Origin of the sequence: Acinetobacter sp. ANC 5045, assembly GCF_004331005.1 — a bacterium.
In the GTDB taxonomy this organism is placed as follows: Bacteria; Pseudomonadota; Gammaproteobacteria; order Pseudomonadales; family Moraxellaceae; genus Acinetobacter; species Acinetobacter towneri.
In genome coordinates this window covers 57,672-104,097 of record NZ_SJNS01000011.1, presented here as the reverse complement: position 1 = coordinate 104,097, position 46,426 = coordinate 57,672, and the positions used below count along the sequence as shown (strand labels likewise).

At 42.5% G+C, this 46,426-nt stretch carries 44 protein-coding genes and 1 pseudogene (1 of these 45 running past the window's edge); 31 read left to right on the top strand and 14 right to left on the bottom strand.

Features of this window, described 5'->3' with window-relative positions; translation table 11 throughout:
* A pseudogene (locus E0H79_RS10150) lies at window positions 1-142 on the top strand (transposase); the annotation flags it as partial.
* Window positions 143-376: 234 nt separating this feature from the next.
* Here the strand turns inward: E0H79_RS10150 and gatB are convergent.
* The 3 genes from gatB to gatC are packed head-to-tail and all read right to left on the bottom strand — an operon-like array spanning window position 377 to window position 3,697.
* Complete coding sequence (gatB, locus tag E0H79_RS10145; RefSeq protein ID WP_131261541.1) at window positions 377-1,852, bottom strand: Asp-tRNA(Asn)/Glu-tRNA(Gln) amidotransferase subunit GatB; 1,476 nt, start codon at window positions 1,850-1,852, stop codon at window positions 377-379.
* Entirely contained in the window at window positions 1,852-3,330 is a 1,479-nt protein-coding gene (gene gatA, locus E0H79_RS10140) for an Asp-tRNA(Asn)/Glu-tRNA(Gln) amidotransferase subunit GatA (RefSeq protein ID WP_004975402.1), read from the bottom strand. Before gatA ends, gatB begins: the two co-directional genes overlap by 1 nt.
* A gap of 52 nt (window positions 3,331-3,382) precedes the next feature.
* Window positions 3,383-3,697, bottom strand: coding sequence for an Asp-tRNA(Asn)/Glu-tRNA(Gln) amidotransferase subunit GatC (gene gatC, locus E0H79_RS10135; RefSeq protein WP_004975405.1), 315 nt, complete (start codon window positions 3,695-3,697; stop codon window positions 3,383-3,385).
* A 137-nt stretch (window positions 3,698-3,834) separates the two neighbouring features.
* Between gatC and E0H79_RS10130 the strand changes: the two genes are divergently transcribed.
* The 6 genes from E0H79_RS10130 (at window position 3,835) to E0H79_RS15310 (ending at window position 8,596) form a co-directional block, all read left to right on the top strand.
* Window positions 3,835-4,881 carry a rod shape-determining protein gene (locus E0H79_RS10130; protein ID WP_004975408.1) on the top strand — a complete coding sequence of 349 codons (1,047 nt, stop codon included), beginning with the start codon at window positions 3,835-3,837 and terminating at the stop codon, window positions 4,879-4,881.
* Window positions 4,882-4,897: 16 nt separating this feature from the next.
* Entirely contained in the window at window positions 4,898-5,755 is an 858-nt protein-coding gene (gene mreC / locus E0H79_RS10125) for a rod shape-determining protein MreC (RefSeq protein ID WP_131261540.1), read from the top strand.
* Window positions 5,742-6,248 carry a rod shape-determining protein MreD gene (gene mreD / locus E0H79_RS10120; RefSeq protein ID WP_131261539.1) on the top strand — a complete coding sequence of 169 codons (507 nt, stop codon included), beginning with the start codon at window positions 5,742-5,744 and terminating at the stop codon, window positions 6,246-6,248. The genes mreC and mreD overlap by 14 nt, the downstream gene beginning before the upstream one ends.
* Complete coding sequence (locus E0H79_RS10115) at window positions 6,236-6,802, top strand: Maf-like protein (RefSeq protein ID WP_004975413.1); 567 nt, start codon at window positions 6,236-6,238, stop codon at window positions 6,800-6,802. The genes mreD and E0H79_RS10115 overlap by 13 nt, the downstream gene beginning before the upstream one ends.
* Before the next feature lie 39 nt (window positions 6,803-6,841).
* Window positions 6,842-8,296 (top strand): ribonuclease G, encoded by a 1,455-nt coding sequence (rng, locus tag E0H79_RS10110; RefSeq protein WP_104852376.1) that lies wholly within the window; start codon window positions 6,842-6,844, stop codon window positions 8,294-8,296.
* A gap of 129 nt (window positions 8,297-8,425) precedes the next feature.
* On the top strand, window positions 8,426-8,596 hold the full coding sequence (locus E0H79_RS15310) for a PA1571 family protein (RefSeq protein ID WP_004975418.1): 171 nt from the start codon (window positions 8,426-8,428) through the stop codon (window positions 8,594-8,596).
* 59 nt (window positions 8,597-8,655) lie between these two features.
* Here E0H79_RS15310 and E0H79_RS10105 read toward each other — a convergent pair whose 3' ends face one another.
* Together E0H79_RS10105 and E0H79_RS10100 are read right to left on the bottom strand one after the other, a co-directional pair.
* Window positions 8,656-10,035, bottom strand: coding sequence for a WS/DGAT/MGAT family O-acyltransferase (locus E0H79_RS10105; protein ID WP_096901778.1), 1,380 nt, complete (start codon window positions 10,033-10,035; stop codon window positions 8,656-8,658).
* Window positions 10,036-10,213: 178 nt separating this feature from the next.
* On the bottom strand, window positions 10,214-10,945 hold the full coding sequence (locus E0H79_RS10100) for a phosphoadenylyl-sulfate reductase (protein ID WP_131261538.1): 732 nt from the start codon (window positions 10,943-10,945) through the stop codon (window positions 10,214-10,216).
* A 190-nt stretch (window positions 10,946-11,135) separates the two neighbouring features.
* Between E0H79_RS10100 and thrH the strand changes: the two genes are divergently transcribed.
* Entirely contained in the window at window positions 11,136-11,753 is a 618-nt protein-coding gene (gene thrH / locus E0H79_RS10095; RefSeq protein WP_131261537.1) for a bifunctional phosphoserine phosphatase/homoserine phosphotransferase ThrH, read from the top strand.
* A gap of 73 nt (window positions 11,754-11,826) precedes the next feature.
* Here thrH and E0H79_RS10090 read toward each other — a convergent pair whose 3' ends face one another.
* The 6 genes from E0H79_RS10090 to E0H79_RS10065 form a co-directional block, all read right to left on the bottom strand.
* Complete coding sequence (locus E0H79_RS10090; RefSeq protein WP_131261536.1) at window positions 11,827-12,999, bottom strand: OmpP1/FadL family transporter; 1,173 nt, start codon at window positions 12,997-12,999, stop codon at window positions 11,827-11,829.
* A gap of 309 nt (window positions 13,000-13,308) precedes the next feature.
* Window positions 13,309-14,571 carry an OmpP1/FadL family transporter gene (locus E0H79_RS10085; protein ID WP_131261535.1) on the bottom strand — a complete coding sequence of 421 codons (1,263 nt, stop codon included), beginning with the start codon at window positions 14,569-14,571 and terminating at the stop codon, window positions 13,309-13,311.
* 355 nt (window positions 14,572-14,926) lie between these two features.
* Window positions 14,927-16,549, bottom strand: coding sequence for an ABC transporter permease (locus E0H79_RS10080; RefSeq protein WP_131261534.1), 1,623 nt, complete (start codon window positions 16,547-16,549; stop codon window positions 14,927-14,929).
* An 86-nt stretch (window positions 16,550-16,635) separates the two neighbouring features.
* Window positions 16,636-17,652, bottom strand: a complete 1,017-nt coding sequence (locus tag E0H79_RS10075) for an extracellular solute-binding protein (RefSeq protein ID WP_131261533.1) — start codon at window positions 17,650-17,652, stop codon at window positions 16,636-16,638.
* A 21-nt stretch (window positions 17,653-17,673) separates the two neighbouring features.
* A complete protein-coding gene (locus tag E0H79_RS10070; RefSeq protein ID WP_131261532.1) occupies window positions 17,674-18,792 on the bottom strand; it encodes an ABC transporter ATP-binding protein in 1,119 nt (372 codons plus the stop codon).
* A 267-nt stretch (window positions 18,793-19,059) separates the two neighbouring features.
* Window positions 19,060-20,415: an amino acid permease gene (locus E0H79_RS10065; protein ID WP_171287414.1), complete on the bottom strand. Its 1,356-nt coding sequence runs from the start codon at window positions 20,413-20,415 to the stop codon at window positions 19,060-19,062.
* Between the two features lie 321 nt (window positions 20,416-20,736).
* Between E0H79_RS10065 and prpF the strand changes: the two genes are divergently transcribed.
* A complete protein-coding gene (gene prpF, locus E0H79_RS10060) occupies window positions 20,737-21,927 on the top strand; it encodes a 2-methylaconitate cis-trans isomerase PrpF (protein ID WP_131261531.1) in 1,191 nt (396 codons plus the stop codon).
* Window positions 21,928-22,122: 195 nt separating this feature from the next.
* Window positions 22,123-23,058, top strand: a complete 936-nt coding sequence (locus E0H79_RS10055; RefSeq protein ID WP_180072413.1) for a polyprenyl synthetase family protein — start codon at window positions 22,123-22,125, stop codon at window positions 23,056-23,058.
* A 124-nt stretch (window positions 23,059-23,182) separates the two neighbouring features.
* Here E0H79_RS10055 and E0H79_RS10050 read toward each other — a convergent pair whose 3' ends face one another.
* Window positions 23,183-23,539 (bottom strand): hypothetical protein, encoded by a 357-nt coding sequence (locus E0H79_RS10050; protein ID WP_004975444.1) that lies wholly within the window; start codon window positions 23,537-23,539, stop codon window positions 23,183-23,185.
* Window positions 23,540-23,979: 440 nt separating this feature from the next.
* Between E0H79_RS10050 and ndhC the strand changes: the two genes are divergently transcribed.
* The 16 genes from ndhC (at window position 23,980) to E0H79_RS09970 (ending at window position 40,854) form a co-directional block, all read left to right on the top strand.
* Window positions 23,980-24,525: an NADH-quinone oxidoreductase subunit A gene (gene ndhC / locus E0H79_RS10045; RefSeq protein ID WP_004975445.1), complete on the top strand. Its 546-nt coding sequence runs from the start codon at window positions 23,980-23,982 to the stop codon at window positions 24,523-24,525.
* A 6-nt stretch (window positions 24,526-24,531) separates the two neighbouring features.
* Window positions 24,532-25,209, top strand: coding sequence for a NuoB/complex I 20 kDa subunit family protein (locus E0H79_RS10040; RefSeq protein ID WP_004975447.1), 678 nt, complete (start codon window positions 24,532-24,534; stop codon window positions 25,207-25,209).
* 85 nt (window positions 25,210-25,294) lie between these two features.
* On the top strand, window positions 25,295-27,082 hold the full coding sequence (nuoC, locus tag E0H79_RS10035) for an NADH-quinone oxidoreductase subunit C/D (protein WP_004975450.1): 1,788 nt from the start codon (window positions 25,295-25,297) through the stop codon (window positions 27,080-27,082).
* A gap of 14 nt (window positions 27,083-27,096) precedes the next feature.
* Window positions 27,097-27,606 (top strand): NADH-quinone oxidoreductase subunit NuoE, encoded by a 510-nt coding sequence (gene nuoE, locus E0H79_RS10030; RefSeq protein WP_004975451.1) that lies wholly within the window; start codon window positions 27,097-27,099, stop codon window positions 27,604-27,606.
* Complete coding sequence (gene nuoF, locus E0H79_RS10025; RefSeq protein ID WP_004975453.1) at window positions 27,603-28,940, top strand: NADH-quinone oxidoreductase subunit NuoF; 1,338 nt, start codon at window positions 27,603-27,605, stop codon at window positions 28,938-28,940. The genes nuoE and nuoF overlap by 4 nt, the downstream gene beginning before the upstream one ends.
* An 11-nt stretch (window positions 28,941-28,951) precedes the next feature.
* Window positions 28,952-31,636, top strand: a complete 2,685-nt coding sequence (nuoG, locus tag E0H79_RS10020; protein ID WP_131261530.1) for an NADH-quinone oxidoreductase subunit NuoG — start codon at window positions 28,952-28,954, stop codon at window positions 31,634-31,636.
* A 3-nt stretch (window positions 31,637-31,639) separates the two neighbouring features.
* Complete coding sequence (gene nuoH / locus E0H79_RS10015) at window positions 31,640-32,659, top strand: NADH-quinone oxidoreductase subunit NuoH (protein WP_004975457.1); 1,020 nt, start codon at window positions 31,640-31,642, stop codon at window positions 32,657-32,659.
* Between the two features lie 18 nt (window positions 32,660-32,677).
* Window positions 32,678-33,220, top strand: coding sequence for an NADH-quinone oxidoreductase subunit NuoI (gene nuoI / locus E0H79_RS10010; protein ID WP_004975460.1), 543 nt, complete (start codon window positions 32,678-32,680; stop codon window positions 33,218-33,220).
* A complete protein-coding gene (nuoJ, locus tag E0H79_RS10005; protein ID WP_171062597.1) occupies window positions 33,220-33,738 on the top strand; it encodes an NADH-quinone oxidoreductase subunit J in 519 nt (172 codons plus the stop codon). Before nuoI ends, nuoJ begins: the two co-directional genes overlap by 1 nt.
* Complete coding sequence (gene nuoK / locus E0H79_RS10000; RefSeq protein WP_004975463.1) at window positions 33,738-34,046, top strand: NADH-quinone oxidoreductase subunit NuoK; 309 nt, start codon at window positions 33,738-33,740, stop codon at window positions 34,044-34,046. The genes nuoJ and nuoK overlap by 1 nt, the downstream gene beginning before the upstream one ends.
* Window positions 34,043-35,938 (top strand): NADH-quinone oxidoreductase subunit L, encoded by a 1,896-nt coding sequence (nuoL, locus tag E0H79_RS09995; RefSeq protein WP_131261529.1) that lies wholly within the window; start codon window positions 34,043-34,045, stop codon window positions 35,936-35,938. The genes nuoK and nuoL overlap by 4 nt, the downstream gene beginning before the upstream one ends.
* Window position 35,939: 1 nt before the next feature.
* The gene (nuoM, locus tag E0H79_RS09990; RefSeq protein ID WP_004975471.1) at window positions 35,940-37,553 is read left to right on the top strand and encodes an NADH-quinone oxidoreductase subunit M; all 1,614 of its coding nucleotides are present in this window, start codon (window positions 35,940-35,942) and stop codon (window positions 37,551-37,553) included.
* 3 nt (window positions 37,554-37,556) lie between these two features.
* Window positions 37,557-39,050 carry an NADH-quinone oxidoreductase subunit NuoN gene (nuoN, locus tag E0H79_RS09985; protein WP_096901804.1) on the top strand — a complete coding sequence of 498 codons (1,494 nt, stop codon included), beginning with the start codon at window positions 37,557-37,559 and terminating at the stop codon, window positions 39,048-39,050.
* A gap of 126 nt (window positions 39,051-39,176) precedes the next feature.
* Entirely contained in the window at window positions 39,177-39,812 is a 636-nt protein-coding gene (gene upp, locus E0H79_RS09980; RefSeq protein WP_019836328.1) for a uracil phosphoribosyltransferase, read from the top strand.
* 81 nt (window positions 39,813-39,893) lie between these two features.
* Window positions 39,894-40,187, top strand: coding sequence for a cold-shock protein (locus E0H79_RS09975; RefSeq protein WP_131261528.1), 294 nt, complete (start codon window positions 39,894-39,896; stop codon window positions 40,185-40,187).
* An 85-nt stretch (window positions 40,188-40,272) separates the two neighbouring features.
* Window positions 40,273-40,854, top strand: a complete 582-nt coding sequence (locus E0H79_RS09970) for a cold shock domain-containing protein (RefSeq protein WP_131261527.1) — start codon at window positions 40,273-40,275, stop codon at window positions 40,852-40,854.
* A 34-nt stretch (window positions 40,855-40,888) separates the two neighbouring features.
* Here the strand turns inward: E0H79_RS09970 and gigC are convergent, their stop codons facing one another.
* Window positions 40,889-41,770, bottom strand: a complete 882-nt coding sequence (gene gigC, locus E0H79_RS09965; protein ID WP_004975482.1) for a LysR family transcriptional regulator GigC — start codon at window positions 41,768-41,770, stop codon at window positions 40,889-40,891.
* Window positions 41,771-41,855: 85 nt separating this feature from the next.
* On the opposite strand from gigC, the gene E0H79_RS09960 reads away from it, so the two are divergent.
* The gene (locus E0H79_RS09960; protein ID WP_131261526.1) at window positions 41,856-42,617 is read left to right on the top strand and encodes a ferredoxin--NADP reductase; all 762 of its coding nucleotides are present in this window, start codon (window positions 41,856-41,858) and stop codon (window positions 42,615-42,617) included.
* Window positions 42,595-43,182, top strand: a complete 588-nt coding sequence (locus tag E0H79_RS09955; protein WP_131261525.1) for a hypothetical protein — start codon at window positions 42,595-42,597, stop codon at window positions 43,180-43,182. Before E0H79_RS09960 ends, E0H79_RS09955 begins: the two co-directional genes overlap by 23 nt.
* A 238-nt stretch (window positions 43,183-43,420) precedes the next feature.
* On the opposite strand, the gene E0H79_RS09950 is transcribed toward E0H79_RS09955, so the two are convergent.
* Window positions 43,421-43,843 carry a hypothetical protein gene (locus tag E0H79_RS09950; protein ID WP_004975486.1) on the bottom strand — a complete coding sequence of 141 codons (423 nt, stop codon included), beginning with the start codon at window positions 43,841-43,843 and terminating at the stop codon, window positions 43,421-43,423.
* 201 nt (window positions 43,844-44,044) lie between these two features.
* Between E0H79_RS09950 and E0H79_RS09945 the strand changes: the two genes are divergently transcribed.
* The 3 genes from E0H79_RS09945 to E0H79_RS15305 all read left to right on the top strand — a co-directional run.
* Window positions 44,045-44,323: a hypothetical protein gene (locus E0H79_RS09945; protein ID WP_004975487.1), complete on the top strand. Its 279-nt coding sequence runs from the start codon at window positions 44,045-44,047 to the stop codon at window positions 44,321-44,323.
* A 254-nt stretch (window positions 44,324-44,577) separates the two neighbouring features.
* The gene (locus tag E0H79_RS09940) at window positions 44,578-46,299 is read left to right on the top strand and encodes a mechanosensitive ion channel (RefSeq protein ID WP_131261524.1); all 1,722 of its coding nucleotides are present in this window, start codon (window positions 44,578-44,580) and stop codon (window positions 46,297-46,299) included.
* Window positions 46,300-46,413: 114 nt separating this feature from the next.
* Window positions 46,414-46,426 carry the 5' end (the start) of a hypothetical protein gene (locus E0H79_RS15305; RefSeq protein WP_165492534.1) on the top strand. The gene runs 158 nt beyond the window's last position, so only the first 13 of its 171 coding nucleotides appear in the window; its start codon is at window positions 46,414-46,416; its stop codon lies off the right edge, out of view.

Genomic DNA, 46,426 nt, shown 5'->3' with positions numbered 1-46,426 from the left:
TGAGTTAAATCGAATCGAGATGGTATGGAAGCAGATGAAATATTATTGGCGAGATTTTCAAGTCATGACAGCTGATAAAATAGAGCAATGGGTGGAGAGAGTATCAAACCAATTCGGAAAAGAATACATGTTTACTTTTTAATGACAGCTTAATCATTAGCTATATTAAAAAGGAAATTCCTTTAATTATTAGTGTGGATTATTCTTTAGAAAAGGAAATATTTTCTATTAAATTTAAGGAAAAAATCTCTATAAATTATGTAAAGAAGTTCCATAGCATAATATTGGAGATAATTAAAAATAATGATGATGAACTGCCATTTTAGCTAAAAAAGAAAACCCGCTTTCGCGGGTTTTCTTTTAAAGAAATATCAGATCAACCAATCAATTTCTTCATTAATTCATTCACTTGCGCAGGGTTAGCTTTACCTTTAGCTGCTTTCATCACTTGACCAACAAGACCGTTAAAGGCTTTCTCTTTACCAGATTTATACTCTTCAACCATCTTCTCATTGGCAGCGAGAACTTCTTTAATGATTGCTTCAATCGCGCCTGTATCAGTTTCCTGTTTCAAGCCTTTCTCAGCAATAATCTCGTCCGCAGATTTGCCTTCGTCCCACATAAAGCCGAATACTTGCTTCGCGATCTTACCGTTAATCGTGTTGTCCACAATACGCGCGATCATACCGCCAAGTTTTTCCGCAGATACAGGAGAATCAGCCAAATCTAAGCCTGCTTTATTTAAAGCACCTGAGAATTCACCCATTACCCAGTTTGCAGAAACTTTACCTTGAGCCGCACCACCAGCCGCAGCAACTACAGCTTCGTAAAACTCTGACATTTCACGAGTCAGTGTCAGTACGTGAGCATCGTACTCAGTCACACCAAAGTCCGCCACGAAACGTGCACGACGTGCAGCAGGAAGCTCAGGCATAGTCGCCTTAATGGCTTCAATTTGCGCGTCAGGAATAATCACAGGCAACAAGTCTGGATCAGGGAAGTAACGGTAATCGTTGGCTTCTTCCTTCGAACGCATTGAACGCGTTTCCATCTTCACAGGGTCAAACAAACGTGTTTCTTGGTCAATCGTACCATCCCATTCCAAGATTTCCATTTGACGTTCAATTTCAACATTGATCGCTTGTTCAATAAAGCGGAATGAGTTCAGGTTTTTAAGTTCACAACGTGTACCGAAGGGTTGACCCGGACGACGTAACGACACGTTACAGTCCGCACGGAACGAACCTTCAGCCATGTTGCCGTCAGAAATACCTAACCAACGAACCAGTGTGTGAATCGCTTTAATGTAAGCAACCGCTTCTTCAACCGAACGCATATCTGGCTCAGATACTATTTCCAATAAAGGTGTGCCTGCACGGTTTAAGTCAATACCTGACATGCCTTCAAATTGGTCGTGAATCGATTTACCTGCATCTTCCTCAAGGTGTGCACGGGTTACGCCAATGCGTTTGGTTGTGCCATCTTCAAGTTGGATGTCGATATGACCCAAGCCTACAATCGGGTTATCCATCTGGCTGATCTGGTAGCCTTTAGGCGAGTCAGGGTAGAAGTAGTTTTTACGTGCAAATACAGAGGCTTGGTCGATGTAGGCATCAATACCCAAGCCAAAACGGATTGCCAAATCCACCACTTCTTTATTCAACACAGGCAAGACGCCCGGCATAGCTAAATCAACAAGGCTGGCTTGCGTATTTGGGTCTTGACCAAATTCGGTTGATGAACCTGAGAAAATTTTAGAATTGGTTGCAAGCTGAGTATGAATCTCAATACCAATCACGACTTCCCAACCATCAATCAGGTTTGATTTTGGTTTAGCAGTATTCTTCGCCATTATGCGTTCTCCTCAGCAATTGCAGCGCGTTGAGTATGCCAATCGGTCGCTTGTTGATACTGATGTACCACAGATAGCAGTTGTGATTCAGACCAGTAATTGCCAATCAATTGTAAACCTACAGGCAAGTGATCTTGGTCAAAACCAACAGGCGCACTAATTGCAGGTAAGCCCGCTAAGTTCACCGCGATGGTGTAAATATCACCCAAATACATTTCAACTGGGTCTAAAGACGCGCCAATTTTGTAGGCAGTTGTTGGTGCAGTTGGTGCTGCAATCACATCGACCTGTTCAAAGGCTTTTAAGAAGTCTTGCTGAATTAAACGACGGACTTTTTGCGCTTTCACGTAATAAGCATCGTAATAACCCGCAGAAAGGGCATAAGTACCAATCAAGATACGACGTTGCACTTCTGCACCAAAACCTTCAGAACGTGAGCGTTTGTAAAGGTCTAAAATATCTTGAGGATTTTCTGCACGGTAGCCATAACGCACACCATCGTAACGAGAAAGGTTAGATGATGCTTCTGCAGGGGCAATCAGATAGTAAGTTGGCACGTAGCTTTCAGTCATGTTGAGATCAATCTCAACCAATACTGCGCCCAATTCTTCTAATTTTTTTAGTGATTCTTCAACACGTGCTTTCACCGCAGCATCTAAACCAGCCACATTGAAGTATTGTTTCGGAATACCAATGCGTAAGCCTTTGAGCGTTGTTGCATTCAGGTTCGCCACATAATCTTCAACCGCTTTATCCATAGAGGTTGAGTCTTTGGCGTCATGACCTGCCATTACATTCATTAAATATGCGCAGTCTTCTGCAGAGCGTGCCATTGGGCCTGCCTGATCTAAAGATGATGCATAAGCGATGATGCCGTAACGTGAAACACGTCCGTAAGTTGGTTTGAGACCAGTCAAACCACAGAAAGACGCAGGCTGACGGATTGAACCACCTGTATCTGTACCTGTAGCAAATGGTGCAAGGTCAGCCGCCACGACAGCAGCAGAACCACCTGACGAACCACCCGGTACATGGTCAAGTGCCCATGGGTTTTTGGTCGCGCCATAGAACGAACTTTCAGAGGTTGAACCCATTGCGAATTCGTCCATGTTCACTTTACCCAAAGTGACCAAACCTGCATTTTTACCTTGTGCCACCACAGTTGCGTCATAAGGCGAGATAAAATTGTCCAGCATTTTTGAACCCGCAGAGGTTTTAATGCCTTGGGTACAAAAAATATCTTTATGTGCAACAGGAATACCTGTCAGTGCTGTCGCTTGACCCGCCTGACGTAATGCATCGGCTGCATCCGCCTGTGCCAGTGCTACTTCATTGGTCACGGTGACATAAGAGCGCACTTGCGGATCAATTTTGGCAATACGTTTTAAATAATGTTCTGTTAGTTCGCGAGAGGAGAATTTGGCTGCCGCTAAACCCTCAGAGATTTCACGAATCGATAAGCGATGTAAATCTGTCATGAGAAAAATTCTTTTACCTTTTTATGAAGTCAAAATGTAACAGCCGAATAAATTATTCAATCACACGTGGAACAAGGTACAAGCCATCCTGAACTGCAGGGGCAACAGCTTGATATTGCTCACGATGATTCTGTTCGGTTACGACGTCTTCACGTAATGGTTGAGGGTGGTCAAATGGGCTTTTTAAAGGCTCAACGTCATCGGTATTTATGCCTTTTAAGCTTTCCATCATGCCTAAAATTTTATTTAGACTTTGAGCATACTCAGCAGATTGCGTATCATTGAGTTTAAGACGAGCAAGATGGGCAATTGCTGAAACTGTTTGTGCATTTAAATCTGCAGAATGCTGAGCATCCGAGGTAGACATAACATCACCTAAAATCAGTATTAATAAAAAATTTCAAAATATCGTGCGTTATAATAAGCGATTGACTTGTTCAACGCACCACATTTAGTTAAAGTTGCCAACTTGCGTCCACATAAAGTTTAATCGAGAACGACTCCGTGATTCTAAAACGACTAATTGGCTTGTTTTCGCCAGACCTAGCCATTGATTTAGGTACAGCAAATACACTTATTTATGCGCCAGGACGAGGCATTATATTAAATGAACCGACAGTTGTGGCAATTCGTCACAGCGGTTCACAGAAAATTGTTGCCGCAGTCGGTCTTGATGCCAAACAAATGTTGGGTCGTACCCCTGCAAACATTTCTGCAATTCGCCCAATGAAAGATGGTGTCATCGCTGATTTTGAAGTGACTGAAACCATGCTGAACCAATTTATTGGCAAAGTGCATGAAAAACGTTTATTCCCACCTGCACCGCGTGTAGTGGTGTGTGTACCATGCAAATCTACTTTGGTAGAGCGCCGTGCGATTCGTGAAGCCGTGTTTAACGCAGGCGCACGTGATGTACGTTTAATTGAAGAGCCAATGGCAGCAGCAATTGGCGCAGGTATGCCAGTCGAGCAAGCCTGTGGTTCAATGGTGGTAGATGTTGGCGGTGGCACGACAGAAATCGCGATCATTTCATTACAAGGTTGTGTTTATTCAGATTCATTGCGTATTGGTGGTGATGTATTTGATGAGCAAATCATTAACTACGTGCGTAAGGCACATGGTTGTGTGATTGGTGAAACCACAGCAGAAACTATTAAGAAAGAAGTTGGCATGGCATTGCCAGATGAAGGTGCTAAACCACTGGAAATTGAAGTACGTGGTCGTAACTTGGCAGAAGGTGTGCCACGTGCCATTACTGTAACTTCTGATGAAATTACCCAAGCTATTTCTGATCCGTTACAAAGCATTGTATCGGCAGTAAAATCTGCACTGGAACAAACTCCACCAGAACTTTCTTCCGATATTGCAGAGCGTGGAATTGTGCTCACCGGTGGAGGTGCGTTATTGCGTAACCTAGACAAGCTTTTGGCACAAGAAACAGGCTTGCCTGTGGTAGTTGCAGAAGAACCATTAACTTGCGTTACCCGCGGTGGCGGCAAGGTCTTGGAATTCTTTGATAATCCAAACCACGATATGTTATTTGTTGGCTAATACATAGGATTCGGCGGTGCAAACAAATCTGTTTTCCAGACAACCGCCATCTTTTCGCTCTTTTATAATTGCGGTCATTACTTGCTTGGTCATCCTGTTCTTTAACTGGCGTGTCCCGCATGTAATTCAACCTGCACGTGATGTTTTGTATGCGGCATATAATCCAATTTATGCCTTTGCAAGCTATCCTGTATTGTCGCGAGAATGGCTAAGTCAACAAAGTAAGTCTGAAGCTCAATTGCGTCGTGAAAATACCGCGATGCAGGCAGAGCTATTACAGGCTCAAGTCCGTTTGCAAAAATTGTCTGAACTCTCTGCAGAAAATACTCGCCTGCGCGGTCTACTCGATACGCCTTTAATTATTGATGGACGCATGGAAATTGCCGAAGTGATTGGTACCGATGCCGATCCTTTGCGTCATATTATTGTGATTAACCGTGGTTCACAAAATCAGCTCAAAGTTGGGCAAACCGTTTTGGATGATAAAGGCATTATGGGGCAGATCATTGCGGTGTATCCACACAGTAGCCGTGTCATGTTGCTTTCTGACAAAGAACACTCGCTTTCAGTGCGTTTGGAACATACAGGCATGCGAGCCATTGTGTCGGGTACGGGCGATTTAGGGCGTTTGAAAATGGAATATGTACCGACCAGTGCCAATATTCAGGTTGGAGAGAAAGTCTATAGCTCAGGCTTGGGCGAGCATTTCCCTGCAGGATATTTGGTTGGAAGCATTGCCAAAATCAGCCGACATAATTCTGGTGAGTTTGCACAAATTGATGTGATGCCTGCAGCACAATTGGCGGGTGGTCATCATGTGGTGGTGCTGTTCTCAGAATCTTTAGCGAAGGAGCAGCCAAATGCCAATCGCTAAAATTGGACAAACCCGACTCGGACAAAACAAGAATAAAGATCCACTATTTCCGATTATTTTTTCTGTAATTGCTGCATCTGTACTCATGGTGTATCCGCTGTCTTATACAGGCTCGGGTTGGCGACCATTGTTTATGTTGATGGTGACCTTGTTTTGGGTGTTTGGGCAACCAACTTGGTGTGGTATTTGGTTTGCCTTTGGTACAGGCTTGTTTGCAGACTTGCTCCTCGATGCACCTTTGGGCATGAATGCCTTGAGTTTTGTGGTGATTACTTTTGTGGCGCGTTTCCTGACTCGTGAGCGCCGTATTATGACGTTTGCGAATTTATGGGTCATTAGTGTAATCGCAATTTTGGCTCACCTCGCCCTGATTTGGGTGATGCAAGTCATGGGTGGGATTCAGTTCCCATTTGCCCGTCATTGGCAACCTTTGCTGAGTAGTATTTTGCTCTGGCCTGTGCTGTATTATTTCTTGCGAAAATGGCGCATTTAATTCTTGCCTCAAGTTCACCGCGCCGTCGGGAACTCCTGCAACAGCTTGGGCTGGAATTTGAAATTTACAGTCCAGACATCGATGAATCTATTTTAGCGGGCGAAGATGTTGCCGCGTATGTTGAGCGGTTGGCATGTGCCAAAGCCGATGCGGTTTTACGGCTATTTCCTGATGCTATTGTGATTGCTGCCGATACCAGTCTAGGCGTAGATGGGCAGATTTTGGGCAAGCCAGAATCCAAAGCACATGCCTTTGCCATTTGGTCACAACTTTCTGGTCGAAAACATGATGTTTTTTCAGGGGTTTGTGTGCGTACAAAACAGAAAAAATCCAGTATAGTGGTACGTACACAGGTTGAATTTCAATCGCTTAGCCTAGATGATATGGAAAGCTACTGGGCAACAGGTGAGCCGATTGGAAAAGCGGGTGCTTATGCGATTCAGGGCATCGCAGCACGTTATATTCCGCGTATTGAGGGCAGTTATAGCAATGTTGTCGGCCTGCCACTCTATGAAACCGTACAGTTATTACAGACAGTTAAGGCACTAAATTAACTGCTGCACAAAAATTTTTATAATGTTTTGAGTTTTATTATGTCTGACGAGTTGTTGATTAACGTCACACCGATGGAGTGTCGGGTGGCGTTAATTCAAAACGGCACGGTCAATGAACTATTCGTTGAGCGTACAGCCAAGCGTGGTTTGGTGGGCAATATTTATAAAGGCAAAGTGGTGCGCGTGCTGCCAGGCATGCAAGCCGCTTTTGTCGATATTGGTTTATCGCGTACTGCTTTTTTGCATATCAATGACATGATTTGGCCGCGCAGCCAACCTACACCGAATGTCTTTGAATTATTGCAGCCTGGGCAAATTCTAACCGTGCAAGTGATGAAAGATATGCTCGGTACTAAAGGCGCACGACTGAGCACTGATCTTTCCATTCCTTCGCGTTATTTGGTTCTAATGCCGTATGGCAGTCATATTGGCGTATCACAACGCATTGAATCGAGTGAAGAACGTGAGCGTCTACGCGGGATCATTGAAACCATTCAGGCTGAGCATAAATTACCAGGCTCAGTGATTGTACGCACAGCAGCCGAAGGCGTCGATGAAGCGGCCTTAGTGCAAGATATGTGTTACTTGGCAAAATTGTGGGAATACATTCAGCGTAAACAAAAAAGCATTGCTGTGCCTTCTTTGATTTTTGAAGAGTTGCCGTTACCGCAACGCGTAATTCGTGATTTGGCGAATGATAACACCGCCAAAATTTATGTCGATTCTCGTGAAATTCACGCCAAATTAAAAGAATTTGTGGATGAGTTTGTGCCCAATATGCACAATCGCCTGATTCATTACCCAGGCGAGCGCCCACTGTTCGATTTATACAATGTCGAAGAAGATATTCAAAAAGCGTTGCAAACCCGTGTGGCATTAAAGTCAGGCGGTTATCTGATGATTGATCAGACCGAAGCCATGACCACCATTGATGTGAATACGGGTTCTTATGTCGGTGGTCGGACTTTAGAAGACACTGTTTTTAAAACCAATATGGAAGCGACACAGGTCATTGCCCGCCAGTTACGTTTGCGTAATTTGGGTGGCATCATCATTATCGACTTCATTGATATGCAAGAAGTACAGCATCGTGATGAAGTCTTGAGTCAGTTTGAGCGTATGCTTGAACGAGATCATGCCAAGACCAAAATTACCCAAGTGTCTGAACTGGGCTTGGTCGAGATGACCCGTAAACGCACCCGTGAATCATTAGAACATTTACTTTGTGAAGCCTGTCCAACTTGTCAGGGACGGGGATATGTCAAAACAGCAGAGTCAGTATGTTACGAAATTTTTCGAGAAATTTTAAGATACGCACGCGCATTTGAATCACAACGTGGCTTTACTGTCGTTGCGCACCCATCGGTGATTGACCGATTGTTAACTGCCGAAGCGCCAGCAGTGGCGGATTTAGAGCACTTTGTCAGCCGTGTGATTAAATTTCAGGTGGAAAATTTATATACGCAAGAGCAATACGATATCATTTTGAGCTGAAATTGTAACAGGATATCGCTAAACAGTTGTTACATCTGAAATTTTACTTTTTTGAGTGAATTCTCAATACTAAGCATACAGAGTAGCCAAAGCCGAACATCTCCCTCGGTTTAGCAAATGAGGTATGTCATGGGTATGAGTAAAGTTGTGATTCAAAAGAGTTTAAAAGTATTAGATCGTAAAGTGACACATAACGGTTATATTGTGGATGAGCAAGGTAAAGAAACTCAAATTACCACCGCAATGGTTAGCGCGGTTTGTCAGCAATTATTAAAACAGTGTCGTACTATTCAAAAATAAGGGGCAGCAATTGCCCCTTAATTGATTCTATTGAATTATTTTTCTGATGGATTGACGTATCAATCCACGATTTTATTGACCCCTTCAGGCGCATCAATAATCTGTTCAAAACGCTGAATTTCATCTTCCAAGTGTTGCAATAAGTTTTGCATTTTCGGTAAGGCATGACGACAAGCAGTTAAACCAACTTCTAATTTGTCTAAATAGCTGGTCATGGTAATGTTTAAAGCTTGTCCATCTAACACGATTGAAGCAGGGTATAGTGCATCTAGCTTTGCACCATTCCAATACAAAGGTTCACGTGGGCCAGGTACATTGGAAATAACCAAGTTAAAGGCCTGACGTTTTGGCATAATGCCTGACAAAATATTTAAACCAGCAGCGCCGTAAACAAAAGCACTATAGTTCATAATTTGATTGGCATTCATGCGCTTAAAACGCTGCTTGGCATTTTGTACACTGCGGCGCACAATTTTTAAACGCTCAAGCGGATCTTCTTTGTGCGTACCTAAGTTGGCTAAAATCATGGTGATTCGATTGGATACTTCAGAATCGTCATCACGAATAGAGGCAGGCACCATTGCAATAAGAGGTTTTTTAGGTAATGCATATTGGCTGAGTAAGTACTCACGCAATGCGCCTGAGCAAATTGCCAGCACCACATCATTAATAGTTACACCCAAAGCTTTAGCAATACGGTGCAAACGTGCAAACTCAAAAGATTGAGCGGCAAAACGACGTGAGGCGCTCACACGTTGGTTTAAGATGGTGCTTGGTGCTTGGAAGCTAGAAACATAATCGGGGTTACGTCCCATATCTTTGGCAACAGTTTGTGATACTTCATAAACTGCGCGAGGGGTTGCTTCAAACTGACCTTTAACTCCACCAAAAATTTTCTTTAAACGGCTGACTTTCGGTTCTTTCAGGCGTTTAGCACGTGGGCCTTCTACACACCAAGGTGGTACAATTCTTTTTGCATTTTCGTCGTGCGAAAGGGATTTTTCCACCAAACGCATGCCAGCAATACCATCTACCATGGCATGATGAATTTTAAAGAACATCGCAAAACGATTATCTTCAATACCTTCAATAATATGGCAAGTCCAGAGTGGTTTGGCGCGATCAATCAACGAGCTGTGTTCTTGTGAAATATAAGTTAATAATTCACGAATACGGCCTGGCTTTGGCAAGGCAATATGACGGAAGTGATGATCGAGATCGAACTCTTCATCTTCATCCCAAAACAGACCATTGAGCTTATTGTTAAATGGTGCAATAGGCATCGACTTTGAATTGCGAATATCGGCAACCAAGTCTTGAATAAAAGTGGCTGGTGCATGTTCTGGAATTTGGAATAAGAATAATCCACCCACATGCATGGGCTGTTGACGTTTTTCGAGTGATAGGAAAATAAAATCAATAGGGTGTAATGGACGCATATTGTGGATTGCCTCACTGCAATTTCTACGCTTGTTCTTATCTGAACAAGGTTTTTAGAGTTATATAAGATTTAATTCAGTATATCTTTTTTATCAAACAAATATAGTGATTTTTGCGCCATCGCAAGTCAATAAAAATCACAGTAAAACTGTGATTTTTATTGTAGTAATAGATGTGTTATTTTAAATTTCCAGCATGTAGACCGCATTCTTTGTGTGTTGCTTCTTCCCACCACCAACGCCCTTCGCGTTCATGTTGGTTCGGAAGAACAGGGCGGGTGCAAGGTTCACAGCCAATTGAAATAAAACCTTTTTCATGCAAACGATTGTATGGAATTTCCATCATGCGAATGTAATTCCACACGTCACTACTTGACCAGTTTGCCAGTGGATTGTATTTGATTAATTGCTTGTTAGGGCCTGAAAATCCTGCATCTGCTTGTACGACAGGAATATCTTGGCGTGTACCTGGACTTTGGTCTTTACGTTGACCTGTAATCCAGCCATCTAGTGTTGCCAGTTTTTTACGTAAAGGTTGAACTTTACGAATCCCACAACATTCTTGATGCCCATCTTCAAAAAAGCTAAATAAGCCTTTTTCTTGAACCAATTGTTGCACTGCTTCAGTTTCAGGAAAGCAAATTTCGATCTCAATATTATAATATTTGCGTACAGTTTCTAAAAATTGATAGGTTTCAGGATGCAAACGTCCTGTATCTAAACTAAATACACGAAATGGCACACCTAAATTGGATGCCATATCAATCAGCACTACATCCTCCGCACCTGAAAATGAAATCGCGACTTCGCCTTGCTGACTTAAGGCAAGTTTTAAAATGTCACTCGGTGATTTATCGGCATATTCAGTCGCGAGTGCATCAACAATGTCTATGGTGGGAATGGTGCGCATAAATCTTCCTGCAGTCGGCTTGAGGGCTAATCTTTGTTCTTGAGCGAATTATTTTAATGGAATTCCTAAAAAGGTCTTATCACTAAAAAATAAATGCTTATGAATGAAATAGATTTAAAAAAGAACAAGGCAAATACCAAATCTTCGGCTATGATAGGGAAAAATTTTTACAGGTATTTTGGGAGAACCCATGGAAATCGTATGTCTTGATCTTGAAGGTGTGTTAGTTCCAGAAATTTGGATTAACTTTGCTAAAAAAACTGGCATTAAAGAACTTGAAGCAACTACACGTGATATTCCAGACTACGATGTGTTGATGACTCAGCGTTTAAATATTCTAAAACAGCATGGCTTGGGTTTGAATGATATTCAAGCGGTGATTGCGGATATGGGGCCATTCCCTGGCGCGAAAGAGTTTGTCGAGTGGGTGAGCACACACTTCCAATTGATTATTCTTTCAGATACGTTCTATGAATTTGCACATCCGTTGATGAAGCAATTGGGTTGGCCAACAATTTTCTGCCACAAGTTAGAATCAGATGAAAATGGCATGATTACCGCTTATAAATTGCGTCAACCTGATCAAAAACGTCAGGCTGTTAAAGCCTTACACGGTTTAAATTTCCGTGTAATTGCTGCAGGTGATTCATATAACGACACCACGATGCTAGGTGAAGCGGATCATGGTTTCTTATTTGATGCACCTGAAAATGTGATTGCAGAATTCCCACAATTTCCTGCAATTAATGGTTATGAAGCATTAAAAGAAGCAATTCGTGGTGCTTCTGTACGTGATATTCCAGCTTAACCTGAAGCTGAGTATAACAAAGGGCATCATTTGATGCCCTTTGTTATTTATGCGGTTTTAACAGTGCATTGATTTAGAAGCGGTAGCCGAATTTTAGACCATAACCCAAAGCATAGTTGTCTTCAAATTCACCAACGTCTGTTGTACCCGTACGTGCAGTGGCATCACCCAACCAAAAATATTTTACGCCAGCTTGAATAAAATAGTTTTCTGCTGGGCTATATTGACCACCTAAGCCAACACTCCAATAACCTTCTGTTGGACCTAAAGTGGTGACAGGGTTACCCGCACCAGAGTCATAACCTACAGAAGCAGAACCAGACCAATGACTATTAAACTTGCGACCCACGCCTACGGTTGCAGACCATTGATCATCTGAATAGTCGATGAGGTTTTGGCGCTGTGCTGTAGGTTTTTGGATAATGGATAAATCCCCTAATAGTGAGGGTTTAACAGCAAATTGATCCCAATGTACCCAGCGAATATTGGCAAAAACTAAAGTATTCGCTGCAATACCTGTTTGAAAATCTATATTTACAGATTGTGGTGTTGTTGCATTTAGTTTTTCTAAGCGTGTTTCTTCAATTCCATTTGGTAAGTGGGGGAGGTAACCCGCAGGAATTTTTATATCCGATGTTTCTACTGAGTTAGCATTGTGCTTAATTTCAGAACGATAGGTAACAGCAGTCTTTAATGCAATTTCTGGAATTTGATAAGCAAAACCAGCAAGCCAACCCCAAGCTTCTTCCTTTTTAACCTCAATGTTGTAACCAGTATTACCATACGCTTGACCACGTAAATTAATATCTGCTTCTACTGTCTGCCAAACTGGTCCAGCGTAGAAATTCCAGTTTTCTGTAGGTTGGTAACCAATTAAAGCGGTAAGATTGTGTGTTTCAACTTCTACTTGAGTTGCTTCACCATTTACGGCAAAAACAGGATTGTTCGAAGGGAAGAGAGATTCTGCACCAAATGGTTGGTCATATAAAAGACCGAGAGAGATTTTATCAGTGGCTTGTACTTTAATTGCTGCAGAAGGGAAATAATAGTCTTCTGCCATATCTTTTACTTTCAATTGATTAGATTGAACTTTTGGATCTAAAACTGAAATACCTGCTTCTGCATAATTGCCTGATTGTAAAAATGCAGCAATAGATTGACCAGAACGGTCTAAACCAGCAGCAAGCGCAGGTGTAAGTGGGAGAGTGCTAAGTAAAATAGCCGAATAGATTTTATTGAGCTTCATGGTCGTTCCCTGATGCTTTATGTAACAAAAAGTGCAGGAAAAGTAACATATTTAAAAAAAGAGTAAATGCTCGACTTCGCAGAATAAATGAACTGAATAAGTTATAAATTGTACTTGATTAGAGTAAATATACTATTAATTAATTTTAATTCATTGAATTTTATTGAATAATTTTTTGGATGGATGTTCGGGTAAGTATAAGTTTGATTGTTTTAAATTTGAACATTTGGTTAACACTTGTATAAAAACTGGGAGTTTTAGTTGAAAAAAAAGCCACCCTGAAGGATGGCTCCTTTGAAAAGCAATAGATTAGAAGCGGTAACCCATTTTTAAACCGTAGCCAATCGCATGGTTATCTGTGAATTCACCAACATTCGGGTTAGCAACTGTTAAAGCGGTTGCATCACCTAACCAGAAGTATTTAACACCACCCGCAATAAAGTAGTTTGGTGCTGGTGAGTATTGAACACCTAGACCTACATTCCAGTAGCCTTCAGTTGGACCAAGAGTCGTTACAGGATTGTCGACACCAGAGTCCCAACCTACAGAGACATTGCCCGCCCACTTGTCGTTCAGTTTACGACCAACACCAACAGTAGCTGACCATTGCTCTTCGTTATATTCAACAAGGTTGCCACCTTTTAAGCTTGCTAGCGTAGGTTTTAATGGAGCAGGTACTTGTGGTAAAGCTGATGCTTTTGCTAAACCATCTAAAGTTTCGCCAAAAGCAGGTGGGCGAATACTGAAGTCAGACCAATCTACCCAACGGACATTTGCGAAAGCAACGGTATCTGCCATAATACCTGTTTGAAAATCTAAATTAACAGACTGTGGAGTTGTTACTTTGGTATTTCCTGTTGGTGTAAGAGGCATTGCTGGAGCAAGCACCGTTGGACCAAGGCCAATTTGAGGTGTTGCTTCTGTAGTTGCTAACTCATGCTTAACTTCAGAGCGATAGGTCAAAGAAGCTTTAAGTGCAATTTCTGGAATTTGGAAAGCCAGACCTGCTAACCAACCAATTTCGCTGTCTTTTTTCATGGTTACATCGTAACCATGTAATAGACTATATGCTGCACCACGTAATGCAGCATTACCTTTAGCTGTTTGATAAACTGGACCCGCATAAATATTCCAGTTTTCAGTTGGTTGGAAACCAAATAAGAAGCTTAGATTTTCAGTTGTTACTTCCGCACGAGTACCGTCACTTCCTGTCGGATTAAATGCTGCTGATTGAGCGGTATATTCAGCTTCTGCACCGAATGGTTGATCGTAAATTAAACCGAAAGAAAATTGATCGGTTACTTGTAGTTTTAAGGCAGCGTGAGGGAAGTAATAATCACTTGCCATATCACCTGTTGCGTGTGATGGAATTTGCTGCCCCGCAAGAGTGGTCATAGCTGTAGTTTTACCAGATACATCTGGGTCTAATACAGAAATGCCTGCTTCAAAGTAGTTACCCGGTTGTAAGAACGCAGCGATGGATTGACCAGAGCGATCCATACCTGCAGCAAAAGCACCTGTCATTGGTACAGTTGCTAAAATCATTGCTGTGCTAAGTGCTTTTAATTTCATTATACATTTCCCTTGGGCTATAAAGTCTTTTATGACAGTTTTTGTTGATGCTTTAAGCTTTCATTTAGGATGATTTCGACTTGTGCAAACCGAGACCATTTGTTACTCCATGTGACAAAAATATCACAATTAAAATAAGAGTAAATGCTCTAGAAAAAACTAATCAGTATAAAAAACACGCTGAATAGAGTATTTGTTCTAATTGGTGTGGGTTTTTAGCTTGTTAGTGATTGAAATTAAATAATAAAATTTAAAAATCAATCTATTGTTTAAATGTTTTTAATTGGTTAAAAAAAATACTTTTTATCAAAATTCATTTTGTTGCAAGGCATATCTTGCAACAAAATGGGGTGCATTAACGTGTGGTTTTTCCAAGCTTTGCCAAAAGAATGACAGGAATCAGCCCAACCAATACAATTAGTAAAGCTGCTACTGCGCCATCTTCATAAGTGCCCCTAGACGCTTCTGCATATAGCTGGGTAGCGAGTGTTTCCATATTTAAAGGACGGAGCAACAAAGTGGCAGGTAGCTCTTTCATGCAATCTACAAAAATTAATAAAGCTGCAGAAATAATAGCAGGGCGTAATAATGGCAGGTGTACACGCCACAACAGTGCAAAGTTGTTTTGCCCTAAATTGCGTGCAGCATCATCAAAAACACCATGAATACGGTTATAGCCTGACTCAATGCCGCCCACCGAAATAGCTAAAAAACGCACAGCATAAGCATAAATAAGGGTAAAACTAGTACCGAGAAATAATAAACCTGTGTGTATCCCTAATTTAAACTCTAAAAAATCTGCAATGGCATGATCAATTTTTCCCAAAGCCAACATGAGACCAATGGCTAAAACAGTTCCTGGAATGGCATAACCTAAACTGGCAATACGGCTAAACCAGTGGTGTTTGCTAAAACGTGCCGCACTGACAATAAAGAAACCAATCAAAATAGTTACCACAGTTGCAAGACTGGCAAGGATTAGTGTGTTGATTGAGGCTTGTAATAGGAAATCTGAAAAGCCCGCATATTGAATGCGTTTATAGGATTCGACCAATAAATGACTGGTGGGAATTAAAAAGCCAATACAAACAGGAATTAAGCCCAAGCCTAGTAACACAAGTGCTTTAAGCCCTTTGACCGATTGTGCAGGCATTAAACGGCTGCGTTGAGCCGAGTTCATATAACGCTGTTTACGCCGTCCTAAACGCTCTACTAACACCAATAAGGTAATAATCATCAACATGAAAATGGCAATTTGTGCGGCACTGGCTAAATCGGACTGATTGGTCCAGGTTGAATAAATCGACAAAGTTAAGGTTTTAATGCCTAAAAATTCTGTTGCACCAATATCATTAATGGTTTCCATTAAAACCAGACTAGTACCCACAGCAATTGCAGGACGTGCCAGTGGAATTGCAACACGTAAAAACACTTGATCGGGTTTTAATCCTAATGTACGTGCAACCTCAATTAAACTGGCCGATTGCATCAGAAACATTGCACGGGTGCTTAAATACACATACGGATACAGCACAAAGCTAAGCAAGAAGATGCCGCCCCACACGGTACGAATATTAGGAAACCAAAACTGTTGTAATTCTAAATTAAACCCATCCCGCAGGATACTTTGCACAGGGCCAATGGGGTGCAAAATGTCGATATAACTATACGCAATAATATAAGTTGGTACGGCTAAAGGCAGCAGTAAGGCCCAATCTAAAAATGCACGACCTCGGAATTGATACGCTGTTACAATCCATGCGCTGCCTGTACCAATCAGGATGGTGAGAATCCCCACACCCAACAATAAAATCCCTGTTTCTGCCAACGTGTGTGGAATTACATAACGCAGCAGATGCCCCCAAATTTCGCTATCACCTTGTAATGCTGTCCAAATTAAAGCGAGCACAGGTAAACAGGCGAGTAGCGTCAATAACCCACTGAGCGAAAATAAAAAATTAAATTTATTTTTAAGCATTGCAATAGAGGTACTAAATAAGGGGGAGGGAACAGCTGAGCATCTTACAGTGCAAAGCGCTGCACTGTAAGACAAAAGCAAAAAATTTAGCGGTTAAACTGGACTTTATCGACCAATAAGTTGGCGGCTTTACGGTGACGTGCAATATCGCTTAAACGAATCGAGTCGATGTTGAGTTTACCGAAGCTAGCGATAATCGGGTCAATTTTTACCCCAGGTTTGACTGGGTATTCAAAGCCGTTTTGTGCGTAGATGGCTTGTGCGTGATCTGAAGCTAAAAACTCGAGCAACTGTACCGCTTCTTTACGGTTTGGTGCATGTTTAGAAACCACTGCACCCGATACGTTTACATGCGTTCCACCATTTTTAAAGCGTGGTAACACGACATTAATGGCATTGCCCCAGCGTTTTTGTTCCGCATCACCTGTACGCATTGTGCCGACATAATAGGTGTTGGCAACGCCAATATCACAAATTTTACCTAAAATATCACGTGCCACATCTCGGTCACCACCGCTGGCTGGGCGAGCTAAATTGGCTTTCACGGCACGCAACCAAGTTTCGGCTTGTTTTTCACCATGATGGGCAATATACGCTGCAATTAAAGCGGTGTTATATGGATGATTGCCCGAACGAATACAGATTTTATTTTTCCATTTTGGATTGGCTAAATCTTCATAAGTAATCGCATTTAATGGTGTACGGTCTTTAGAGGCGTAGACTGCACGTGCACGCATCGATAAAGCATACCAATGACCATTGGCAGCACGTAAATTGGCAGGAATTGCACTATTTAAGGTTTTAGAACTCACGCGCTGAGTTAGACCACTTTCAACCAAATCAACCAAGTTCCCAAAATCTACAGTCAGCATCACATCGGCAGGCGAGCGACGGCCTTCTGCTTTCACACGTTCTAATAAACCATCTTTAATAAAAACCGTATTCACTTTTACCCCAGTTTTTTGGGTAAATTCGGTTAATAGGGTTTGAATCAGCACAGGTTCACGTGTGGTGTATAAATTGACTTCCGCTGCTTGTGCGACACTTGCACCAAATGCAAGTAAACCTGTAACAAGCAATGATAAATTAGACAGTGGTTTCATGCAGTATTCCTAATTAAAAATTTAAACCTGAACAGCAGCTTGAGTAGAAGATAAGGTAGTGGATGATTGTTCATCAGACGCCAAGAAATAACAGCTGTTTAAATCGACAGAAACATAGATTTGTTCAGCGGGCTGAATATCTTGAAGATGGCTGACTTGTGCCAAAAGAGTGAGATCGTGATCGCGTAGTTTTAGACGCAGTTGTTGCGCATGACCCATAAAACTTGATGACACAATGCTTGCTGGCAATGCATTTTCACTTGGTGTTTGGCTGACACGCAATTGATGCGGGCGGAAGCAGCAGACCAGTGAATCTTGAGTGTTTGCATGTTCTGGTAAATCAATCTTGCCAAATACGGTATGAATTTCTTGCTGCTTGATGCGCGTTGGAATTTCATTCAACGAAGAAAAATATCGTGCAGCAAACAACGTTTTCGGCTGTAAATAAAGTTGTTTCGGTGAACCAATTTGAATAATTTGCCCTTGGTGCATCAAAATAATTTGATCGGCAATTTGCAGTGCTTCTTCTGGGTCATGTGTCACGATAACCGTAGTCGTTTCAGTTTGCTTGAGCAGTTGAATGGTGTTTTGACGAATTTGATCACGCAGGCGATGATCCAAATTTGAAAAAGGTTCATCCATTAACAAGACTTGTGGTTCTGGTGCTAAGGCACGTGCTAAGGCAACGCGTTGTTGTTCGCCGCCTGAAAGTGTATATGGATAGCTGTCTTGATGATGCAACATGGAAACATGCGCTAAAGCTTGTTTGGCAATAGTTTCCCGCTGCGCTTTGGGAAATTTCTTTAAGCCAAAGATAACATTGTCTAACACACTTAAATGCGGAAAAAGTGCGTAATCTTGAAAGACTAAACCAATATGGCGAGCTTCTGCAGGAATCTGTGCATGTTCACTCCACAAGGTATTTTGTTCCAGTTGGATTGTGCCGCTGCTTGGTGTTTCCAAGCCTGCAATCAGACGTAGCATTGTGGTTTTGCCGCAGCCTGAATGACCTAATAAACACACAATTTGTCCACTCATCGCTGACCATGTTGCTTGTTGCACTGCAAAACGCGAACCAAACTTTTTACTGAGCTGTTGGATCGTCAAGACATTGGCAGGTTGAGCAGCGTACGCATTCATAGTTTATTCACACGACAAATTTTGTGCTCAAATGATAACTAAGAACTCTTCTCATGTAGAGTCTTTTTATCATTTAGAATGTAAATGATGTAGTTTTTGCTACAAAAAGTTGAAATATCAACTGAAAACAATAGGTTGGAATTTAAATTATTTTAAGTGCAGCACTTTATTTATGGGCTATTAAAAGGGGGGCTTAAAAGCAAAAAGTTACTGCCGAAGCAATAACTTTTTAATTTTTAGAAATCTGTACTATGCGTACTATGCAAATTAAGGTTTTTTCGCATTAAGCACTCTAAATAAAATGTACATCAAGACCACCCATACAGGAATCATAATGACTGATTCTTTAAAGCCTTGTGTCCACATAATATAAAGTACCACTGCAATAAACGCTAAAACCAAATAGTTGCTAAATGGTGACCATAGCGCAGGGAACTTAGTTGGAATCGCTAATTTTTTCAGTGTGCTGGTAAATTTAAGGTGAGTCAAACTGATCATCGCCCAGTTTAAAACCAATGCACCCACAACAATATACATGAGGTGGCTTAAAGCTTCTTCGGGTACAAAGTAGTTCAACAATACACAGCCGAAAATTAATACCGCAGAGAATAATACTGCTGGAATTGGCACACCTTGTTTATTCACTTTTAGGAAAATTTTTGGTGCGTTACCTTGTTTGGCCAAACCAAACAGCATACGGCTGTTGGCATACATCCCACTGTTATACACAGAAAGTGCCGCAGTCAAAATCACGAAATTCAGTAAGTGCGCTGCCCATTCAATGCCCATTTGACTAAAAATCATTACGAATGGACTTTTATCTAAACCACCTAAATCTAACTGATTCCAAGGCACTAAAGACAATAGAATGGTGAGTGAACCGATATAGAAAATTAGAATACGGAACACCACTTGGTTAATGGCTTTAGGAATGGTTTTTTCAGGATCTTGCGCTTCTGCGGCAGCCATACCAATCAACTCAATGCCGCCAAAGGCAAACATGAGGAATGCAAGCATGAAGAACAGACCTTCAAAGCCATTCGGGAAGAACCCCCCATGCGCCCAAAGGTTGCTGAATGATGCGGTTGAATTGGCATCTGCAGAAAGTAAGAGATATAAACCAAACACAATCATCGAAACCACAGCAGCGACTTTAATGATTGCTAGCCAGAATTCTGACTCACCATAGAACTTTACATTGCCCAAGTTAATAATGGTAATCACAATGAAAAAGAACAGTGCCGAAGTCCAAGCAGGAATATGCGGCCACCAGTAGTTAATATATTTGGCAACTGCGGTGAGTTCTGCCATTGCCACCAAAATATACAAAATCCAGTAGTTCCAACCTGCTAAAAAGCCAGGGAATTTACCTGCATATTTATAGGCAAAGTGACTGAATGATCCTGCAACGGGCTCATGAACAATCATTTCCCCCAATTGGCGCATAATTAAAAATGCAATAAGACCACCAATGGCGTAACCCAAAATAATAGAAGGGCCAGCAGATTGGATGACCTGCGCGGAACCTAAGAATAAGCCTGTACCAATTGCTCCACCCATGGCAATCAATTGAATATGGCGGTTCTTTAAGCCACGCTGAAGTTGTGAAGACTCGTTGTTCAAAGTATTCAGCCCGACAAGGAAAAAGTGACAAGATTGTAATAGATCAAATTTCATTAGCCTAGTAGCTAGACAATAATGAAATAAATTTATGATAAATATTAAAATATTTTATGGTTTTTATTTGTATAAAAGATAAGTGAATCAATATATTAATTTTATTTTTGCCTTATAAATCAAGATGACTGGTTAGGGTAAAATTTACCAAATGTTGTTTTTTTATACTTAAGTCAAGACCGCGATACCTTTTGAATAAAAACCGTTATGATGCAAAAGGGTCTTTTTATATGGCCATAACAATCAAAAAACAAGGGAATAAAATTCATGCGTTTTGCACCACAAGTTAAAATTCCAGCGACTTATATGCGCGGCGGTACCAGTAAAGGCGTATTTTTTAAACTTGATGATTTACCTGCAGCGGCACAGCAGCCAGGCAAAATTAGAGATCAAATTTTATTACGTGTGATTGGCAGTCCAGACCCTTATGCCAAACAAATTGATGGAATGGGCGGTGCAAGCTCAAGTACCAGTAAAACCGTAATTTTAGCCAAAAGCACTCAACCCGATCACGATGTCGATTATTTGTTTGGGCAAGTTTCGATTGATCAGCCATTTGTCGATTGGAGTGGCAACTGCGGTAACTTAACAGCTGCAGTCGGTGCATTTGCGATCAGCAATGGCTTGGTCGATGCCAGTAAAATTCCAGAAAATGGCATTTGTACTGTACGTATTTGGCAGAAAAATATTGAAAAAACCATTATTGCGCATGTTCCAATGACGCATGGTCAGGTGCAGGAAACGGGTGATTTTGAGTTGGATGGCGTGACTTTTCCTGCCGCAGAAGTACAAATTGAATTCTTAGACCCTGCCGATGATGGCGAAGAAGGTGGGGCAATGTTCCCCACTGGAAATGTGGTGGATACTTTGCATGTGCCAGATATTGGAACATTCCAAGCAACCTTTATTAATGCGGGTATTCCCACAATTTTCCTAAATGCAGAAGAAATTGGTTATACAGGCACAGAACTGCAAGATGCAATCAATGGTGATGCACAAGCTTTGGCACGTTTTGAAACCATTCGCGCTTATGGTGCTAAACAAATGGGTTTGATTCAGGAAATTGCTGAAGCTGAAAAACGCCAACATACGCCAAAAATTGCCTTTGTTTCTGCGCCAAAAAGTTATGTATCTTCAAGTGGTAAACAAATTCAGGCTGAAGATACTGATTTATTGGTACGTGCATTGTCGATGGGTAAATTACACCATGCCATGATGGGTACAGCAGCAGTCGCGATTGGTACAGCTGCAGCCATTCCGGGAACATTGGTCAACTTGGCTGCGGGCGGGGGTGAGCGTGAAGCTGTACGTTTTGGACATCCATCAGGTACGCTTCGTGTGGGTGCGCAAGCCGTGCAGGAAAATGGACAATGGCAAGTCAAAAAAGCTGTGATGAGCCGTAGTGCACGTGTATTAATGGAAGGTTGGGTGCGTGTACCTGCGGAAACATTAGAATAAGTTTTGTTTGCAGTGCAAGGCGCAGTGAAGGATAGGGTAGACGAAGTGTCAATAGACTCTAGTTAACTAAATACAGCCTCTATCTCGATAGGGGCTTTCTTATGGCTGAAATGTTATATCAGTTCAGTTAAGGCTTAAAAAACTTTGAATTACAGGTACAATGCTGCAACACAGGCAGCTTACTGCTTATTAGACATGAACCAACCACTCGAGGCGAATGTGTCATCACTTCACGATTTACAGGCGCATGCATTAACCGCAGCCCAACAACGTATTCAGCAAGACTTGCTTACCGCTTTAGAGGCTTTTGCATTGCCAGAACCGTTAAAGTCTGCCGTGCATCATGCCGTCATGTTGGGTGGAAAACGTGTTCGACCTGCCTTGTGTTATGCCACCGCAGCGTTAAGACCGAATCAGAACTTTGCTGCGGTACGCCGCGCTGCGGTTGCGATTGAACTAATTCACTGCTACTCATTGGCACATGATGATTTGCCATGTATGGACAATGACTTGTTGCGTCGTGGGCAACCAACTTGCCATGCGGCGTATGGTGAAGATACTGCATTGTTGGCAGGCGACATTTTACAGTCGATGGCATTTGAAATTTTAGGCAGTCGTTTGTTTGATCAGGCTGTTGCAGTAGATCAAGGCATTGTGCTCAAACAGATGCAAATTTTAGCCACCGCTTCTTCAAAAATGGTCTGTGGTCAGGTTTTAGACTTGCAGTCTGAAGGTAAACAGGTGGATCAGGCGACTTTGGAAAATATCCACCGTAATAAAACAGGGGCGTTAATTTCTGCAGCGGTGATGATGGCAGCTGTGACCGTGTTTGATGGACGAGATAAAGCGATTCCGCAATTGCGTGAATATGCACAGGCGATTGGTTTAGCCTTTCAGGTACAAGACGATATTTTAGATATTATTTCGGATACTGAAGTACTAGGTAAAACTGCAGGGAAAGATGAACAAGTTGAAAAGTCGACCTATCCTGCACTCATGGGCTTGGAAAAAGCACAGGCTTATGCACAAGAATTGCACGATCAAGCCTTTGCTGCATTGGCATATTTTAAAACTGATACCGTCTTAGAGTTACAGCAGATTTCAGAGTTTTTATTGTCACGTAAAAGCTAAATTATTTTAGATGTGGTTCTTGTGATAATAAATACTCAAAAGCGAGCAGATGCTCGCTTTTTTGTGCTTTATGAAAGTGTTAGCTGTTTTAAGCGACACACTTTAATGCAGATTCTATACGGCTTTATTCTTGCAGCGTTGCATCAGGTGGCAAAATTACTTTGCCTTGTTTTAAGCTGTCTAAAGCCTCACGGTTAAAATCTACCAATAAAGAATTGTTTTGTGGATCAATCGCATAACGGCTAATTAATTTTTGATCGCCTTGTAAGGTTTCAAGGCGGTATTCATCTGCAATATTCATAATGCCGTCTAAATTAATGGTGGCAGATGCTTTGTCTTGGCGAAATAACTCGTAAATATCACGCAGGTCAAAAATTGCATTTTGTGCGTCAGGATGTTTTTCAAAATAATTTTGCAAATGACGAATAAATAATTGCGCAAACATAAAGTAATTTGGTTTGTGGGTATAGTCTAAGCTCATGTGTTTACTCCTTATTATTCAAATTTTTAATGCTTACTAGGAATAGCACACTCTGGGTGAAAAATTAAAGAAACTCAGGGTCTAAGTTGCAAAAACTACACAAAATTTTGTGCGGCTTAAACTAAGCTGAAACCTGAAGTTGCGATGATCTCTCTATAAATTTAAAAACTTTGCAACGAACCGCTCAATTGGTGTTTTGGAAAAAATAATCACAACTGACTTATCTATTTGTTAAAGCGATTAAGAGCCCTACGGAGTAGTGGAATTCTAAAATATCAAGTATTTGAATAAAAAATCATCCGAAAGACTAAGACTTATGAACTAGCAAGTGAAATCATAAATCAGGTACAATTGGCGTGATTAATTTTGTGTTTGGTGTATTTGAAGGCCAATACATACATTCTTTGTTAATAAATAGGCCTGCCAGGAGTTATCCCCGCATGAGTGCCATTACTCCATACGAATGGGCAATTATTGCCTTCGTGATCGGCGTTACATTTTTATGCGTCTTTATGCTTACCGTTCCTTTACTCCTTGGGGGTAAATCATGGGGGCGTGCGAAGCAAGAGCAGTTTGAGTCGGGTGTTGTAGGTGCTGGTGGAGCACGTATCCGCTTATCTGCAAAGTTCTATTTGGTTGCAATTTTCTTCGTTGTTTTCGACTTAGAAGCACTTTATCTATACGCATGGGCAGCTTCTGTTCGTGAAGTAGGTTGGGTGGGCTTTGCAACGGCTGCTGTATTTATTTTAGTTTTACTCGTTGGCTTAATTTATGAATTATCAACTGGTGCGCTGAACTGGGCTCCATCTGATAAGCGTAAAGCAGCAGGGATTAAACCTAAAATTGGTTCGCCAAATATGGATCTTGCAGAAATCACACGCTTTAACTCAATTGAAGAATTGGTAACGGACCCTACCGGTCAAATTCCAGCTCAATCCTCTGGTCGTGTAAAAAAATCTGCGACTACCTCATCTGACAAGGAGTAACTCGGGATGAAATATACCTTAACCCGTGCGAATCCCGATGCTGATCAATATCCACTTCAAGAGCGTCAGATCGTAACCGATCCGCTTGAAGAAGAAGTGAATAAAAATGTGTTCATGACTCGTTTAGAGGACTTGGCACATACAGCAGTAAACTGGGGACGTAAGAACTCAGTTTGGCCGTTTAACTTTGGTACATCGTGCTGCTACGTAGAGTATGCAACTACCTTAACAGGTGTGCATGACTTGTCACGTTTTGGTGCAGAAGTTATTCGTGCTTCACCGCGTCAGGCAGACTTGATGATTGTTGCAGGTACGTGTTTTGTGAAAATGGCACCTGTAATTCAACGTTTGTACGAGCAAATGCTTGAGCCTAAGTGGGTAATCTCAATGGGCGCATGTGCAAACTCAGGTGGTATGTACGACATTTATTCAGTTGTGCAAGGTGTGGATAAAATCATTCCTGTGGATGTGTACATTCCGGGTTGCCCACCACGTCCTGAAGCATTAATCCAAGCATTGATGTTATTACAAGACCAAATTCAATTAGAGCGTCGTCCGTTGTCTGCGGTGATTGGTGATGATCTTAAGCCAGTATATAAGCCGAAGATGATGCCAGAACGTGACCGTAAGAATGCGCAGCGTATTGCGGTGAAAAACTTACGCTCTATGGATGAAATTAAATAATTTAAACGTACAAATATTGATGCACCCGACGGGTGTAGTTGTCGTTTAGGTTGACTGAATTTGTATTAAATAGGAAGCCAAGCCAATGGCTGAAACTGACATTGCTATGCCAGAATCAACTGCAGTTGATTCACGCCCAGCATTTGCAATTGTAGAAGAGCTCAAAACCAAATTTGGTGAGAACTTCTACGTGCAAACGACTTTTGAAGATTTTCCAACAGTCTGGGTTGAGCGCGCACGTGTACAAGAAGTTTTAATGTTCTTGCGTACAGTGTCACGTCCATACGTGATGTTGTTCGACTTGTCTGCGGTAGATGAGCGTTTGCGTACTCACCGCGATGGTCTACCTGCGTCTGACTTTACTGTGTTCTATCACTTGTTATCGCTTGAGCGTAACACGGACATTCGTATTAAAGTTGCGTTGAATGAGAGTGATCTCAACATTCCAACAGCAACCAACATTTGGCCAAATGCCAACTGGTACGAGCGTGAAGCTTACGATATGTTTGGTATCAACTTCGAAGGGCATCCAATGCTTCGTCGTATCTTGTTGCCAACATATTGGGAAGGTCATCCGTTACGCAAAGAGTATTCTGCACGTGCAACGGAATATACACCGTATATGCAGAACCAAGCCAAACAAGACTTCGAGCAAGAACACCTTCGCTTTGTGCCTGAAGATTGGGGCTTAAAGCGCGGTAATAAAGACGAAGACTTCATGTTCCTGAACTTGGGTCCTAACCACCCATCTGCGCACGGTGCGTTCCGTGTAATTTTGCAGTTGGATGGTGAAGAAGTGAAAGACTGTGTGCCAGATATCGGCTATCACCACCGTGGTGTGGAAAAGATGGCTGAGCGTCAAACTTGGCATTCATTCATTCCTTATACAGACCGTGTGGACTACTTGGGTGGTTGTGCGCAAAACATGCCGTATGTCATGGGTGTGGAACAACTGGCAGGCATTACTGTGCCAGACCGCGCACAATGTATCCGTGTCATGATGTCGGAATTGTTCCGTATCAATAACCACTTATTGTTCATTGGTACTGCAATTCAGGATGCGGGCGGTATGACCCCTGTATTCTATATGTTCGCAGACCGTCAAAAAATCTACGATGCGATTGAAGCTATTACGGGTTACCGTATGCATCCAGCATGGTTCCGTATCGGTGGTACCGCACACGACTTACCAAACAACTGGCAACACCTGATTCGTGAAATCTTAGAGTGGATGCCAAAACGTATGAACGAATACTACACTGCGGCATTACGCAACTCGGTATTCATGGGTCGTACGCAAGGTGTAGCGCAGTATGATGCGAAATCTGCCTTGGCTTGGGGTGTGACAGGTACTGGTTTACGTGCAACAGGTATCGACTTTGACGTGCGTAAATACCGTCCATACAGTGGTTATGAAAACTATGACTTCGAAGTACCTGTAGAGTACGAAGGCGATGCTTACGCTCGTGTACTGGTTCACTTCCGTGAAATCGAAGAGTCATTGAAAATCATCAAACAATGTCTAGATAACATGCCATCTGGTCCATATAAAGCAGACCATCCATTGGCTGTTCCACCACCAAAAGACAAGACATTACAAGATATTGAAACCCTGATTACGCACTTCTTAAGCGTGTCTTGGGGTCCTGTAATGCCTGCTGGTGAAGCATCTGTAATGGCAGAAGTGGTGAAAGGTGCATCGAATTACTACTTGACTTCAGATAAGTCAACGATGAGTTACCGTACCCGTATTCGTACACCAACTTTCACGCATTTACAGCAAATGCCTTCTGTGATTAACGGCAGTCTGGTATCTGACTTAATCATTTATTTAGCGACCATTGACGTCGTAATGGCAGACGTGGATCGCTAAGGGGTAAACGCATTATGATGATTTTGACTGATAAAAAGCCACGTGTGAATGTTGAAGGGATTTTGACTGCGGAAGAAATCCATGAAATTGAACATCACATTGGTCATTATCCGTACCCACGTGCAGCATCTTTAGATGCCTTGAAGTGTGTACAGCGCCGTAATGGCTGGGTAGATGATGCGCAGCTCAATGCGATTGCACAGCTTCTAACCATCAGCGTTGCTGATTTAGAAGGTGTCGCAACATTCTATAACCGTATTTATCGCCAGCCTGTAGGTCGTCACGTGATTTTATTGTGTGACTCGATTGCATGCTTTTTGATGGGTGCAGAAACACTGGCAGAAGCATTCCAGCGTGAATTAGGCATTCAGTTTGGTCAAACGACTGCAGATGGTCGTTTCACGTTATTGCCAATTTGCTGTTTAGGAAATTGCGATAAGGGTCCAACCTTGATGATTGATGAAGATACTCACGGTTTAGTTGAGGTGACATCGGTGCAACAGTTATTGGAGAAGTATGTATGAATACCGAACCAAGACCAATTTATGGTGACGGTAACCCAGAAACGCATCCATTAACTTGGCGTTTAAGCAAGCAAGAGCACGTGCGTAATGCAGATGATTACGAAGCACTAGAAGGTTATGCAGGCTTTAAGAAAGCGATTTCTATGCCGCCTAAAGATGTGCTTGAAGTCATTAAAGCTGCGACAGTAAAAGGTCGTGGTGGTGCAGGCTTCCCAGCAGGGATCAAATGGTCACTGATGGCGCCAAACGACAATTCAGGTCCACGTTACCTGATTTGTAATGCCGATGAGATGGAACCGGGTACTTTCAAAGACCGTTTGTTGATGGAAAAACTTCCACACCAACTGATTGAAGGTATGCTGATTGCTGCGTACACGCTTGAAGCTACCCACGGCTATATCTTTATTCGTGGCGAATACATCGAAGCTGCACAGTACTTAAATGAAGCGATTGAGCAAATTCGTGCCAAAGGTTATTTGGGCGAAAACATTTTAGGTACCAACTGGGGCTTTGAGCTATACGTGCATACAGGCGCAGGTCGTTATATCTGTGGTGAAGAAACCGCATTGATTAACTCGCTTGAAGGTCGCCGTGCTAACCCACGTACTAAACCACCATTCCCGCAAGTTGCAGGGGCATGGGGTCGTCCAACGATTGTCAACAACGTAGAAACCTATAACAACTTACCTGCAATCATGTTGCGTGGTGCAGAGTGGTATATCGGTTTATCTGCAGGTAAATCGAAAGACCCTGGCACAAAAATTTACGGTGCTTCTGGTAAGGTGAAATTCCCAGGTCTATGGGAGCTTCCATTTGGTACGACTGCACGTGAAGTAATTGAAGACTATGCGGGTGGCATGCGTGATGGCTTGAAGCTAAAAGCATGGTTACCGGGTGGTGCATCTACCGACTTCTTGGCAGCAGAACACATTGACTTGCCTATGGATGCAGAAAGCATCATGAAGGCAGGTTCACGTTTAGGCACGTGTTTGCTTATGGTGGTCGATGAAACCCAATGTATGGTTTCTGCAACCCGTAACTTAGAAGAATTCTTTGCGCGCGAATCATGTGGTTTCTGTACCCCATGTCGTGATGGTTTACCGTGGGCTGTAAAAGCACTCAAAGCAATTGAAAATGGCGAAGGGAAAGAAGAAGACATTCAACATCTTCAAGAACTCACCAAAAAATTGTGGATTGGTAAGACCTTCTGTGCTCACGCACCAGGTGCGATGGAGCCATTAATGGGCGCACTCAAATATTTCCGTGGCGAGTTTGAAGCAAAAGTGGCAAATAGCCGTCCTGCTGCTCAAGCTAGCAACGTAGAACAAGCTTAAGGAATTCGACTATGGCTACAATTCATGTCGATGGAAAATCGTACGAAGTCAATGGCTCGGAAAACTTGCTGCAAGCATGTTTGAGCCTTGGGATCGACATTCCGTACTTTTGTTGGCATCCATCCTTAGGTTCTGTCGGTTCTTGCCGTCAATGTGCCGTGACCCAATATGCGAACCCTGAAGATACTCGTGGTCGCTTGGTGATGTCATGTATGACACCTGCTGCTGACAATACCTATATCTCGATTGAAGACAAGGAAGCAACTGAGTTCCGTGCTTCAATTGTAGAGTTCTTGATGACCAACCACCCACACGACTGTCCAGTCTGTGAAGAAGGTGGTCACTGTCATTTACAAGATATGACTGTAATGACACAGCACGATCGTCGTCGTTACCGCTTTACTAAACGTACTCACTATAACCAAGAGCTTGGTTCGTTCATCGCGCATGAAATGAACCGTTGTATCGCGTGTTATCGTTGCGTGCGTTACTACAAAGACTATGCAGGCGGTACAGACTTTGGTGTCTATGCCAACGCATCACGTGTTTACTTTGGTCGTCCTGAATCGGGTACTTTGGAATCTGAATTCTCAGGTAACTTGACTGAAGTCTGTCCAACAGGTGTATTCACCGACAAAACTCACTCTGCGCGTTATAACCGTAAGTGGGACATGCAGTATGCGCCTAGCGTATGCCAAGGCTGTTCTTCAGGTTGTAACATCTCTCCGGGTGAGCGTTATGGCGAATTGCGTCGTGTAGAAAACCGCTTTAACGGTGAAGTCAACCAATACTTCCTATGCGATAAAGGTCGATTCGGTACAGGTTATGTGAACCGTGAAGATCGTCCACGTCAGCCTCAGTTCCGTAACGGTGCGAGCGTAGAAACCGTTTCTGTAGATGCTGCACTTGATACGATTATTGCCAAAGTTCAAGGCAAAAAAGTTTTGGGTATTGGTTCACCGCGTGCATCGCTTGAATCAAACTTTGCTTTGCGTGAGTTGGTTGGCCAAGACAACTACTCAACAGGTTTATCGCAAAAAGAGCAAAACTTGGTTGAACTTGCAGCTTCAATCATGCAAACCGAAGGGATTTACAACCCGGGTATGCGTGAAATTGAAGACTACGATGCTGTGTTAATTTTGGGTGAAGATTTAACCCAAACTGCACCACGTATGGCGTTGTCTGTTCGTCAAGCGGCGAAAAACAAAGCCAAAGAAATGGCGGCAGAGCGTCGTACGCCAGATTGGTTGGCTGAACCTGTGCAACGTATTGCGCAAGATGCAAAATCACCAATTTACATTTTGGCTGCAACGCAAACTCGTTTAGCTGATGTCGCAACAGGTGAAGTGGTTGCTTCTCCAAATGATATCGCACGTTTAGGTTTTGCCATTGCTGCTGCGGTTGCAGGTGACGTGATCACAGGTTTAGATGACGATGCGAAAGCATTTGCACAAACCATTGCTGACACGTTAAAAGCTGCGAAAAAACCATTGGTGATTTCAGGTACAAGCTTACTAGACGCTGCCATTATGGAAGCGGCTGCACAAGTGGCACAAAACTTGGGTGAAAACGCAGGTTTAAGCTTAACTGTGCCAGAAGTGAACTCAATGGGCTTGGCTATATTTGGTGGGCAAAGCTTAGAGCAAGCATTTGCACAAGATTATGATGCTGTGATTGTGGTTGAAAATGACTTATATCGTCGTTTACCTGCAGTACAAGTCGATGCAGCTTTAGCGAAAGCACAAGATGTCATCGTGCTAGATCATGCTGAAACCGCAACTGTGCAAAAAGCCAATATCGTACTTTCTGCAGCAAGCTTCGCGGAAGGTGATGGTACGGTGGTGAGTCAGGAAGGTCGTGCACAACGCTTCTTCCAAGTTTATGACCCAAGCTACTACAAACCTGAATTGGCGATTAAAGAATCTTGGCGCTGGTTACACGCACTTGAAACAGGCTTAAAAGGCAAAGCAATTGCTTGGACTGTTTTAGATGACGTGATTGAATCTGTAGTGAAGAATGTTCCAGCACTTGAAGCAATTCAAGATGTTGCACCAGATGCAGGTTTCCGTGTACATGGCTTAAAAGTTGCGCGTGAACCACGTCGTTACTCAGGTCGTACCGCTATGCGTGCACCGTTATCCATTCACGAACCAAAACAACCTGTCGATGTAGATTCAGCATTAACATTCTCTATGGAAGGTTATGTGGGTAATCAAACGCCAGCGGCACTTGTACCATTTGCTTGGTCTGCAGGTTGGAACTCGCCACAAGCTTGGAACAAATTCCAAGACAACGTGGGTGGTCACTTAAAAGGTGGTGACGCAGGTATTCGTTTATTCGACCGTTTGGCGAAACGTCCTGCACGTAGCTATGTTGCACCTGCACCAGTACTTGCAAATCCAGACAGCTTCCGTTTAATTCCAATGCATCACATTTTTGCATCGGGGGAATTTACGGTGAAAACTCCTGCAATGGAATCACGTATTCCTGAAGCAGTATTTGCTGTAGGTACGCAGGATGCGCAGCGTTTGAATCTACAAGATGGTCAAACAATTACTGTACAAGCAGGCGAAACATCTATCGTGTTGCCAGTACAAGTGATTGAATATTTACCTACAGGTTATATTGGCTACCCAATTGGTCTTGCACCAACGGTATCTCTTGCAGAGCCTGTTTCAGTCGCGGTAGGAGTGTAATTCATGCAACAAGAATTAATCCGTCAGACGCCGCTGTGGGCTGAGAACTGGCCAATTGCCTATTCAGTCATTCAAGCGATTGTCATCTTACTGGTTGTGGTATTGATTGCTGCACTCATGTCTTTTATTGAGCGTCGTTTACTGGGCTTATGGCAAGACCGTTATGGTCCGAACCGTGTAGGTCCAGGCGGTATGTTCCAGATTGTTGCCGACATGCTGAAAATCATGTTCAAAGAAGACTGGACACCAAAATTTGCCGACAAACTTACGTTCCGTATGGCACCAGCAGTTGCAATGGCAACTGCGGTACTGTCGTTCATGGTTATTCCTGTATCACCTTATTTAGGTGTGGCAGACATGAGCATTGGCCTGTTGTTCTTTATGGCAATGGCAGGTATCGCAGTGTATGCGGTGTTATTTGGTGGTTGGTCATCAAACAACAAATACGCATTGCTTGGTGGTTTACGTTCAGCCGCTCAAACCATTTCTTATGAAGTGTTCTTGGGTATTTCACTCATGGGTGTGGTTGCTATTGCAGGCTCATTCAACATGCGTGAAATTGTTGAAGCGCAACGTGATGTTTGGTTTGTGATTCCACAATTCTTAGGTTTCTTGATTTTCGTGGTTGCAGGCGTTGCGGTAACTCACCGTCACCCATTTGACCAACCAGAAGCAGAACAAGAATTGGCTGAAGGTTATCACGTCGAATATGGCGGTATGAAGTGGGGGATGTTCTTCGTTGCAGAATATGTCAACGTGGTACTGATCTCTGCGCTTATCGTGACTCTATTCTTCGGTGGATGGCTAGCGCCGTTTAACCTTGAAATTCCATTCATTCCAGCAGCTTTCTGGTTCATTATCAAAACAGCATTCTTTGTGATGATGTTTGTCTTGGCTCGTGGTTCTTTAATGCGTCCACGTTATGACCAAGTGATGAACTTTGGTTGGAAAATTTGCTTGCCATTGGCGCTTGTTAACCTTTTGGTAACTGGTGCTGTGATTCTTATGAATCATTCGGCCTAAGACAGCAGGGAGAACAATATGTTTAAGTTTCTAGCTGGGTTTGGGTCAATTGTACGTTCACTGTGGATGGTTTTCTCACACGTGACACGTAAACGTGACACCATTTTGTATCCGGAAGTACCAGCCGAAGAAATTGTACCTCCACGCTTCCGTGGTCGTATTGTGTTAACACGCGATCCAGATGGCGAAGAGCGTTGTGTAGCATGTAACCTCTGTGCAGTTGCCTGTCCAGTTGGTTGTATTTCACTGCAAAAAGCAGAACAGGAAGATGGTCGTTGGTACCCAGAGTTTTTCCGTATCAACTTCTCACGCTGTATTTTCTGCGGTATGTGTGAAGAAGCATGTCCAACGACTGCAATTCAGTTAACACCTGACTTTGAGTTAGGTGAATATGTGCGTCAAGACTTGGTGTATGAGAAAGAACACTTACTCATTTCAGGTCCTGGTAAATATCCTGACTACAACTTCTACCGTGTAACGGGTATGGCTGTTACAGGTAAAGACAAAGGTCAAGCGCAACGTGAAAGCGCACCTATTGATGTACGGAGTCTATTACCATGATGTGGCCGTTTTATTTGATGGCACTCGTGGCCATTGTTTCTACGGTTCGTGTAGTGACTAACGCGAACCCAGTACATGCTTTATTAAGCTTGATCGTGTCATTACTTGCGGTTGCAGGCATGTTCATGATCGTGGGTGCACCATTTGCTGGCGCCTTGGAAATCATTGTTTATGCGGGTGCGATCATGGTCTTGTTCGTATTCGTGGTGATGATGCTCAACCTTGGTCAGCAAACTGTTGAGCAAGAGCGTAAATGGTTGACTTCATCAACTTGGGCATACCCAGCTTTGATGAGCTTCCTAATTGGTTTGGTTTTAGTGTGGTCATTAAGCTCAGACTACACTGCACCAAGCGCGCTTATGGGCACCGAAATGGTGGGTCCAAAAGCAGTGGGTCAAGCACTCTTTACTCAGTACTTATTGTTGGTTGAAGTTGCCGCAATGTTATTACTTGCAGCTTTGGTTGCAGGCTTCCACATCGGTAAACGTGAACCAAGTGCAGAAGAGGAAAAAGAATAATGGGCAACATCCCTTTAGAACATGGTTTGATTGTCGCGACCATTCTTTTTGCACTCGGTTTTTACGGTGTGATGGTGCGACGCAACCTACTATTTATTTTAATGGGCCTTGAAATCATGATGAACGCTGCGGCATTGGCGTTTGTTTTGGCTGGTAGTGCATGGGTACAACCAGATGGTCAGATCATGTTTATCTTGATCTTGACACTTGCTGCGGCAGAGGCGTGTATCGGTCTTGCGATCGTCCTTCAGTTCTATCATCGCTTCCATCATTTGGATGTGGATGCTGCTAGTGAGATGCGCGGATGAGTTATTTATATCTAACAGTATTGTTTCCGCTCATTGGTTTTATCCTTTTAGCGGCAGGGCGTAACAACTTACCTGAAAAAGTTGCTGCGATTATTGGCGTAGGTTCAGTGGGTCTGTCTGCATTATTTGCGCTAATTGCAGGCATGGACTTTGTGAACAACGGTTCGGTTGCAACGACTCAACATTTATGGACTTGGTTCAATGTGGGTGGTTTTGCACCTGCGTTTAGCTTGCACTTAGACGGTTTATCTTTGCTCATGCTGGGCATGATTACAGGCGTGGGTTTCTTAATTCACATCTTTGCATCATGGTATATGCGTGGTGAAGAAGACTTTGCACGTTTCTTCTCTTACTTCAACTTGTTCGTTGCGAGCATGTTGTTGTTGGTACTTGGCGATAACTTGGCGTTATTGTTCCTAGGTTGGGAAGGTGTAGGTTTGTGCTCTTACTTGCTGATTGGTTATTACTACCAAAACCCTGCAAACGGTTTTGCAGCAATCAAAGCATTTACCGTAACACGTGTGGGTGACGTTTTCCTACTGATCGCGTTGTTCTTGTTGTATCAACAATTTGGTACGTTGAACACACAATACATCGTAGAAAATGCAGCCAATGTAATGACTCAAAGCTCGTCGATCACCATTTGGACAGCGTTAATGTTGTTCTTGGGTGCTGCGGGTAAATCTGCACAAATTCCGTTGCAAACTTGGTTAGCCGATGCGATGGCAGGTCCTACACCTGTATCTGCATTAATCCACGCTGCAACCATGGTAACTGCGGGTGTTTACTTATGCTGCCGTATGTTCAGCGTATTTGAACTTGCACCTGAAGTGATGTTATTCATTTCAATTACAGGTGCTGTGACCTTGCTAGTTGCTGGTTTTGCAGCATTGGTTCAAACCGACATCAAACGTATCTTGGCTTACTCAACTATGAGTCAGCTGGGTTATATGTTTATGGCAGTTGGTGCAGAAGCATACCAAGCGGGTCTATTCCACATGTTAACTCACGCATTCTTCAAGGCATTATTATTCTTGTCTTCTGGTGCGGTGATTTTGGCTTACCATCACGAACAAAACATTTTCAAAATGGGTGGCTTGTTCTACAAGAACAAATTCCTGTTTGCATGTTTCGCGATTGGTGGCGGTGCATTGGCAGCGATTCCATTCTTGACCATTGGTTTCTTCTCAAAAGACGCTATTTTGGCAGCAGTTTGGACGCAAAGTCATATCGCAGGTATTCCGCTATATAACACCTTATATTGGGTGGGTGTAGCAGGTGCATTCTTAACGTCAATTTATACATTCCGCTTAATTTGGGTTGTATTCTTTGGTAAAGAAAACACACCGTATCACGAGATCAAAGGCGCAACTTACTGGTTCCCATTGGCAGTGCTTGCAGTACTTTCAACTGGTTTAGCGATTGTATTAAAAGCACCAGTGATGAGCATTCTTGATGCTGCAAAAATCCCAGCATTTGTGATTCCTGAAGCATTAGAAGCAGGTGCACATGGTGCAGAGTATGTTGCAATTGGCGTGGCTTTGGCTGGTTTAGCTGTAGGCGTGGTGTTATTTGCCTTTGCTTACAACGCTGTAAAAGGTTTCGCGCAAACTTCATTGGGTGCGGGTCTTGCCAATATTTGCCGTAATGCACTTGGTTTCGATGCGTTGTATGACATCGTATTTGTAAAACCATACTTGCTGATTGCCAAACTATTAGGTCGTGATCCAGTGGATGGTATGTGGTTAGTACTGCCTGCACTGGTGAAAGGTGGTCATAGCTTCACAAGTTCACGTCAAACTGGTTCATTACGTGAGTACGCATCGAGTATGGCACTTGGTGTGGTGGTCTTACTAATGATCTTGATCGTGATTCAGGTCGTGGGGAAATAAGATGGATACTCCAAACAATTTAATTCTACCCGCGCTGATCCTTGTTCCGTTCATTGCAGGTTTTATTTGCTGGTTGGTCGATAAACTCGACGATAAATTACCGCGTTACATTGCTTTAGTGGGCATGCTCGTTACTTTGGGCTTAACTGTCGCATTGTGGCAAGGTGCTAGCTATAACTATGAATTAGGCGCTCAAGTTCCAACTTGGTCGGCTGAATTTATGTTGCCTTGGATTCAAACCCTAGGCATCAACATTCACTTAGCGGTGGATGGCTTATCTTTACTCATGGTGGGTTTAACCGCATTACTGGGTATTTTAGCGGTAGGCTGTTCATTTGGTGAGATTCAAAAGAACGTCGGTTTCTTCCACCTTAACCTTTTATGGTCTTTGGGTGGGGTAATTGGTGTATTCCTTGCGATTGACTTGTTCCTGTTCTTCTTCTTCTGGGAGATGATGCTTGTACCAATCTACTTCCTGATTGCGTTATGGGGTCATAAAGGTTCAAATGGTCGTTCACGTGTTTACGCTGCAACCAAATTCTTTATCTATACGCAAGTTGCTGGTTTAATCATGTTGATTGGTATCTTAGGTCTAGTGATCTACGGATACATGATGTCAGGTACAATTTCATTCAACTACAACTATTTATTGGCTGTAGCGAATACACTTGACGCACAATTACCAGCAGTCGCTTATGCCTTCATGATCTGTTTATTCATCGGTTTTGCGGTAAAACTTCCAGTTTTCCCATTACACGGTTGGTTACCAGATGCACACGCACAAGCGCCTACAGCGGGTTCTGTCGACCTTGCAGGTATTTTGATTAAAACTGCGGCATACGGTTTATTACGTTTCGTGATTCCATTCTTCCCAGCGGCTTCTGCTCAGTTTGCAGACATCGCCATTATTTTGGGTTTAATTGGTGTGTTCTACGGCGCGTGGTGTGCTTTCCAGCAAACCGATATGAAGCGTTTACTTGCCTATACCTCAATTTCGCACATGGGCTTCGTATTACTTGCAATTTATGCAGGTAATATCCTGACTTACCAAGGCTTAATGATCATGATGTTGGCACATGGCTTGTCATCTGCAGCTCTGTTCATTATGTGTGGTCAAATTTACGAGCGCGTACATACACGTGACATGCGTTTAATGGGCGGTATTCGTGGTCAATTCCAATACCTTTCATTCTTCCTCATGTTCTTTGTGGCTGCGTTAGTCGGTATTCCTGGTTTAGGTAACTTTATTGGTGAATTCCTGATTTTGATGGGTTCATTTGAACAGTTCCCAGCCTTCACAATTATTGCGGCAATCAGCTTAGTTTTTGCAGGTGTTTACGGTTTAATCCTGATTCACAAAGCTTTGTTTGGTGTACCAAATGAAGAGCAAAAACAGCACTATGCAAATCCGTTAAAAGATTTAAATGCACGTGAAGTTGTGATTCTTTCAATTTGTGCGCTGGGTCTAGTATGGCTTGGTCTGTATCCACAAACCTTCCTTGATATTTCAAATTCAAGTATGGCGTGGTTAGCAAATAGCTACATCCCAGTTCAAGAAGTAGTTGAAGTTACGCAAGAAGTAACAGCTCAACTCGAAAATGTGGAGATCCAATAAGCCATGAACTTCACAATGTCATTTTCTGAGCTTATGCCTTTAGCTCCTGTGATGATCGTGGCTTTAACTGCGATTGTCGTGATGATCCTTACTGCAATTAAGCGTAACCATAACTTAATTGCTACAGCATCAGTGGTGGGCTTGAACCTCGCTGCGGCTTACCTTTTACTCATGATGTTTGGTGGGAACTTTGCTCCTGCCAGCGTGATGGGTATGTTTATGATTGATCCGTTCACCTTGTTATATCAACTGGTGATTCTGATCGCAGCATTGGCATGTTCTACTTTGTCTCATGCTTATATTGAGACCTATAAAGACAACCGCGAAGAACTTTACATCTTGATGTTATGTTCTGTAGCGGGTGCTATGTTGATGGTGTCAAGTTCGCACTATGCATCGTTCTTCATTAGCCTTGAGTTAATGTCAATTCCTGTTTATGGCTTATTGGCATATACCCACCAGCGTTCTAAATCTTTAGAAGCGGGCGTGAAGTACTTAGTATTGTCTGCAACTGCATCAGCAATGTTGCTTATGGGTATGGCGTACATTTATGCGTACACAGGTTCATTGTCGTTCTATGACTCTGTTCAAGCATTAATGCAAAATATCCAACAGCCATTGGTGATTTTAGGTCTAGGCTTAATTGTCTTTGCTGTGGCATTTAAACTGTCTTTGGCACCATTCCACAAATGGACACCAGACGTTTATGACGGTGCGCCTGCACCAATCGCAACCTTCCTTGCGACTGCAGCGAAAGTAGCAACCATTGGTTTGTTCGTGCGTTACATTTTGGGTTCAGGGGCAATCCTGATCGACTCGATTGTAACTATCATGACCATTATTGCCGTGCTTTCAATTTTGGTGGGTAACTTCCTTGCTGTACGTCAAGTGAACTTGAAACGTATTTTGGCTTACTCATCAATTGCACACTTTGGTTATTTGTTGATTGGTTTGATCAGCATGACTTATGCAAGCTTGGGTAATGTCAGCGTTTATGTGATTACTTATGTCTTAACCACTATTGGTGCGTTTGGTGCAGTCGCATTAATGTCTAGCCCGTATAACAACGTAGCTGAAGCAGAAAGCTTGGCTGACTACCGTGGTTTGTTCTGGCGTCGTCCAGTATTGACTGCTGTCTTAACCGTGATGATGCTTTCTCTTGCAGGTATTCCATTAACTGCAGGCTTCATTGGTAAGTTCTTGGTGGTGATGGCTGCGGTAACGACTCAGCACTGGTTCTTAGCTGCGATGATCATCGTAGGTTCAGGTATTGGTTTGTACTACTACTTGCGCGTTATGGTGGTGATGTATATGACACCGCCAGATGAACCAAAAATGGACGCTGTTGATCATTGGGGCCAAAAAGTGGGCGGTATTATGGTATTGGTTGCAGCTTTAGCGGTATTGGTGATTGGTGTTTATCCAGACCCAATTATCAAAATGGCACTTGAAGCTGAAATTTTGTCACCCATCCATTTCATGCTGTCACAGCAATAATTTGAAAGAAGTTTAACTTTCAGTCAAAAAGCCTTCATAAATTGAAGGCTTTTTGGTTTATATACACAATAAAAACAGCATATAATAAAAGGATATTTGCTTTTCTTTCCTTTTAGGTGTTCTCCCGTGGCTATTCATGAAATCCGTCATCCACTTATTCGTCATAAATTAGGGCTATTACGTCGTGCAGACATCAGCACCAAAAACTTCCGTGAATTAGCACAAGAAGTGACCATGTTGCTGACTTATGAGGCGACTAAAGATTTGCCAGTGGTCGAGCACGAAATTGCGGGTTGGAATGGTGCAGTCACTGTAGACCGTATTGCGGGTAAAAAAATTACGGTTGTGCCAATTTTACGTGCAGGTATTGGCATGTTAGATGGTTTCTTGAACCTGATTCCAAGTGCCAAAGTGTCTGTACTTGGCTTGGAACGCGATGAAGAAACTTTAGAAGCGCGTACGTACTACAAAAAATTAGTACCAGATGTACAAAACCGTATTGCGATGATTATTGACCCTATGCTTGCCACAGGTTCATCTTTAGTGGCAGCGATTGATTTGCTCAAAGCCAGTGGTTGTAAAGACATTCGTGTGATGGTTTTGGTTGCAGCGCCAGAAGGCATTCAACGTGTAGAAGCCGCGCACCCAGATGTGGTGATCTTTACTGCATCGGTTGATGAAGGTTTAAACCAAGATGGTTATATTGTGCCTGGCCTGGGTGATGCAGGCGATAAAATTTTTGGTTCAGTCCAAAAAGATTAAGCTGAATGTTGGTAAAAAAGAGGCATTAACTGTCTCTTTTTTATATACTCACATATAGTGCAGCTCGTAAAAGGTTAAGCCATGAAATCTGAACAATATCAAGGGAAAATCAAACAATACAATGCCGAAAAAGGCTATGGATTTATTGTCGCACCTGAAGGTGAAGTGTTTTTCCATATCTCGGATTTTTCTGCGGCTGAAGGCGATCCAAAGCGCAATGATCGGGTTAAATTTAATGTGGTTCAAAATGGTGATCGTTATAAAGCCATTAATATTGAACCTGTAGAAGATAAATCCAAAAAAGCGAAAAAGGCCAAAGCGGTTGCTGCAAATACCTCGATTACGTCTGCATTGTTATCGAACTTAAAGGGTTAATTTTAAATATTTTCATGAATAGAAAGGGGCATTTCAGTCTCTTTTTTTATACAATAATCAAAAACTAACGTGTAAAGAGTAATTTATGTTTTTAGAAGGGAAAATAAAAACTTATAACGAAGAACGAGGCTTTGGTTTTATTCAAATAGAAGGAGAGCCAAAAGATTTGTTTTTTCATATTAAAGATTTTCCCAATAAAAATCTGCCACCAAAAGTGGGAGAAAATCTAAAATTTCGTAAAGTAGAAGAAAATGGCAAGTTCAAAGCAGATAATATCGTCCGTCTAGATATTAAGGTTGCAGTCGAAAGGCATACGCCTCAATCAAGGGCAATTCATACGACAAAGCAGAATCATAAAAGACAGCAGAAGTCTGAAAATAACTCATCCAATTTTGTTAATTATATTGGTATATTGATTATATTCGGCTTGGCTTATGCAGTATTTAATAAGTACCAAGCTTGGCAAAATAGTCAGCCTGAAGCTTTATCAGTACAAAAAGTAGTAGAAGTTCCTGTTGTTGAACAGAACTTTACTTGTGATGGGCGTGAGCACTGTAGTCAAATGACGTCTTACGAAGAAGCATTATTCTTTATACGAAATTGTCCAAATACTAAAATGGACGGTGATGGTGACGGCATACCGTGTGAGAGTCAGTTTAATCGCTAAAAAAAGAGTACCATCATCGGTACTCTTTTATAAACTATTTCGCGTCGCAAAACTTCATAAATGCCTTTAAGCCAGGCCCTTGGTATTTCTGACGATGCACCAACATGAATAACGGGCGCGTCAGTTGCCAGAAAGGTGTATCTAAAATCACCAATTGACCTTTTTCTAGTAAAGGTTCAATCGCCAATCGTGAAATACACGACATACCAATTCCACCTGCGACAATTTTTAAAATCGCTTCGTTATGACCCAAAGTTAAACGAATATTGGCATCAGGCAGGTCTTTTAAAATTGCATTGTCAAATACTTCACGGGTACCTGAACCTTCTTCACGTAAAATCCACTCGGCATCTTCAAAATCTGCAATGCTTAAGGCACGGTTTAACTGCGCTAGAGGATGACTTGGCGCACAGCACACTGCGAGCTCATCATCACGCCAATGAATACATTGGAGTTGTGGTAAGTGACAAGAGCCTTCTATCAAGGCTAAATCTAGCTGAAACTGATTCACAGCTTCAATCATTTGGCGGGTATTGCCCACTTGTAATTGTAAATGCGCCTGTGGTTGAATTTGCAAAAAGTCTGCCATTAAATCAGGCATCAAATAGTCACTAATGGTGAGAGTTGCGCCTAAACGCAAATCGATGCTTTGCAGCTCACCTTTAGCGGCTTGCTCAAATGCTTCACAACGACCCAAAATTTCTAAGGCTTGTGGCAATAAAAAACGACCCAAATCATTTAGTTGTAGACGCTTACCCAAACGGTCAAACAGTGGAGCACCCAAGCCATCTTCCAAATCTGCTAAGGCCATGCTTGCAGCACTTTGGGTGAGCTTAACGGCATCACTGGCTTTGGTTACTGTCCCTTCTTGGGCAACTGCTACAAAAACCGCCAACTGGCGTAAAGTCATGCGCATGAATCAAGCCTTAACATTTAAAAAATATTCATAAATTACCCCGACATGCTAACATGAGCACAGTCTTTCATGCCACGCTCAAATCATGTCAATTGAAAAATTTACTTTAGAAAAAGTGCTTTCGGTTCATCGTTGGACCAACACCTTGTTTAGCTTCACCATGACTCGTCCTGCGCACTTTAAATTTACCGCAGGGCAGTTTGCACGTATCGGGTTAAAAGTGGATGATGAATTGGTGGTACGTGCTTATTCGGTGGTGTCATCACCCTTTGATGAAACTTTAGAGTTTTTTTCAATTGTCGTGCCAGATGGTGCGTTTACTTCTAACTTGCAGTACCTTCAAGTGGGCGATGAGCTGTACTTGGAAAAAATCCCGTATGGTTTTTTGACCTTGGCGCGTTATCAATTGCCTGCGCCACACGATTTATGGTTACTGGCCACAGGTACAGGTCTTGCACCGTTTTTATCCATGCTGCAAGATTTTGAAACATGGACAAAATATCAACATATTTATTTGGTTTATAGCGTGCGCAGCGCAGCCGAATTGGCTTATGTCGATAAAATTCAAGAAATTGCCGAAACTTTTGGCGAAGGGCATTCGGGCTTTAAATTTATCCCAATTGTCACCCGCGACCCGCATGCTGCTTTGCATGATCGTTTACCTGTATTAATTGCTAATGGCGAATTGGAACAGGCTGCAGGCAGTGTACTCAACCCTGAAACCAGTCATGTGATGTTATGCGGTAACCCTGCCATGGTCGATGACACCAAAGAAGCCTTAAAAGCGCGTGGTTTAAGCATGAACCGCCGCGGGGAAGGTAATATTGCAGTTGAAAATTATTGGTGAGGATGTGATACAACTATTCAAATATCAACTGTTTAAATGTATAGCCAGTGCAGGGCTGATGTTTGCAGTCGCACAAACCGTACAGGCTGAAACGGTGGAAACTCAGGTCGCTGTGCAAGACCATGTGCTCATTTATGATGGGCCACTTAGCCCTGAAGCCAATGCACGTGCAGCGGAATTACTTAAACAGTCAGATAAAATTGATACCTTAAAAATCAACAGTCGGGGTGGCGAGATCGGCTTAGGTATTGATTTGGGCAATTTGGTCTTTGACCATCAACTGAATGTAGAAGTTGCGCAGTATTGCTTTTCTTCTTGTGCCAATTATGTGTTTCCTGCGGGCAAAGTAAAATATTTAAACTTGCGTAGTCAGTTGGGTTGGCATGGTGGCAGTTTGCAAAAAATGCAATTTGAAAGTGCCGAAATGGAACAAATGTATAATGAATATATTGGCCCAATCCGTGCAAAGGAAACCGCTTTTTTTCAGAAAATTAAAGTTCAGCAAAGCTCAACCATTGCAGGGCAGACTCCTGAATATGAAAAATATCAAGCGCTATACATCTAAGAAAATGCGAAGTTTTGGCATAGATCAGGTGCGTTTTAAGCAGGTTTTGTGGCTGCCTAAATCGAGTTTTGAAAATAAATGTATTTTCACAATTCGCTAAAAATTGGTTGTTGAGGTGATCTTCACCATTCATATAAAAACCTCATCTACAACGCTGCAGATGAGGTTTTTGCTTGGTGCGATTCAATTTTGAAAGCAACTTTTGAACGCAATGCTTGAAAGTGACTCTTCAAAGAAATTAGTGCACAAACATATCCATATATTCGCGGATTTCCTGAATCGCGCTATCGACATCGCTACTTAGCCAAGTCGGTTCAAAAAAACCTGCATAATGCTCTAAGCGCTCTTGAGGAACCACCAAACGCACAGGACATTCTTCTTCAAGTAAGCGCCACGGTAAAATTGGCACTTCATTATCCAGAAATGCAGCAATGTTGCGAATATCAATGATCATGGCATTCACACAATCTGGAAATGGCATGACCGAAAATTCTTCGGTACGACGACGGAAATATTCCAAATCGCCCCATTTGAGCAGATAGCTGGGCTTGCTAAATTCAATAATACCAATGAGATGCCCATCACGGGTATAGTGCAAGGCACATTGATGAGTGACGTCAGTGTCAAGATCAAGCGATACACTTTGTTGACGATACGCCATAAAGTTCAAAGTACACAAAAAAACGGTACGTGATTATAGCGCATTTCCCCGTGAGAGGCAGCTTTGTCGATATTGGGCAACATAGGTGGTACTTGAGGTATATTACATCTTTTCACCATCTTGCTATGTATTGTCACACAATAAGCGTGAGGAGCTTGTTAGTATGAAAATTCATCAGATAAATACATAAGTGAGGGGAACATGCCGCATGATTTCAATAAACCACCTCATGTAAACTCAGCTGAAGACATTAAGCGAAAAAAACGTATTCCAGTCTATATGCTTCTACTGGTGGGAATCTTTTTATTGGCATTGCTGATTTACATGATGGCGGATCGCAATCCGAGTCCGAGCGAAGCACCTCCTGGACATCCTAATCCAACCGTACAACAAGCAACGCCAAATAGCACGACAACGGGCACAGCTGGAGATGAAGCACGTGCAGAGGACAGCAATACTGCAACAGCAACAGATCGATAGTTTAGCCTAAGCGTCAAAAAATCGTATTTACAAATTCAGCCTTGCCTAGATGCAGGGCTTTTTTGTGGATTTTCGCAAGGTTTATTATCCCTCCTTTGTAGAATTGTTGCGATTCTGCATCCCAAGGTTGAATAAAAAATATGCAAATTCTATGGTGGGTAGAGCTTTACTCAATAATTTGAATCGATAAAAAGCAGTTTTGCGCCGTGGTGCAAACCTAAAAATGAATCTAATCACCATGAGGATTAAACAAGATGAATGATTATTTTAATGGGAACCTGCATGGCAGAGCTTTTGATGCCATGTATTATTGGGAGCAATTTCAACCCATTTTAGCTGCAGTCGCAATTTTACTTGTCGGGTGGGTGATTGCATTATTGGTCGCGGGTGGAATTAAAAAGGTTCTACAAAAATTAGGCACCGATCAAAAATTATCAAATGCAACGGGGCATCGTTCAAATATTGAAGTGATTGTGTCACGGGTCGTGTTTTGGGTAATTTTAATTATTGCAGTCATTGGTGCGTTGAACGTGTTGAATCTGACCAGTGTCAGTGGGCCATTCAGTAATATGATTCAGCAGTTCTTATTGTTTATTCCTTCTTTACTGGCTGCTGTTGCTGTTGGTTTTATTGGTTGGATTTTGGCAAATCTGGTTAAAGTGGGGATGCAAAAACTGTTGGCACGTACTCAGTTGGATGAAAAACTCAGTGCCGATGTCGGTGTGAGTGGTTTAAGTCAAAATATCAGTGAAATTGTTTATTGGCTGATTTTATTGCTGTTCTTGCCAATTGTGCTGTCAATTTTAGGCTTAAACGGTCTGTTGTTCCCTGTGCAAAACATGGTGAATGAAGTTGTGCTGTATTTACCGAACATCTTCATTGCAGGCGTGATTGTTTTTGTAGGATACATTCTGGCAAAAATTGTTCGTGGCATTGTCGAAGGTTTATTGGGTAGCTTGAATATTCAACAGCATGCTGAAAAAGTTGGCATCTTCAAAAATTCAAATTTACCTAAATTACTCGGTTCGTTTGTTTTCGCCTTGGTGATCATCACAGCCTTGATTATTGGTTTTGAGGCACTTGGCATTGAAGCTATTTCTCAGCCTGCGACTGCCATGTTGTATGAAATTATGAATGCGATCCCGCATATTATTGCGGCAGGTCTGATTCTTATTTTGGCTTATGTGGTGTCGCGTTTTGTAGCCAATATTGTGGTGGAAGTGGTTGCAGGCACAGGAGTCGATGATATTCCTGCCAAACTCGACTTACAGCGCTTTTTAGGTACGACTAAAATTTCATGTGTGGTTGGTTATCTGATCGTATTCTTTACCATGCTATTTGCGGTATCTGAAGCGGCGAACCGTTTGGGCTTTGATCAAGTCAGCGGCTTGATTGCCATGTTTATCCAATTTGGTGCAGATATCCTGTTGGGTGCTGTCATTTTGGTGGTGGGTTTCTGGCTTGCGAATTTGGTTGCCAAAGTGGTACAGCGCGGTGAATATAACAGCTCGCGTTGGTTGGCAAACTTAGTCCGTATTTTAATTATGGGCTTGGTGGTTGCCATGGGCTTACGCGCGATGGGTATTGCAGACTCGATTGTGAACTTGGCTTTTGGTTTAACCCTCGGTTCTGTTGCAGTGGCTTTCGCACTTGCCTTTGGTTTAGGTGGTCGTCAACCTGCAGAGCGTGTGTTAACTGATTTGATTGATAAAGCTAAACGTGAGGCAAATCAACCGAATCCTTTGCACAAGACAGAAACGGCAACGTCAGCATCAAGTGTGATGACACCTATTGTATCTGAGCAGCCGCAAGCGTCTGTAAGTGATGTGACTACAACACCTGAAGCGGCAACTGATCATGCAGTGCCAGATACCTTAAAGGTTGATCCTGAACATCCACCTGTAAATAAACCTTTTGGTTCTACAGGTGAAGCAGAACCTGATGTGGATCAAACACCAAATAATGACCCGAAATAACCTGTTCAGCAGTTTCGTTGAATGATTAAGATCGATCAGACCCGTGCTGGTCGATCTTTGTTTTATGGATAGATTTCCCTGAATAGAAAAAATAGGTTGATACAGGAGTGCAGCATGTCAAAACAAG

Excerpts from the sequence above, each read along its gene's own strand:
- rng (WP_104852376.1), top strand. The coding sequence starts at position 6,842 with ATGTCTGACGAGTTGTTGATTAACGTCACACCGATGGAGTGTCGGGTG.
- nuoC (WP_004975450.1), top strand. The coding sequence starts at position 25,295 with ATGGCTGAAACTGACATTGCTATGCCAGAATCAACTGCAGTTGATTCA.
- E0H79_RS10105 (WP_096901778.1), bottom strand. The coding sequence starts at position 10,035 with ATGCGTCCATTACACCCTATTGATTTTATTTTCCTATCACTCGAAAAA.
- E0H79_RS10090 (WP_131261536.1), bottom strand. The coding sequence starts at position 12,999 with ATGAAGCTCAATAAAATCTATTCGGCTATTTTACTTAGCACTCTCCCA.
- E0H79_RS10115 (WP_004975413.1), top strand. The coding sequence starts at position 6,236 with ATGGCGCATTTAATTCTTGCCTCAAGTTCACCGCGCCGTCGGGAACTC.
- nuoE (WP_004975451.1), top strand. The coding sequence starts at position 27,097 with ATGATGATTTTGACTGATAAAAAGCCACGTGTGAATGTTGAAGGGATT.
- E0H79_RS09950 (WP_004975486.1), bottom strand. The coding sequence starts at position 43,843 with ATGGCGTATCGTCAACAAAGTGTATCGCTTGATCTTGACACTGACGTC.
- gatA (WP_004975402.1), bottom strand. The coding sequence starts at position 3,330 with ATGACAGATTTACATCGCTTATCGATTCGTGAAATCTCTGAGGGTTTA.
- nuoF (WP_004975453.1), top strand. The coding sequence starts at position 27,603 with ATGAATACCGAACCAAGACCAATTTATGGTGACGGTAACCCAGAAACG.
- nuoH (WP_004975457.1), top strand. The coding sequence starts at position 31,640 with ATGCAACAAGAATTAATCCGTCAGACGCCGCTGTGGGCTGAGAACTGG.
- thrH (WP_131261537.1), top strand. The coding sequence starts at position 11,136 with ATGGAAATCGTATGTCTTGATCTTGAAGGTGTGTTAGTTCCAGAAATT.
- prpF (WP_131261531.1), top strand. The coding sequence starts at position 20,737 with ATGCGTTTTGCACCACAAGTTAAAATTCCAGCGACTTATATGCGCGGC.
- nuoJ (WP_171062597.1), top strand. The coding sequence starts at position 33,220 with ATGTGGCCGTTTTATTTGATGGCACTCGTGGCCATTGTTTCTACGGTT.
- gigC (WP_004975482.1), bottom strand. The coding sequence starts at position 41,770 with ATGCGCATGACTTTACGCCAGTTGGCGGTTTTTGTAGCAGTTGCCCAA.
- E0H79_RS10100 (WP_131261538.1), bottom strand. The coding sequence starts at position 10,945 with ATGCGCACCATTCCCACCATAGACATTGTTGATGCACTCGCGACTGAA.
- nuoG (WP_131261530.1), top strand. The coding sequence starts at position 28,952 with ATGGCTACAATTCATGTCGATGGAAAATCGTACGAAGTCAATGGCTCG.
- E0H79_RS10070 (WP_131261532.1), bottom strand. The coding sequence starts at position 18,792 with ATGAATGCGTACGCTGCTCAACCTGCCAATGTCTTGACGATCCAACAG.
- ndhC (WP_004975445.1), top strand. The coding sequence starts at position 23,980 with ATGAGTGCCATTACTCCATACGAATGGGCAATTATTGCCTTCGTGATC.
- E0H79_RS09940 (WP_131261524.1), top strand. The coding sequence starts at position 44,578 with ATGAATGATTATTTTAATGGGAACCTGCATGGCAGAGCTTTTGATGCC.
- gatB (WP_131261541.1), bottom strand. The coding sequence starts at position 1,852 with ATGGCGAAGAATACTGCTAAACCAAAATCAAACCTGATTGATGGTTGG.
- E0H79_RS10075 (WP_131261533.1), bottom strand. The coding sequence starts at position 17,652 with ATGAAACCACTGTCTAATTTATCATTGCTTGTTACAGGTTTACTTGCA.
- E0H79_RS09970 (WP_131261527.1), top strand. The coding sequence starts at position 40,273 with ATGTTTTTAGAAGGGAAAATAAAAACTTATAACGAAGAACGAGGCTTT.
- E0H79_RS10085 (WP_131261535.1), bottom strand. The coding sequence starts at position 14,571 with ATGAAATTAAAAGCACTTAGCACAGCAATGATTTTAGCAACTGTACCA.
- E0H79_RS10050 (WP_004975444.1), bottom strand. The coding sequence starts at position 23,539 with ATGAGCTTAGACTATACCCACAAACCAAATTACTTTATGTTTGCGCAA.
- E0H79_RS09945 (WP_004975487.1), top strand. The coding sequence starts at position 44,045 with ATGCCGCATGATTTCAATAAACCACCTCATGTAAACTCAGCTGAAGAC.
- nuoM (WP_004975471.1), top strand. The coding sequence starts at position 35,940 with ATGGATACTCCAAACAATTTAATTCTACCCGCGCTGATCCTTGTTCCG.
- E0H79_RS15310 (WP_004975418.1), top strand. The coding sequence starts at position 8,426 with ATGGGTATGAGTAAAGTTGTGATTCAAAAGAGTTTAAAAGTATTAGAT.
- gatC (WP_004975405.1), bottom strand. The coding sequence starts at position 3,697 with ATGTCTACCTCGGATGCTCAGCATTCTGCAGATTTAAATGCACAAACA.
- nuoI (WP_004975460.1), top strand. The coding sequence starts at position 32,678 with ATGTTTAAGTTTCTAGCTGGGTTTGGGTCAATTGTACGTTCACTGTGG.
- mreD (WP_131261539.1), top strand. The coding sequence starts at position 5,742 with ATGCCAATCGCTAAAATTGGACAAACCCGACTCGGACAAAACAAGAAT.
- nuoK (WP_004975463.1), top strand. The coding sequence starts at position 33,738 with ATGGGCAACATCCCTTTAGAACATGGTTTGATTGTCGCGACCATTCTT.
- E0H79_RS10040 (WP_004975447.1), top strand. The coding sequence starts at position 24,532 with ATGAAATATACCTTAACCCGTGCGAATCCCGATGCTGATCAATATCCA.
- nuoN (WP_096901804.1), top strand. The coding sequence starts at position 37,557 with ATGAACTTCACAATGTCATTTTCTGAGCTTATGCCTTTAGCTCCTGTG.
- E0H79_RS10055 (WP_180072413.1), top strand. The coding sequence starts at position 22,123 with ATGAACCAACCACTCGAGGCGAATGTGTCATCACTTCACGATTTACAG.
- nuoL (WP_131261529.1), top strand. The coding sequence starts at position 34,043 with ATGAGTTATTTATATCTAACAGTATTGTTTCCGCTCATTGGTTTTATC.
- E0H79_RS09960 (WP_131261526.1), top strand. The coding sequence starts at position 41,856 with ATGTCAATTGAAAAATTTACTTTAGAAAAAGTGCTTTCGGTTCATCGT.
- E0H79_RS09975 (WP_131261528.1), top strand. The coding sequence starts at position 39,894 with ATGAAATCTGAACAATATCAAGGGAAAATCAAACAATACAATGCCGAA.
- E0H79_RS10080 (WP_131261534.1), bottom strand. The coding sequence starts at position 16,549 with ATGCTTAAAAATAAATTTAATTTTTTATTTTCGCTCAGTGGGTTATTG.